At 67.5% G+C, this 55,208-nt stretch carries 57 protein-coding genes and 4 tRNA genes (2 of these 61 running past the window's edge); 23 read left to right on the forward strand and 38 right to left on the reverse strand.

Annotated elements, in window-relative coordinates; all coding sequences use genetic code 11:
* Both I0D00_RS04190 and I0D00_RS04195 read left to right on the forward strand, forming a co-directional pair.
* Positions 1-532, forward strand: partial view of an acyl-CoA dehydrogenase gene (locus I0D00_RS04190; protein ID WP_213638489.1) — the final stretch only. The gene continues 1,916 nt to the left of window position 1, outside the view; 532 of the gene's 2,448 nt are visible here — the last part of the coding sequence; its start codon lies beyond the left edge, outside the window; it ends in the stop codon at positions 530-532.
* Positions 533-594: 62 nt separating this feature from the next.
* Positions 595-1,005, forward strand: a complete 411-nt coding sequence (locus I0D00_RS04195) for a PA2817 family protein (protein WP_213638490.1) — start codon at positions 595-597, stop codon at positions 1,003-1,005.
* Positions 1,006-1,117: 112 nt separating this feature from the next.
* Here the strand turns inward: I0D00_RS04195 and I0D00_RS04200 are convergent.
* From I0D00_RS04200 to I0D00_RS04215, 4 genes are all read right to left on the reverse strand, one after another.
* A tRNA-Gly gene (locus tag I0D00_RS04200) sits at positions 1,118-1,193 on the reverse strand.
* A 16-nt stretch (positions 1,194-1,209) separates the two neighbouring features.
* Positions 1,210-1,285, reverse strand: a tRNA-Glu gene (locus I0D00_RS04205).
* Between the two features lie 73 nt (positions 1,286-1,358).
* Positions 1,359-1,434 (reverse strand) — tRNA-Gly (locus I0D00_RS04210).
* A 30-nt stretch (positions 1,435-1,464) separates the two neighbouring features.
* A tRNA-Glu gene (locus I0D00_RS04215) sits at positions 1,465-1,540 on the reverse strand.
* Positions 1,541-1,763: 223 nt separating this feature from the next.
* On the opposite strand from I0D00_RS04215, the gene I0D00_RS04220 reads away from it, so the two are divergent.
* Positions 1,764-2,531 (forward strand): hypothetical protein, encoded by a 768-nt coding sequence (locus I0D00_RS04220; protein ID WP_213638491.1) that lies wholly within the window; start codon positions 1,764-1,766, stop codon positions 2,529-2,531.
* 17 nt (positions 2,532-2,548) lie between these two features.
* Positions 2,549-3,211 (forward strand): glutathione S-transferase family protein, encoded by a 663-nt coding sequence (locus tag I0D00_RS04225; RefSeq protein ID WP_213638492.1) that lies wholly within the window; start codon positions 2,549-2,551, stop codon positions 3,209-3,211.
* Positions 3,212-3,257: 46 nt separating this feature from the next.
* On the opposite strand, the gene I0D00_RS04230 is transcribed toward I0D00_RS04225, so the two are convergent.
* Positions 3,258-3,740 (reverse strand): GAF domain-containing protein, encoded by a 483-nt coding sequence (locus I0D00_RS04230; RefSeq protein WP_213638493.1) that lies wholly within the window; start codon positions 3,738-3,740, stop codon positions 3,258-3,260.
* Complete coding sequence (locus I0D00_RS04235; protein WP_213638494.1) at positions 3,737-4,627, reverse strand: ATP-binding protein; 891 nt, start codon at positions 4,625-4,627, stop codon at positions 3,737-3,739. Before I0D00_RS04235 ends, I0D00_RS04230 begins: the two co-directional genes overlap by 4 nt.
* Positions 4,628-4,731: 104 nt before the next feature.
* Here I0D00_RS04235 and I0D00_RS04240 point away from each other — a divergent pair, with 104 nt between their 5' ends.
* Positions 4,732-7,053, forward strand: a complete 2,322-nt coding sequence (locus I0D00_RS04240; RefSeq protein ID WP_274611214.1) for a hybrid sensor histidine kinase/response regulator — start codon at positions 4,732-4,734, stop codon at positions 7,051-7,053.
* Here I0D00_RS04240 and I0D00_RS04245 read toward each other — a convergent pair.
* The 3 genes from I0D00_RS04245 to msrB form a co-directional block, all read right to left on the reverse strand.
* Entirely contained in the window at positions 7,037-7,507 is a 471-nt protein-coding gene (locus tag I0D00_RS04245) for a MarR family winged helix-turn-helix transcriptional regulator (RefSeq protein ID WP_213638496.1), read from the reverse strand. The two genes, I0D00_RS04240 and I0D00_RS04245, sit on opposite strands and share 17 nt — an antisense overlap.
* Complete coding sequence (locus I0D00_RS04250; protein ID WP_213638497.1) at positions 7,504-7,989, reverse strand: glutathione peroxidase; 486 nt, start codon at positions 7,987-7,989, stop codon at positions 7,504-7,506. The genes I0D00_RS04245 and I0D00_RS04250 overlap by 4 nt, the downstream gene beginning before the upstream one ends.
* 130 nt (positions 7,990-8,119) lie before the next feature.
* On the reverse strand, positions 8,120-8,515 hold the full coding sequence (gene msrB, locus I0D00_RS04255) for a peptide-methionine (R)-S-oxide reductase MsrB (protein WP_213638498.1): 396 nt from the start codon (positions 8,513-8,515) through the stop codon (positions 8,120-8,122).
* 169 nt (positions 8,516-8,684) lie between these two features.
* Here msrB and I0D00_RS04260 point away from each other — a divergent pair, with 169 nt between their 5' ends.
* From I0D00_RS04260 to htpX, 3 genes are all read left to right on the forward strand, one after another.
* Positions 8,685-9,896 carry a pyridoxal phosphate-dependent aminotransferase gene (locus I0D00_RS04260; protein ID WP_213638499.1) on the forward strand — a complete coding sequence of 404 codons (1,212 nt, stop codon included), beginning with the start codon at positions 8,685-8,687 and terminating at the stop codon, positions 9,894-9,896.
* A gap of 4 nt (positions 9,897-9,900) precedes the next feature.
* Positions 9,901-10,353: a hypothetical protein gene (locus tag I0D00_RS04265; RefSeq protein ID WP_213638500.1), complete on the forward strand. Its 453-nt coding sequence runs from the start codon at positions 9,901-9,903 to the stop codon at positions 10,351-10,353.
* Positions 10,354-10,443: 90 nt separating this feature from the next.
* Complete coding sequence (gene htpX, locus I0D00_RS04270) at positions 10,444-11,316, forward strand: protease HtpX (protein ID WP_213638501.1); 873 nt, start codon at positions 10,444-10,446, stop codon at positions 11,314-11,316.
* 55 nt (positions 11,317-11,371) lie between these two features.
* On the opposite strand, the gene I0D00_RS04275 is transcribed toward htpX, so the two are convergent.
* A complete protein-coding gene (locus I0D00_RS04275) occupies positions 11,372-12,028 on the reverse strand; it encodes a thiopurine S-methyltransferase (protein ID WP_213638502.1) in 657 nt (218 codons plus the stop codon).
* Positions 12,029-12,131: 103 nt separating this feature from the next.
* Between I0D00_RS04275 and I0D00_RS04280 the strand changes: the two genes are divergently transcribed.
* Positions 12,132-12,899, forward strand: a complete 768-nt coding sequence (locus I0D00_RS04280; protein ID WP_213638503.1) for a DODA-type extradiol aromatic ring-opening family dioxygenase — start codon at positions 12,132-12,134, stop codon at positions 12,897-12,899.
* A gap of 56 nt (positions 12,900-12,955) precedes the next feature.
* Here I0D00_RS04280 and I0D00_RS04285 read toward each other — a convergent pair whose 3' ends face one another.
* Complete coding sequence (locus I0D00_RS04285; protein ID WP_213638504.1) at positions 12,956-14,617, reverse strand: DEAD/DEAH box helicase; 1,662 nt, start codon at positions 14,615-14,617, stop codon at positions 12,956-12,958.
* A gap of 384 nt (positions 14,618-15,001) precedes the next feature.
* On the opposite strand from I0D00_RS04285, the gene I0D00_RS04290 reads away from it, so the two are divergent.
* A complete protein-coding gene (locus tag I0D00_RS04290) occupies positions 15,002-15,793 on the forward strand; it encodes a crotonase/enoyl-CoA hydratase family protein (RefSeq protein ID WP_213638505.1) in 792 nt (263 codons plus the stop codon).
* Between the two features lie 3 nt (positions 15,794-15,796).
* Here I0D00_RS04290 and I0D00_RS04295 read toward each other — a convergent pair whose 3' ends face one another.
* The gene (locus I0D00_RS04295) at positions 15,797-16,570 is read right to left on the reverse strand and encodes a spermidine synthase (protein WP_213638506.1); all 774 of its coding nucleotides are present in this window, start codon (positions 16,568-16,570) and stop codon (positions 15,797-15,799) included.
* A gap of 223 nt (positions 16,571-16,793) precedes the next feature.
* Between I0D00_RS04295 and I0D00_RS04300 the strand changes: the two genes are divergently transcribed.
* From I0D00_RS04300 to I0D00_RS04310, 3 genes are all read left to right on the forward strand, one after another.
* Positions 16,794-18,140 carry a class II 3-deoxy-7-phosphoheptulonate synthase gene (locus I0D00_RS04300; RefSeq protein WP_213638507.1) on the forward strand — a complete coding sequence of 449 codons (1,347 nt, stop codon included), beginning with the start codon at positions 16,794-16,796 and terminating at the stop codon, positions 18,138-18,140.
* Positions 18,141-18,258: 118 nt separating this feature from the next.
* A complete protein-coding gene (locus tag I0D00_RS04305; RefSeq protein WP_213638508.1) occupies positions 18,259-18,435 on the forward strand; it encodes a DUF2897 family protein in 177 nt (58 codons plus the stop codon).
* Positions 18,380-19,807 carry a hypothetical protein gene (locus I0D00_RS04310; RefSeq protein ID WP_213638509.1) on the forward strand — a complete coding sequence of 476 codons (1,428 nt, stop codon included), beginning with the start codon at positions 18,380-18,382 and terminating at the stop codon, positions 19,805-19,807. The genes I0D00_RS04305 and I0D00_RS04310 overlap by 56 nt, the downstream gene beginning before the upstream one ends.
* A gap of 18 nt (positions 19,808-19,825) precedes the next feature.
* On the opposite strand, the gene I0D00_RS04315 is transcribed toward I0D00_RS04310, so the two are convergent.
* From I0D00_RS04315 to I0D00_RS04325, 3 genes are all read right to left on the reverse strand, one after another.
* The gene (locus tag I0D00_RS04315) at positions 19,826-20,638 is read right to left on the reverse strand and encodes a type 2 periplasmic-binding domain-containing protein (protein ID WP_213638510.1); all 813 of its coding nucleotides are present in this window, start codon (positions 20,636-20,638) and stop codon (positions 19,826-19,828) included.
* 72 nt (positions 20,639-20,710) lie between these two features.
* Positions 20,711-21,508 (reverse strand): substrate-binding periplasmic protein, encoded by a 798-nt coding sequence (locus tag I0D00_RS04320; protein ID WP_213638511.1) that lies wholly within the window; start codon positions 21,506-21,508, stop codon positions 20,711-20,713.
* A gap of 100 nt (positions 21,509-21,608) precedes the next feature.
* Positions 21,609-22,232: a TetR/AcrR family transcriptional regulator gene (locus I0D00_RS04325; RefSeq protein ID WP_213638512.1), complete on the reverse strand. Its 624-nt coding sequence runs from the start codon at positions 22,230-22,232 to the stop codon at positions 21,609-21,611.
* 238 nt (positions 22,233-22,470) lie between these two features.
* Here I0D00_RS04325 and I0D00_RS04330 point away from each other — a divergent pair, with 238 nt between their 5' ends.
* The 7 genes from I0D00_RS04330 (at position 22,471) to I0D00_RS04360 (ending at position 31,797) form a co-directional block, all read left to right on the forward strand.
* Positions 22,471-24,276: an acyclic terpene utilization AtuA family protein gene (locus tag I0D00_RS04330; protein WP_213638513.1), complete on the forward strand. Its 1,806-nt coding sequence runs from the start codon at positions 22,471-22,473 to the stop codon at positions 24,274-24,276.
* Positions 24,277-24,348: 72 nt separating this feature from the next.
* Complete coding sequence (locus tag I0D00_RS04335; RefSeq protein WP_213638514.1) at positions 24,349-25,227, forward strand: SDR family oxidoreductase; 879 nt, start codon at positions 24,349-24,351, stop codon at positions 25,225-25,227.
* A gap of 1 nt (position 25,228) precedes the next feature.
* Positions 25,229-26,845 (forward strand): acyl-CoA carboxylase subunit beta, encoded by a 1,617-nt coding sequence (gene atuC / locus I0D00_RS04340; protein WP_213638515.1) that lies wholly within the window; start codon positions 25,229-25,231, stop codon positions 26,843-26,845.
* A 53-nt stretch (positions 26,846-26,898) separates the two neighbouring features.
* Complete coding sequence (gene atuD / locus I0D00_RS04345) at positions 26,899-28,059, forward strand: acyl-CoA dehydrogenase family protein (RefSeq protein WP_213638516.1); 1,161 nt, start codon at positions 26,899-26,901, stop codon at positions 28,057-28,059.
* Between the two features lie 47 nt (positions 28,060-28,106).
* The gene (locus tag I0D00_RS04350) at positions 28,107-28,901 is read left to right on the forward strand and encodes an enoyl-CoA hydratase/isomerase family protein (RefSeq protein ID WP_213638517.1); all 795 of its coding nucleotides are present in this window, start codon (positions 28,107-28,109) and stop codon (positions 28,899-28,901) included.
* A 21-nt stretch (positions 28,902-28,922) separates the two neighbouring features.
* On the forward strand, positions 28,923-30,917 hold the full coding sequence (locus I0D00_RS04355; protein ID WP_213638518.1) for an acetyl/propionyl/methylcrotonyl-CoA carboxylase subunit alpha: 1,995 nt from the start codon (positions 28,923-28,925) through the stop codon (positions 30,915-30,917).
* Between the two features lie 55 nt (positions 30,918-30,972).
* Positions 30,973-31,797, forward strand: a complete 825-nt coding sequence (locus tag I0D00_RS04360; protein ID WP_213638519.1) for an SDR family oxidoreductase — start codon at positions 30,973-30,975, stop codon at positions 31,795-31,797.
* A gap of 27 nt (positions 31,798-31,824) precedes the next feature.
* On the opposite strand, the gene I0D00_RS04365 is transcribed toward I0D00_RS04360, so the two are convergent.
* The 8 genes from I0D00_RS04365 to I0D00_RS04400 all read right to left on the reverse strand — a co-directional run bounded on the left by I0D00_RS04365 (position 31,825) and on the right by I0D00_RS04400 (position 39,074).
* Positions 31,825-32,019, reverse strand: coding sequence for a hypothetical protein (locus I0D00_RS04365; RefSeq protein ID WP_213638520.1), 195 nt, complete (start codon positions 32,017-32,019; stop codon positions 31,825-31,827).
* Between the two features lie 301 nt (positions 32,020-32,320).
* Positions 32,321-33,034: a hypothetical protein gene (locus I0D00_RS04370; RefSeq protein ID WP_213638521.1), complete on the reverse strand. Its 714-nt coding sequence runs from the start codon at positions 33,032-33,034 to the stop codon at positions 32,321-32,323.
* A complete protein-coding gene (locus tag I0D00_RS04375) occupies positions 33,031-33,624 on the reverse strand; it encodes an RNA polymerase sigma factor (RefSeq protein ID WP_338050386.1) in 594 nt (197 codons plus the stop codon). The genes I0D00_RS04370 and I0D00_RS04375 overlap by 4 nt, the downstream gene beginning before the upstream one ends.
* Positions 33,625-33,626: 2 nt before the next feature.
* Complete coding sequence (locus I0D00_RS04380; protein WP_213638522.1) at positions 33,627-35,345, reverse strand: vWA domain-containing protein; 1,719 nt, start codon at positions 35,343-35,345, stop codon at positions 33,627-33,629.
* 84 nt (positions 35,346-35,429) lie between these two features.
* Complete coding sequence (locus I0D00_RS04385; protein WP_213638523.1) at positions 35,430-36,866, reverse strand: aminotransferase-like domain-containing protein; 1,437 nt, start codon at positions 36,864-36,866, stop codon at positions 35,430-35,432.
* A gap of 211 nt (positions 36,867-37,077) precedes the next feature.
* Positions 37,078-37,890: an OmpA family protein gene (locus I0D00_RS04390; protein ID WP_213638524.1), complete on the reverse strand. Its 813-nt coding sequence runs from the start codon at positions 37,888-37,890 to the stop codon at positions 37,078-37,080.
* Entirely contained in the window at positions 37,887-38,240 is a 354-nt protein-coding gene (locus I0D00_RS04395; protein ID WP_213638525.1) for a DUF4398 domain-containing protein, read from the reverse strand. The genes I0D00_RS04390 and I0D00_RS04395 overlap by 4 nt, the downstream gene beginning before the upstream one ends.
* Before the next feature lie 9 nt (positions 38,241-38,249).
* Positions 38,250-39,074 carry a substrate-binding periplasmic protein gene (locus tag I0D00_RS04400; protein ID WP_213638526.1) on the reverse strand — a complete coding sequence of 275 codons (825 nt, stop codon included), beginning with the start codon at positions 39,072-39,074 and terminating at the stop codon, positions 38,250-38,252.
* Positions 39,075-39,188: 114 nt separating this feature from the next.
* On the opposite strand from I0D00_RS04400, the gene I0D00_RS04405 reads away from it, so the two are divergent.
* Positions 39,189-40,127, forward strand: a complete 939-nt coding sequence (locus I0D00_RS04405; RefSeq protein ID WP_213638527.1) for an alpha/beta fold hydrolase — start codon at positions 39,189-39,191, stop codon at positions 40,125-40,127.
* A gap of 69 nt (positions 40,128-40,196) precedes the next feature.
* Here the strand turns inward: I0D00_RS04405 and I0D00_RS04410 are convergent, their stop codons facing one another.
* A complete protein-coding gene (locus tag I0D00_RS04410; RefSeq protein ID WP_213638528.1) occupies positions 40,197-41,126 on the reverse strand; it encodes an electron transfer flavoprotein subunit alpha/FixB family protein in 930 nt (309 codons plus the stop codon).
* Entirely contained in the window at positions 41,127-41,876 is a 750-nt protein-coding gene (locus I0D00_RS04415; protein WP_213638529.1) for an electron transfer flavoprotein subunit beta/FixA family protein, read from the reverse strand. It lies immediately after the preceding gene.
* A gap of 318 nt (positions 41,877-42,194) precedes the next feature.
* Here I0D00_RS04415 and I0D00_RS04420 point away from each other — a divergent pair, with 318 nt between their 5' ends.
* The gene (locus tag I0D00_RS04420) at positions 42,195-43,859 is read left to right on the forward strand and encodes an electron transfer flavoprotein-ubiquinone oxidoreductase (protein ID WP_213638530.1); all 1,665 of its coding nucleotides are present in this window, start codon (positions 42,195-42,197) and stop codon (positions 43,857-43,859) included.
* A 66-nt stretch (positions 43,860-43,925) separates the two neighbouring features.
* Here the strand turns inward: I0D00_RS04420 and I0D00_RS04425 are convergent, their stop codons facing one another.
* From I0D00_RS04425 to I0D00_RS04440, 4 genes are all read right to left on the reverse strand, one after another.
* On the reverse strand, positions 43,926-44,495 hold the full coding sequence (locus I0D00_RS04425; RefSeq protein WP_213638531.1) for a DUF1285 domain-containing protein: 570 nt from the start codon (positions 44,493-44,495) through the stop codon (positions 43,926-43,928).
* Positions 44,496-44,504: 9 nt separating this feature from the next.
* A complete protein-coding gene (locus tag I0D00_RS04430) occupies positions 44,505-45,107 on the reverse strand; it encodes a DUF4823 domain-containing protein (protein ID WP_213638532.1) in 603 nt (200 codons plus the stop codon).
* Between the two features lie 94 nt (positions 45,108-45,201).
* Positions 45,202-46,170, reverse strand: a complete 969-nt coding sequence (locus I0D00_RS04435; RefSeq protein ID WP_213638533.1) for a GTP 3',8-cyclase MoaA — start codon at positions 46,168-46,170, stop codon at positions 45,202-45,204.
* An 89-nt stretch (positions 46,171-46,259) separates the two neighbouring features.
* Positions 46,260-46,898, reverse strand: a complete 639-nt coding sequence (locus I0D00_RS04440; protein WP_213638534.1) for a TetR/AcrR family transcriptional regulator — start codon at positions 46,896-46,898, stop codon at positions 46,260-46,262.
* A gap of 75 nt (positions 46,899-46,973) precedes the next feature.
* On the opposite strand from I0D00_RS04440, the gene I0D00_RS04445 reads away from it, so the two are divergent.
* Positions 46,974-48,107, forward strand: coding sequence for an aminotransferase class V-fold PLP-dependent enzyme (locus I0D00_RS04445; RefSeq protein WP_213638535.1), 1,134 nt, complete (start codon positions 46,974-46,976; stop codon positions 48,105-48,107).
* Between the two features lie 249 nt (positions 48,108-48,356).
* Here the strand turns inward: I0D00_RS04445 and I0D00_RS04450 are convergent, their stop codons facing one another.
* The 9 genes from I0D00_RS04450 to fabG all read right to left on the reverse strand — a co-directional run.
* The gene (locus I0D00_RS04450; RefSeq protein ID WP_213638536.1) at positions 48,357-49,139 is read right to left on the reverse strand and encodes a TatD family hydrolase; all 783 of its coding nucleotides are present in this window, start codon (positions 49,137-49,139) and stop codon (positions 48,357-48,359) included.
* A gap of 73 nt (positions 49,140-49,212) precedes the next feature.
* Positions 49,213-49,569 carry a PilZ domain-containing protein gene (locus I0D00_RS04455; RefSeq protein WP_042556691.1) on the reverse strand — a complete coding sequence of 119 codons (357 nt, stop codon included), beginning with the start codon at positions 49,567-49,569 and terminating at the stop codon, positions 49,213-49,215.
* A gap of 35 nt (positions 49,570-49,604) precedes the next feature.
* Complete coding sequence (locus I0D00_RS04460) at positions 49,605-50,597, reverse strand: DNA polymerase III subunit delta' (protein ID WP_213638537.1); 993 nt, start codon at positions 50,595-50,597, stop codon at positions 49,605-49,607.
* Positions 50,590-51,222, reverse strand: a complete 633-nt coding sequence (gene tmk / locus I0D00_RS04465) for a dTMP kinase (protein WP_213638538.1) — start codon at positions 51,220-51,222, stop codon at positions 50,590-50,592. The genes I0D00_RS04460 and tmk overlap by 8 nt, the downstream gene beginning before the upstream one ends.
* Positions 51,219-52,283: an endolytic transglycosylase MltG gene (mltG, locus tag I0D00_RS04470; RefSeq protein ID WP_213638539.1), complete on the reverse strand. Its 1,065-nt coding sequence runs from the start codon at positions 52,281-52,283 to the stop codon at positions 51,219-51,221. Before mltG ends, tmk begins: the two co-directional genes overlap by 4 nt.
* Before the next feature lie 3 nt (positions 52,284-52,286).
* The gene (pabC, locus tag I0D00_RS04475; RefSeq protein WP_213638540.1) at positions 52,287-53,102 is read right to left on the reverse strand and encodes an aminodeoxychorismate lyase; all 816 of its coding nucleotides are present in this window, start codon (positions 53,100-53,102) and stop codon (positions 52,287-52,289) included.
* On the reverse strand, positions 53,102-54,346 hold the full coding sequence (fabF, locus tag I0D00_RS04480; protein WP_213638541.1) for a beta-ketoacyl-ACP synthase II: 1,245 nt from the start codon (positions 54,344-54,346) through the stop codon (positions 53,102-53,104). The genes pabC and fabF overlap by 1 nt, the downstream gene beginning before the upstream one ends.
* A gap of 107 nt (positions 54,347-54,453) precedes the next feature.
* Positions 54,454-54,690 (reverse strand): acyl carrier protein, encoded by a 237-nt coding sequence (gene acpP / locus I0D00_RS04485; RefSeq protein WP_003245177.1) that lies wholly within the window; start codon positions 54,688-54,690, stop codon positions 54,454-54,456.
* A 198-nt stretch (positions 54,691-54,888) separates the two neighbouring features.
* Positions 54,889-55,208, reverse strand: partial view of a 3-oxoacyl-ACP reductase FabG gene (gene fabG / locus I0D00_RS04490; RefSeq protein ID WP_213638542.1) — the 3' end only. 424 nt of this gene lie beyond the right edge of the window; only the last 320 of its 744 coding nucleotides appear in the window; the start codon falls outside the window, past its right edge; its stop codon occupies positions 54,889-54,891.

Here is a 55,208-nt window from a genome sequence, read left to right on the forward strand (position 1 = left end):
CTACCCGGAGCATACCCAGGCCCTGCTGCGCTGGGCCCTGGAAGACAGCCTGGCCCAGGCCGAACGGGCGCTGGAGGGTCTGCTCGACAACTTCCCCAATCGCCTGCTCGGCTATGCCCTGCGCGCTCTGGTATTCCCCTTCGGCCGCCGCCACAAGGGCCCGAGTGACGCGCTGGACGCCCAGGTCGCCGCGGTCATCGGCCGCAACGGCGGCGACCCGGCACTGGAGGAGCTGCTCGAAGGCTGCTATCGGCCGCAGGCCGAGGACGACCCGGTGGCCGCACTGCAACGGGCCAGGGACCTGCTGGACGGCAGTCGCCCGGCCCGGGAGAAACTGGAGAGGGCCCTAGAATCCGGAAGGCTGCGCGAAGCTCCCGGCCAGGACCTGCTGGCGGCGGCTCAGGAGGCGGGGGTGCTCGACCCCGAGGAGACCCAGCAGCTGCAGTCGGCACACGCCGCACACCGGGCGGTGATCGATGTCGACGACTTCGCCAAGGACGAGCTGAAGCTGGGCCGCGGCAAGGTACGCTGAGGGGACAGCGGGCGCCGGGAGCTCTATACTCCCGCGCCCGTTTCACTTACAGGACCCTGCTCATGGCCAGCGCCCACCTCGATCACCACCTCGCCCTGCTCGCCCACCTGCGCGGCATTCTGGTTGCCCTGGGCGAGGCCGAACAGATCCTCGACGACAGCCACGCGCTGTTCCTCGAGCGCTTCGATGAACTGGTCAAGGATCTGCCGCAAGACCCGGAGGCCAGCCTCTACCTGGGCCAGGACCTGATCAGCCAGATTTTCCACCGCTACCCGCAGATCGCCCACCTGGTGCCGCGCGACCTGCTCTGGTTCTTCGGCGGCGACTGCCTGCACTTCATGCCGGACGAGGAGATCGAGCTGTTCCAGCGGCTCGACGAGCGCCGCTTCGAGGCCGAGCAGAACGGCGAGCCCTTCGACTGGAACCAGGAAAAGGCGCTGCTGGCCCTGCCGCCGCAGGGCAGCAAGCACTAAGCGGAGCCACCCGGCGCAAAAAAGCCCGCTCGGCAACGCCGGCGGGCTTTTCTGGGTGCCTGCTCGAGGCACAAACGAAAACGCCGCTCGATGAGCGGCGTTTTCCTGTATTTGGAGCGGGAAACGAGACTCGAACTCGCGACCCCGACCTTGGCAAGGTCGTGCTCTACCAACTGAGCTATTCCCGCATTTGCTACAACAAATTGGCGTCCCCTAGGGGACTCGAACCCCTGTTACCGCCGTGAAAGGGCGGTGTCCTAGGCCACTAGACGAAGGGGACCTGGAACTTTATTGCCGCAACGCCGCCAGCGTATCGGCCTCATGCATCGCTCACCGAGCGCTGCCTGAAAATCTGGAGCGGGAAACGAGACTCGAACTCGCGACCCCGACCTTGGCAAGGTCGTGCTCTACCAACTGAGCTATTCCCGCATTGCTTCTGCGTACTTTCCCGATGGAAAGTGGCGTCCCCTAGGGGACTCGAACCCCTGTTACCGCCGTGAAAGGGCGGTGTCCTAGGCCACTAGACGAAGGGGACGCAGCCCGGAACTTCAACAGTCTTTCCGGCTTCCCGCGCCTCGCCAACCGGCATTGCGCTTGAAGTGGCGCGCATTCTAGGGAGCCTTTGAGGAGTCGTCAACCTCTCTATAATTTTTTTTTAAAATCAAAGACTTCAGGGCAGAACGTGATCAAGATCTATCAGCCTCAAAGCTAAGGCACTACACTCGGGCGGAAAACCCGCCGTACGAGAGGTTGTAGCGATGTCCCCCTTGGTGATTACCTTGCTGATTGTCGGCGGCATTCTGATCCTGATTGCCATCGCCTACATCAATCACATGGTCGAGAACAGCAAGCTGGAGAAGGCGCGCCTCAAGGCCGACCTCAACGACCGCCTGAAGCGCTGTGCCGACCTCTCGGAAAGCCTGCCCGGGCAGCTGATGACGCCCCAGCTCAAGCTTCTGCTCAGCCGCCTGCAGCTGCATTTCGCCGAGCGCCTGCTGCCGCTGGACAAGAGCGCTGCCAGCAAGACCCGCATCGGCGAACTGCGGCAGTTGATCGCCCAAGGCGAATCGATCGCCGTACGCAACCCGCCCCAGCCCGTGCTGACCGAGGCCAAGGCCAAGGAAGTACGCTTTCAGCTGGAGAACCTGCACGGCCAGATCAACCGCTGCGCCAAGGACGGCGTCCTGCAAGGCAACGAGGGCAAGCACTGGCTGAACGAAATCCGCCATATGCTCGTGCAGCTGCATATCGAGTTCTTCGGCAACCTCGGCCAGCAAGCGCTGCAGCAGAACCACCCCGGCCAGGCACGCCTGGCGTTCGAGCGGGGCGTGCAATACCTGCGCAAGCAGCCGGACCCGAGCCGCTACCAGGCCCAGCTGCAGGTACTGGAAAAGCATCTCGCCCGCGCCAACGCCATGGTCTTGGAAACGGCCAAGCCGGCCAGCGAAGACAGCAGCGAACTGACCCAGGGCCTGCAGGAGCTGGAAAGCGACGACGACTGGAAGAAGAAGCAGATCTACGACTAGCCAGACAAGGACACCCCATGAGCCTGACCCTATACGGCGCCCCACTCTCGCCATTCGTACGCAAGGTGCGACTGTATCTGCTGGAGAGTGGCCTGGACTACCAACTGGAAATCGTCCTGCCCTTCGGCCAGCCGGACTGGTACTACGACCTCAACCCGCTGGGACGCATCCCGGCACTCAAGGACGGCGATTTCAGCCTCGCCGACTCCAGCGTCATCTGCCAATACCTGCACGACAAGTACGCCGCGGGCGCCAACCTGCTCGGCAGCGGCGCCGAGCAGCGGGCACAGGTGCGCTGGCTGGAGAAATACGCCGACTACGAGCTGGCGCCGCTGTGCACCTTCGCCGTCTTCCGCAACCGGGCGCTCAAACCGAGCATGGGCCAGCCCTGCGACGAGGCCGCAGTGCGCTCGGCGCTGGAGGACAAGCTGCCGCGGCATTTCGACTACCTGGAGAAGCTGCTGGGCAGCGCCGACTTCCTGGTCGGCGCCAGCCCGACCCTGGCCGACCTGGCGCTCTGCTGCCAGTTGATCAACATGGAGCATGGCGGCGAACGGCTCGATCCCCGGCGCTGGCCCGGCCTGGCCGGACTCTATGCCCGCATCAGGGCACGGCCCTCGGTACAGGCGGTACTGCCGGGCGAACAGAAGATGCTCGCCAGGATGAGTGGCAAGGCCTGAGCGTCCCGGCGCCGGCAGCCCCGAGCGGGCGGCCGGCGCCAGATTTTCAGCAGTCGCTCGACTCCAGAAACACCTCGACCAGGCGCTCGATGCCGGCCTGATCCTCCGCGCCGAAACGGCCACGCCGCGGGCTGTCCAGATCCAGCACGCCGATCAGCCGCCCCGCCTTCAACAGCGGCACCACCAGTTCGCTCGCCGAGGCGCTGTCGCAGGCGATGTGCCCGGCGAAAACGTGCACGTCCTCGACTCGCTGGCTCTGCCGGCTGGCCGCCGCCACACCGCAGACGCCGCGCCCGAAGGGTATCCGCACGCAGGCCACCTTGCCCTGAAAGGGCCCGAGCAGCAGCTGCTCGCCACGGGCCAGGTAGAAGCCGGCCCAGTTGAGGTCGGCCAGTTCGTGAAACAGAAAGGCGGAGAATTGCGCGGCGTTGGCGATGAAGTCCCGTTCCCCGGCGAGCAGCGCCGCCAGCTGCGCCTCCAGCAGCGGGTAGCCCTCGAGCCCGGCGCCGGTATTCTGCAGGTCGATCATGCCGACTCCCCCAGGAGCCTGAGCCCCACCCAGTGCCTGGCGAACTGGTAGGCACAGCGACCGTTGCGGTTGCCGCGTCCCAGCGCCCAACGGATCGCCGCCTTTTCCAGTTCCTCGCTCCACTGCCAGCGCAGCCCCACCGCGCCGGCCTGAACCTCGATCCAGTGACGCACCACCGCCAGGAAGTGGTCCTGGGTGAAGGGGTAGAAGGACAGCCACAGGCCGAAACGGTCCGACAGGGCGATCTTGTCTTCCACCGCCTCGCTCGGATGCAGCTCGCCGTCGACCCGCTGCCAGTGCTCGTTGTCGCTCTGCTGCTCCGGCAACAGATGACGGCGATTGGAGGTGGCATACAGCAGCACGTTGTCCGGCGCGCGCTCCAGCGAGCCGTCCAGCACACTCTTCAGCACCCGGTAGTCGCCCTCGCCCGCCTCGAACGACAGGTCGTCGCAGAACAGCACGAAGCGTTGCGGCAAGCTGGCCAGCTGCTCGACCACCCGCGGCAGGTCCGCCAGATGGTCACGCTCGATCTCGATCAGGCGCAGGCCGGCTGCGGCATGCGCGGCCAACAGCGCACGCACCAGGGACGACTTGCCGGTGCCACGCGCGCCCCAGAGCAAGGCATGATTGGCCGGTAGCCCCTGGACGAACTGGCGGGTATTGCGCGCCAGCTGTTCGCGCTGGGCATCCACGCCGATCAGGTCGCCCAACTCGAGGTCGAGGCTGATCTGCAGGGGTTGCAGATAACCGCCGCGCCCCTCGCGACGCCAGCGTGCGGCCAGGCTCTGCTGCCAGTCGACGGCCCCGCGCTGGGGCGGCAGGTAGGGCTCGAGGCGGGCGAGCACGGTCTCGGCCCGCTGGAGAAAGGCCAGTAAACGGGAATCCACGACGTACTCCTTGTAGACGATGAAAGCCGCCAAACGCCCCTGCCGGCGAGGCAGGCAGATGGGCTATGCTTGGCGGGCGAATGGATACGAGACTGCCCGGCCCCATGGACATACCGCTCACCCAACGCCTGTCGTTCAAACAGGCCGGCCTGACCGTATTGGTGGCGTTCATCCTGGGCACGGTCCTCAGCCTGGTCCAGGTGGGCGTCGATTATGCCAGCGAAGACGCCTCCATCAACCGCGAGATTCGCGCGCTCATGGAGATCAGCCACAATCCGGCCGCGCGCATCGCCTACAACATCGACGCCGAACTGGCCCAGGAGCTGGTGTTCGGCCTGCTGCGCTCGCCGGCGGTGATCGGCGCGAGGATCATCGACAACAGCGGCCTGACCCTGGCCAGCGTCAGCCAGCCCGCCAGCAAGAGCCGCTACCGGGTGCTCAGCGACTCCCTGTTCGGCGCCCGGCGGCAGTTCGAGACACCGCTGTTCGTCAGCCATGCCCCCGACGAAGCCCTCGGCACGCTGCATCTGGAAGTCGACACCTACGCCTTCGGCAGCCACTTCCTGCGCCGCTCCATGCTCACCCTGCTGACCGGCTTCGCCCGCAGCCTGCTACTCTCGCTGATTCTCCTGGTGCTGTTCTATTTCACCCTGACCAAGCCGCTGGTGGGGGTGATCCGCGCCCTCAGCGAACGCGACCCGAACACCCCCAACCGCAACAAGCTGCCCTGCCCGCCCGGCCACGAGCAGGACGAAATCGGCACGCTGATCGCCGTGACCAACCAGCAGTTTTCCAGCATCGCCTCGGAAATCGAGCAGCGCCGCGTGGCGGAAGACCGCCTGACCCAGTACCTGGCCGAACTGGAGAACATCGTCTCGGCCCGCACCGCGGAGCTCAAGGCCGCCAACGCCCGGCTGCTCGAATCCAACCGGGAGCTGGAACAGGCGCAGCGCACCGCGGTGGACATGGCCCAGGCCCGCTCGGCCTTCCTGGCCAACATGAGCCACGAGATCCGCACGCCGCTCAACGGCCTGCTCGGCATGCTCGGCCTGTCCCTCGACGGCCCGCTGAGCAACGAACAGCGCCAGCAGCTGTCGATCGCCCACGATTCCGGCAAGGTGCTGGTGGAGTTGCTCAACGACATCCTCGACCTGTCGAAGTTCGAGGCCGGCCAACTGGAGCTGGAGGCCATCCCCTTCGACCTCGGCACCCTGGTCGAAGACACCGCCAACCTGCTGTCGCAGAACGCGGCGCCGAACGTCGAACTGACCTGCCTGATCGACCCGCAGCTGCCGGCCCAGGTGCTCGGCGATCCGACCCGGGTGCGCCAGGTCGTCAGCAACCTGCTGTCCAACGCGCTGAAGTTCACCCGCCTGGGCCGCGTGGACGTGCGCGTCGACAGCACCGCCGATGGCGTGCAGATCAGCGTGCGTGACACCGGCATCGGCATCGCCGAGGACGCCCAGGCGCGCATCTTCCAGCCCTTCGCCCAGGCCGGTGCCGGCATCACCCGCCAGTTCGGCGGCACCGGGCTCGGCCTGGCCCTGGCCCGCCGCCTCTGCGAAGCCATGCAGGGCCAGCTGCGCCTGGAGTCCAAGGAGGGCCTCGGCAGCTGCTTCTACGCCAGGCTGCCGCTGCCGGGCCATGCCCCCGCGGCCGACGGGCCGCGGCTGAGCGGACGGGTGATCGCCCTCACCCCGAGCCACTCCGGGCTGAGCGAACAGCTTGGCAAGCTTCTGCCCGGCTGGGGGCTCGACTACCGGCGCCTGGATACCGATGCCGGCCTGGCCGGCATCGCCGCCGACCTGCTGATCAGCGATTGCCCCGCATGCCTGCTCGGCCGGCGCCCGGCCTGCGCCGCGCCGATCCTGCTGGTCACCGCCTACGGCAGCTTCCTCCCCGGCGACCAGGCCCTGGCCCTGGCGCCCATCGAACAGCTGGCCCGGCCACTGTCGCGCCAGGCGCTGCTCCGGGCCGTGAGTCACGGCCTCGGCCAGACGCCCAGCAGCCAGGCCGTCCCCACTGCGACCGCGCCGGGCAACGAGCGCCAGGCCCGGGTGCTGCTGGTCGAGGACAATCCGGTCAACCAGCTGGTTGCCAAGGGCATGCTGACCAAGCTCGGCTGCGAGGTGATACTGGCCAATCACGGCGCAGAGGCCCTCGATCAACTGCAACAGCATGCCGTCGACCTGGTGCTGATGGACTGCAACATGCCGGTGATGGATGGCTACGAGGCCAGTCGGCGCATCCGCCAGGGCGGCAGCACGACGGCACTGCCGATCATCGCCCTGACCGCCAACGCCCTGCCCGACGAGCGCGAGCGCTGCCGTGCGGCCGGCATGGACGACTACCTGGCCAAGCCGTTCCGGCGCGAGGAACTGGCCGCCCTGCTCGACCAGTGGCTACCGGTCAGCGTAAGCCAATGACGCGATCGAGCAGGTGCCCGACCTGCTCGCGCAACTCGGCCAGCTCGTCCAGATCGACGCCCCGCTCGCACAACAGGCGCTGCTTGAGCGGCACGACCTTCGTGCGCAGGGTGCAGCCCGCCTCGGTCAGGACCAGATGCACCTCGCGCTCGTCCGCGCCCGAACGCCGCCGCGCCACCAGGCCCAGCTGCTCGAGGCGCTTGAGCAGCGGCGTCAGGGTACCGGAGTCGAGCATCAGGCGCTCGCCCATGGCCTTGACCGTGGGCTGCGGCGGGGGGCTCGCCTGCCACTCCCACAGCACCAGCATCGCCAGGTACTGCGGGTAGGTCAGCTGCAACTGGTCGAGCATCGGCTTGTAGGCGCGGATCACCGCCCGCGAGGCCGCATACAGCTTGAAACACAGCTGATCGTCGAGCTGCAGCGAGACCTCCGCCACCGACGTCGCCCCGGTCATTGCAGCAGCGCTTCGATTTCCGCGCGCAGGTCCTCCGGCTTGGTGGCCGGGGCGAAGCGCTTGACCAGCCGGCCGTCGCCACTGAGCAGGAACTTGGTGAAGTTCCACTTGATGCCCTGGCTGCCGAGCAGGCCCGGGGCGCGCTTCTTCAGCTGCACGTACAGCGGGTGGGCATCGGCACCGTTGACCTCGACCTTCTTGAACAACGGGAAGGTCACGCCGAAATTCAGCTCGCAGAACTCCGAGATCGCCCCCTCGTCGCCCGGCTCCTGCTTGCCGAACTGGTTGCAGGGAAAGCCCAGCACCACCAGGCCCCGGTCCCTGTACTGCTGCCACAGGCTCTCCAGCCCCTGATACTGCGGGGTGAAGCCGCACTTGCTGGCGGTGTTGACCACCAGGACGGCCTTGCCGCCGAAGTCTGCGAGGGTCTTCTGCTCGCCCTTGATGGTGGTGCAGGGGATGTCGAACAGTTGGTTGCTCATGCTGGCGGTCCTTGGTTGAGAGAAGTGGCGATACAAATAGCAGGCAATTGAATTGCGTACAATTTATTCTCCGACAATAAACCTCGCTGATGCCGCACCATGGCCGCTACTGCGGCCGCACCCGCCCCACCTAGTCGCGCGGCACCAGCTTGAGCGACACCGAGTTGATGCAGTAGCGCAGGCCGGTCGGCTTGGGGCCGTCGGGGAACACGTGCCCCAGATGGGCGTCGCAGCGGGCGCATTTGACCTCGATGCGATGCATGCCATGGCTGAAGTCGTCCTGGCTGGCGATGGCCGCGGCGCTCACCGGCTGGAAATAGCTGGGCCAGCCGCTGCCGGAATCGTACTTGGCGTCGGAGTCGAACAGCGCCTCGCCGCAACAGGCGCAGTGGTAGATGCCCGGCGTCTTGCTGTCATGGTACTGACCGGTGAAGGCGCGCTCAGTGCCGCCCAGGCGACAGACATGGTACTGCTCCTGCGACAGTTCCTCGCGCCAGGCTTCCAGGGGTTTCTCGAGCTTGTCCACGACCGTTGTCCTCCGCTTAAAAAAGCCCGCCCAATCGCTTTGCCAGGATCGGGCTGCCACGTATGATTCGACCCCAGTCTGTCACCCGCGTTACACGCTGCCAAGGTTCGTCCGATCGAGTCATTTACGGCGCATTTCCGCGGTGCTTCTCCAGCTCAGGATCAACCCCATGCAGGTCAGCAAATCCAACAAGCTCGCCAACGTCTGCTACGACATCCGCGGGCCGGTGCTCAAGCACGCTAAACGCCTGGAAGAGGAAGGCCAGCGCATCCTCAAGCTGAACATCGGCAACCCGGCGCCCTTCGGCTTCGAGGCCCCCGAGGAGATCCTCCAGGACGTCATCCGCAACCTGCCCACCGCCCAGGGCTACAGCGACTCCAAGGGCCTGTTCAGCGCGCGCAAGGCGGTGATGCAGTACTACCAGCAGAAGCAGGTCGAAGGCGTCGGCATCGAGGACATCTACCTGGGCAACGGCGTCTCCGAGCTGATCGTCATGGCCATGCAGGCGCTGCTCAACAACGGTGACGAGGTGCTGATCCCGGCACCCGACTACCCGCTGTGGACCGCCGCGGTGGCGCTGTCCGGCGGCAAGCCGGTGCACTACCTGTGCGACGAGCAGGCCGGCTGGTTCCCCGACGTGGCCGACATGCGCGCCAAGATCACGCCGAACACCAAGGCCCTGGTGCTGATCAACCCGAACAACCCCACCGGCGCGGTGTACTCGCGCGAGGTGCTGCTGGACATCGTCGAGTTGGCCCGCCAGCACAACCTGGTGATCTTCTCCGACGAGATCTACGACAAGATCCTCTACGACGAGGCCGTGCACATCAGCACCGCCTCGCTGGCGCCGGACGTGCTGTGCCTGACCTTCAACGGCCTGTCGAAATCCTACCGGGTGGCCGGCTTCCGCTCCGGCTGGGTGGCGATCTCCGGCCCCAAGCACCGGGCGCAGAGCTACATCGAAGGCTTGGACATCCTGGCCAACATGCGCCTGTGCGCCAACGTGCCGAGCCAGCACGCGATCCAGACGGCACTGGGCGGCTACCAGAGCATCAACGATCTGGTGCTGCCCAACGGCCGCCTGCTGGAGCAGCGCAACCGCGCCTGGGAGCTGCTCAACGACATCCCCGGGGTCAGCTGCGTCAAGCCCATGGGCGCGCTCTACGCCTTCCCCAGGATCGACCCCAAGGTCTGCCCGATCCACAACGACGAGAAGTTCGTCCTCGACCTGTTGCTCTCCGAGAAGCTGCTGGTCGTCCAGGGCACCGCCTTCAACTGGCCCTGGCCGGATCACTTCCGCGTGGTCACCCTGCCCCGGATCGACGACCTGGAACAGGCCATCGGGCGCATCGGCAACTTCCTCGGCAACTACCGCCAGTAAGCCCATGGACCTGCAGATCGACGACTTCTACAAGGACGCCGCCGGCGGCCTGCTGCTGCTCTACCAGGTGTTCCCGCGCAAGATGGCGCTGTACGTCGAGGACCTGATCGGCCGCGAGGAGCCGGACGAGTTCGGCCTGCCGAGCAAACGCCACCAGAGCTGCCTGGGCGCCCTGCTGTGGCTGGCCGAGGAAGGCTACCTGCGCTTCGAATCGACCATCGCCTACGACGCCCTGGACCAGGCGGTGCTCAGCGAGAAGGGCTTCCTGCGCCTGAGCCGCGGCGTGCCCCATGCCCTGGCGGGCAGCGAAGTCCTGCCGCCAAGCGTGCGCCGGGTCCAGGCCAGCCTGGCGCACCAGCTGCGCGAGGCGCTGACCCAGCAGCACGGTGAACGCCTCGCCCGGCTCACCCGCCTGGTCTTCGCCGGCGCTCTAGCCGGGGCAAACGACACAGTTTGAAATAGTCCCCCGGTTGAATAGCCCGAGGCCCCACCCTTATATAGCCGGCATAACCGGACCGTCTTTTCTCCTGAGGAGTAGTTTCACACCATGATGCGCATCTTGCTGTTCCTGGCCACCAACCTGGCGGTCCTGATCATCGCCAGCATCACCCTCAAGCTGCTGGGGGTCGACCGCTTCACCGGCCAGAACTACGGCAGCCTGCTGGCCTTCTGCGCGGTGTTCGGTTTCGCCGGCTCGCTGATCTCGCTGTTCATCTCCAAGTGGATGGCGAAGATGAGCACCGGCACCGAGATCATCAGCCAGCCGCGCACCCGCCACGAGCAGTGGCTGCTGCAGACCGTCGAGGAACTGTCCCGCGAGGCCGGCATCAAGATGCCGGAAGTGGGCATCTTCCCCGCCTATGAATCCAACGCCTTCGCCACCGGCTGGAACAAGAACGACGCCCTGGTCGCCGTCAGCCAGGGCCTGCTGGAACGCTTTTCCCCGGACGAAGTGCGTGCCGTGCTGGCCCACGAGATCGGCCACGTGGCCAACGGCGACATGGTCACCCTGGCGCTGATCCAGGGCGTGGTGAACACCTTCGTGATGTTCTTCGCGCGGATCTTCGGCAACTTCGTCGACAAGGCCATCCTCAAGAACGAAGACGGCCATGGCATCGGCTATTTCGTGGCGACCATCTTCGCCGAACTGGTGCTGGGCATCCTCGCCAGCATCATCGTCATGTGGTTCTCGCGCAAACGCGAGTTCAAGGCCGACGAGGCCGGCGCGCGCCTGGCCGGCACCGGCGCCATGATCGCCGCCCTGCAGCGCCTGCGCGCCGAGCAGGGGGTGCCGGTACACATGCCCGACAGCCTGACCGCCTTCGGCATCAACGGCGGCCTGAAGCACGGCCTGGCCGGCCTGCTGATGAGCCACCCGCCGCTGGAAGACCGCATCGAGGCCCTGCGCCAACGCGGCTGAGGCCTCAGCCAACGAACAAGGGCGACCCGAGGGCCGCCCTTTTTTGTGCCTGCAACTAGCGCCGCACCAGCCGGTAGACCCGCTCGTCCAGCCATTGCAGGCCACGCTGGCGAAACCTGTCGTTCTCGGCCAGCACGTCACCGGCCTCGAGCAGCTCCAGCCGCCAGCCCGCGGCGAACAGCCCCTGCACCTCGGCGTCACTCACGGCGAAGGGCGGCCCGTCCATCTGCTCCTGCGCATAGTCCAGGCTGACCAGCAGCCCCCGGCTGCCGGGGGCCAGGATGGTACCCAGGTGCGCGGCGTAGCGCTGACGCATCGACGGCGGCAGGGCGATCAGCGCGGCGCGATCATAGACCGCCGTGCACTCGAGCAGATGCTCGGCGCGCAGGTGGAAGAAATCGCCACACCAGAGTTCGACGGCGCCTGCAGCATAGACCCGGAACGGCCCCAGCTGGCTGACCTGCGGCTGCAGCCGCTGCTCGGCGAAGAAGTCCTCCACCGCCTTCTGCGCCAGCTCGACCCCCAGTACCCGATGCCCCTGCGCCGCCAGCCACAGCAGATCCAGGCTCTTGCCGCACAGGGGCACCAGCACCCGCCCCGCACCGCGCAGTGCCAGCTCGGGCCAGTAGCGGCGCAGGTAGGGATTGACCTCATCCTGATGAAAACCTATTTGCCCCTGCGCCCAACGCGCCTGCCAGAACGCCGCCTCCACGGTTCCCCTCCAAATATTCGATAAGAAAGTACGGAATTTTATACTGGAACTCGATATATCCAGCCGCGATCATGGCGACATCCTACTGCAGGAGTCACACCAGATGCTGCCCAGTCTATTCATCTCCCACGGCTCGCCCATGCTGGCGCTGGAGCCCGGCGCCAGCGGCCCGGCCCTGGCCCGCCTGGCCGCCGAACTGCCCAGGCCCCGCGCGATTCTGGTGGTCTCCGCCCACTGGGAAAGCCAGGGTCTGCTCGTCACCGGCGCCGCCCACCCGGAGACCTGGCACGACTTCCGCGGCTTCCCGGCGCCGCTGTATGCCGTGCAGTACCCGGCCCCCGGCCATCCGCAACTGGCCGCGCAGGTGCTCGAGCTCCTGGCCACCGCCGGCCTGCCCGCGCAGATCGACAACGAGCGGCCGCTGGACCATGGCGCCTGGGTGCCGCTGTCACTGATGTACCCGGCGGCCGATATCCCGGTCGTGCAACTGTCCCTGCCCAGCCACCAGGGCCCGGCCCTGCAGAGCCGGGTCGGACGCGCCCTGGCCGACCTGCGCGAGCAGGACGTGTTGCTGATCGGCTCCGGCAGCATCACCCACAACCTGGGCGAACTGGACTGGCAGGCCGGCCCCGAGGTGATCGAACCCTGGGCCCAGGTCTTCCGCGACTGGATGGTGGCACGGCTGGCCGATAATGACGAAGCGGCGCTGCACGACTACCGGCGCTTGGCCCCGCAAGCGGTGCGCAACCACCCGACCGACGAGCACCTGCTGCCGCTGTTCTTCGCCCGCGGCGCCGGCGGCGCCTTTCGCGTCGAGCACAGCGGCTTCACCCACGGCGCCCTGGGCATGGATATCTACAGCTTCGCCTGAGCGCCGTGCAGACATAAAAAAGCCCCGCAGTGCGGGGCTTTTTTATCGGACGAAGATCAATCCTCGCGATAGCGGCGCAGCTTGAGCGGCTTGCCACCGACGCGGGTGTCCTTGAGCTTGCCCAGCAGGCGCTCCAGGCCCTCCTCCGGCAGCTCGACCAGGCTGAAGCTCTCGCGCACCTGGATGCGGCCGATGGCTTCGCGGGCCAGGCCGCCCTCGTTGAGGATGGCACCGAGCAGGTTCTTCGCCGCGATGCCGTCACGCGCGCCCAGGGCGGTGCGGCAGCGGGCACGGCCCTCGCCCAGCGGCATCGGCGCACGACGCTCACGCGGCTCGCCGCGTTCGGAACGCTCGCTGCGCTCACGGGGGCCGCTGTTCGGCACCAGCGGCTGCTCGCGCTCGACTTCGGCCAGGGTCAGCGCCTGGCCGTTGGTGGCCTTGCGCAGCAGCGCCGCGGCCAGGGCGCGCGGGCTGCAGTCGATTTCGGCGGTCAGGCGGTCGAGCAGGTCGCCATGACTGGCTTCGGCCTCGGCGACCAGCGGTGCCAGGCTGGCGGTGAGTTTCTTGATCCGTGCGTCCAGCACCTGCTGGGCGTTGGGCAGCTTGACCTCACCGACCTTCTGCCCGGTGACGCGTTCGATCACCTGCAGCATGCGCCGCTCGCGCGGGGTGACCAGCAGCAGGGCGCGACCGGTGCGGCCGGCACGGCCGGTACGGCCGATGCGGTGCACGTAGGACTCCGGATCGTAGGGCATGTCCACGTTCATCACGTGGGTGATACGCGGCACGTCGAGGCCGCGGGCGGCGACGTCGGTGGCGATCACAATGTCCAGACGGCCGTCCTTCAGGGAGTCGATCACCCGCTCGCGCTGGTTCTGGGCGATGTCGCCGTTCAAGGCGGCGGCCTTGTAGCCCTTGGCTTCCAGGGCGGCGGCCAGGTCCAGGGTCGCCTGCTTGGTGCGGACGAAGCCGATCAGCGCGTCGAATTCCTCGACTTCCAGCAGACGCAAGACCGCGGCGTGCTTCTGGTCGGCATGCACCATCAGGTGGGCCTGCTCGATGGCGGTCACGGTCTGGGTCTTGGCGGCGATCTTGACGTGCTGCGGGTTGCGCAGGTGCTTCTCGGCGATGGCGCGGATCGAATGCGGCAGGGTCGCGGAGAACAGCACGCTCTGGCGGCTTTCCGGCATGGCCTGGAAGATCACTTCCAGATCGTCCATGAAGCCCAGCTTGAGCATTTCGTCGGCTTCGTCGAGGACCAGGTACTGGATGGTCGACAGCACCTTCTCGTCGCGGCGCAGGTGGTCGACCAGACGGCCCGGGGTCGCGACTATGACCTGGGCGCCCTGGCGGATGGCCTTGAGCTGCGGGCCCATGGGGGCGCCGCCGTAGACCGCGACCACGTTGAGGCCGGGCATCTGCTTGGAATAGGTTTCGAAGGCGGTGGCCACCTGCAGGGCCAGCTCGCGGGTCGGCGCCAGGATCAGCGCCTGGGGCTCACGCTTGCTCGGGTCGATCTTCGACAGCAGCGGCAGGGCGAAGGCCGCGGTCTTGCCGGTGCCGGTCTGGGCCTGGCCGATCATGTCGTGGCCGCCGAGGATCACCGGAATGGCCTGGGCCTGGATGGGCGACGGCTCTTCGTAGCCGACAGCGGTCAGCGCGGAGAGAATATTGGGATGAAGTCCGAGCGCGGCGAAGCCGCCGATTTCCTGGGTCATGGGTCTGCCTCAAGTGCATCCGCAAAGACCCATGTTCCAAAGCTGCGCATGCCGTGTAAGACCCGAAAGTCACCCTGGCAGCCCTGTCGGCGGGGATTTGCGAAAACGTCGTGATGAATGAATCGTCAAGGATTGCCCGCGTTGGCGGACAGGCTGCCGAAGATAGCCTTCGGGCGAGTTGCACTACCTGAACGTGGCCAAAAATTGACCGGCGCGCACTATACCGGAAATCCTGACGGATGTGCTGGTTTTTCCCGAATAAAGCCCGGCCACCGCTCGGCGGTCATGCGCCGGTAGCCTGGTGCGATCATTCTCGAGGGCTTGGACAAGCCCCTGCGGCGGGTCTATACCCCTGACAGCCGCACCCACGGGAGAATCTCTGCCATGACCCACCACACCGGCGGCCGCATCCGCCGCGAGAAGCGCGGTCCCATCCTGCTGCTCGGCCTGGACCGCGCGGCCAAACGCAACGCCTTCGACCTGGCCATGCTCGACGACCTGTGCCTGGCCTATGGCGAGTTCGAGCGCGACGACGAGGCGCGGGTGGCGCTGGTGCACGCCCAGGGCGAGCACTTCACCGCCGGCCTGGACCTGGCCAATGTCGCCGCCCGGTTCGCCGCCGGCTGGCAGGTCCCCGAGGGCGGCTGCGACCCTTGGGGCGTGTTCGGCGGCCCGCGGGTCGGCAAGCCGGTGATAGTCGCCGCCAAGGGCTACTGCTACACCATCGGCATCGAGCTGATGCTGGCCGCGGACATCAACCTCTGCGCCAGCAATACCCGTTTCGCCCAGATGGAGGTGCAGCGCGGCATCCTGCCGTTCGGCGGCGCCACCCTGCGCCTGCATCAGCGCGCCGGCTGGGGCAATGCCATGCGCTGGCTGCTGACCGGCGACGAGTTCGACGCCCATGAAGCCTATCGCCTGGGCCTGGTGCAGGAGGTGGTGGCCAGCGAGGACCTGCTGCCACGGGCCCTGCGGCTGGCCGAACGGATCGCCGCCCAGGCTCCGCTCGGCGTCCGCGCCACCCTGGCCTCGGCCCGCCAGGCCCTGCGCGACGGCGAGACCGCGGCGGCCGCCAGCCTGCACCCGACCGTCACCCGCCTGATGGCCAGCGAGGACGCCGCCGAAGGCCTGCGCGCCATGCGCGAACGCCGGCCCGGCGACTTCAAGGGACGCTGAGCCTCAGCTGGCCGGGCGCAACACCTCGATCAAGGGCTGCAGGGAGTAGCCCAGGCGCGGCGCCAGGGCCTCGGCCCGCGCGCGCAGCCCCTCCAGGTCGAGGTGCTGCTCCAGGTCGGCCGGCACCAGCAGGATCACGTTGCCCTCCTTCACCGGGCACTCCCAGTAGTGGCGGTGGAACAGGCCGCGCAGCAGGGCGGCGCCCAGCGGCTTGCCGTCGTCGCCGGCCCACTGGTTGATGATCAGCCAGCCATCGGGGTTGAGGCGCTTCTGGCAGTCCTCGAGGAAGCGCCAGGCCAGGTGGCCGACACCGGGACCATGGTCGGTATAGAGGTCGACGAAGAGCAGGTCGGCGGACTCGGCGCTGGGCAACAGTTCGAGGGCGTCGCCGATACGGATGGTCAGGCGCGGATCGTCGTCCAGGCCGAGGAATTCCATGGCCAGGCGCGGCACATCGGGACGCAGCTCGATGGTCTCCACATCGTCCAGCGGCAGGAACCTGAGGCAGGCCTGGGTCAGGTTGCCGGCCCCCAGGCCGAGAAACAGCGCGCTCTCCGGCGCCGCATGGCACAGCGCGCCGAGCAGCATGGCGCGGGTGTAGTCGTACTCCAGCCAGCTGGGGTCGGCGGTGAACACGCAGCTCTGCTCGATCGCCTCGCCGAACTCGAGGAAGCGGTAGGCGCCGATCTCCACCACGCGAATCAGGCCGTAGGCATCCTGCACCTCGGCCAGCAGCACCTCATCCTGCATTTCATCCACCGGGGGTAAACCTGGCATCCAGCGTTCTCCAGCATGACTCCCGGACTCGTGACCGCCGGGGCAAGGCCTGAATTGTCGAGGAAGCGCCGTGCTCGGGTCACGCACTAATTACCGCCTGGCCCTCCCGCGCTCGCCGCAGCGCGCGCTGCATGCAGCGGCTCTATCACGGCGATCGGCTTGAAGCAGTCGGCCGATCGGTTACCATGCCAGTTCATCTCAATTGCCTGAACCGAGAAGCCTGATGTCGCAACCCTGGAGCCCCGATAGCTGGAGAAGCAAGCCGATCCAGCAGCAGCCGACCTACCCCGACGCCGCCCATCTGGCGAAAGTCGAGCAGACCCTGGCCGGCTACCCGCCGCTGGTGTTCGCCGGCGAAGCCCGCGAGCTGCGCCGGCAGTTCGCCGAGGTGACCCAGGGCCGCGCCTTCCTGTTGCAGGGCGGCGACTGCGCCGAGAGCTTCGCCGAGTTCAGCGCGGCGAAGATCCGTGACACCTTCAAGGTACTGCTGCAGATGGCCATCGTCATGACCTTCGCCGCCGGCTGCCCGGTGGTCAAGGTCGGGCGCATGGCCGGTCAGTTCGCCAAGCCGCGCTCGGCCAATGACGAAACCATCGGCGACACCACCCTGCCGGCCTACCGCGGCGACATCGTCAACGGCATCGGCTTCGATGCACAGAGCCGCGAGCCCGACCCGGAGCGCCTGCTGCAGGCCTACCACCAGGCCACGGCGACGCTGAACCTGCTGCGCGCCTTCGCCCAGGGCGGCTTCGCCGACCTGCACCAGGTGCACCAGTGGAACCTCGACTTCATCGCCAACTCGGCGCTGGCGGAGAAATACAGCCACCTGGCCGACCGCATCGACGAGACCCTGGCGTTCATGCGTGCCTGCGGCATGGACAGCTCGGCCCAGGTGCGCGAGACCAGTTTCTTCACCGCCCACGAGGCGCTGCTGCTCAACTACGAGGAAGCCTTCGTGCGCAAGGACAGCCTCACCGGGGGCTGGTACGACTGCTCGGCGCACATGCTGTGGATCGGCGATCGCACCCGCCAGCTGGACGGCGCCCACGTCGAGTTCCTGCGCGGCGTCGGCAACCCGATCGGGGTCAAGGTCGGCCCGAGCATGAACAGCGAGGAGCTGATCCGCCTGATCGACACCCTCAACCCGGACAACGACCCCGGCCGCCTCAACCTGATCGTGCGCATGGGCGCGGACAAGGTCGAGGCCGGCCTGCCGCGCCTGATCCAGACCGTGCAGCGCGAGGGGCGCCAGGTGCTGTGGAGCTCCGACCCGATGCACGGCAACACCATCAAGGCCAGCAGCGGCTACAAGACCCGCGACTTCGCGCAGATCCTCGCCGAGGTGAAGCAGTTCTTCGCCGTGCACCAGGCCGAGGGCAGCTATGCCGGCGGCATCCACATCGAGATGACCGGACAGAACGTCACCGAATGCATCGGCGGCGCCCGGCCCATCACCGAGGACGGCCTGTCGGACCGCTACCACACCCACTGCGACCCGCGGATGAACGCCGACCAGTCGCTGGAGCTGGCCTTCCTGATCGCCGAGACGCTCAAGCAGGTGCGCCGCTAGCTGCCAGGGCCGCCGCGGCGGATGGCCGACAGCGCCTATCCGCCGGCTCGGCCCACCTGACAAGCCGCTCGGCCCGCGATATGGTGAGAGCTCAAGCCCACCCGTCGAGGAGTCGACCATGCCCTGGTATGCCTGGCTGCTGATGACCCTGATCCTGGGGTCCATCGTCGGCGGCCTGCTGGTGCTCCTGCGCACCGCCAAGCCCTTGCCGCTCAACGAAGAACAGCTGCGAAAGATCCGTGAACGCCAGATCGAGATGGAAGCCCGGGACGCCAAGGACGCTGGCCGGCGCTAGCCTGCTGGCCACGCTGCTCGCCGGCTGCGCCGGCCTCGCGCCGCCCGGCGGCGGAGCGGCGGGCTGCAGCGCCCTGTTCGCCCAACTGCAGCAGGCCACCCGGGAACACCGCGACGCCCAGTACCAACGCCTGGCCGACTGGCCCGGCCTGCGCAGCGACCGCCTCCGGGCCAGCCTCGGCGCCGATGCGCGCACCGCCGAGCAGCGGCGCCTGTGGGCGCAGCGCCTGGCCACCCACGACGCAGAAGCGAGCCAGGTGGAGATCGCCCAGTTGGCGCCGGCGCAGCGGCATATCTGGCGCAGCGACGAGCGCCAGCAGGCACTGGACAGCTGCCGTAGCGCCCAGGTGCGCCGCCTGAGCGAGGATCCCCACGCCTTCAGCGACGCCGCCGCAGCCGCCCGAGTGCCCGACGATTACCATGACTGGGCGCGCATGCTCGGCCTCAACCCGCTGTTCAAGCCGGTCTTCGGCTGGGGCGTCGCCGCCTGGCAGCGGGCCGCGGCCCGTGCCCGGATGCCCGAGGACGGGCCACAATGGCTGAGCTATGCCCCGCTCCGGCAAGCCTCGCCGACGCAACCGGTGCGGTTGCAACCCGACGCCCTGGGCCTGCCCCAGGCCGATGGCGCCGGGCTCGACGCCCTGTTCGCCCGCCACGCGCCGCGGCTGCGCATCGAGCAAGCCAGCCGCAGCGACCGCATCGGCAGCCCCTACTTCGCCGTCGACGGCGCACGCCGCTTCAACGCCCAGCAACCGCGCCTCTACCGGCATAGCGGCTGGAGCCGGATCAACGGCCGCTGGCACCTGCAACTGGTCTATCAGCTCTGGTTCGACCGGCGGCCCAAGCCCCATGCCCTGGACCTGTACGGCGGCGAGCTGGACGGCCTGCTCTGGCGCGTCACCCTCGACGCCCGTGGCAACGCGCTGCTGTACGACAGCATCCACCCCTGCGGCTGCTGGCACGGCTTCTATCTGCCCCGGCACTCGCCCCTGCGCTTCCGCCAGCCGCCGAACGAAGAGTCCCGCCTGGCGCGCCGGCTGGGCCTGGATGGCACCCAGGCGCCGACACTCTGGCTGAGCGCCGGCACCCACCATCTGGTCTGGGTCGATGAGCGCCGCTCACCCTACCCGGCACTGCACTACCGGCAGGACGCTCTCGATCAGTTGCGCCGGCTGCCCCACCCCGGCGGCCGGCGCAGCCTCTATGCCAGCGACGGCATGGTGCCCGGCAGCCAGCGCCTCGAACGTTGGCTGCTGTGGCCCTCCGGCGTTCCCTCGCCGGGCGCCATGCGCCAATGGGGGCGCCACGCCACGGCCTTTATCGGCCGCGCCCACTTCGACGATCCGCACCTGCTGCAACGCTACTTCCACTGAGCGGCCCACGGGCAACGCTCAGTCGGCCACCGCGGCAGTTCCCGCCTCGCTGAGCCTCACCGCGACCCGGCTGGGCCCGAAGATCTCGGCCAACTGGCCGACGTGGCGCAGCTGCTCGAGCAGGCCCGCGAATCGCTCGGCGCTGATGGGCGCCTGGGGGCGGACCAGGACATAGTGCTTGTAACGCTGGTCGATCCGGTCGGAGACCAGCAAGCGCCCGGCATAACCGCGGTTGCGCTCGAGGAAATCGCCGATATAGGAACGCGTCACCAGGGCGATATCGGCCCGGCGACGCAGGACCATCAGCAGGTTGCTGTCGTGGGAATAGGTCAGGGTGGCGTTGAACCGGGTCTGCAGGAACTCGGGATCCGAGTTGAAGTCGGCGAAGGCATAGTGATAGCCGTTATAGAGCGCCAGGCGCTTGCCCTCCAGGGCGTCGAAGTAGCTCTGGTCGCGGCCGGCCTCGAGCCGCGCGACGAACACCTCTGCATCCTCCAGGCCCATGTCGACGGCCTCGTGGGGGATGCGCTGCCAGCCCCACGCCGGATTCTCGAAGATCGCCAGGTCGATCCGCCCCTGCTGGAAGTCGCGGAAGCGTCGCGGCAGCGAGGACGGGACCATGACGAAGCGGTAGTCGTCCTGCGCAGCGTTCAGCGCCGCCAGCAGCTCCAGCAACAGCCCCGAGGCACTCGGCTGCTCGGGCTTGATCACGTAGGGCGGAAAATGCACGCCGGCGACATTCACCTCCTGGGCGGCCGCCAGCGGCCCGCTCGCCAGCAAAGCGACGAACCATGCCCATACATGCAGCACCCTGCGTCTCGATAGCAGCATGTTTCCCCCAATATCCCTATGCGCGGATAGGCATCCGCTTGATCATGGCCGGTCTATGCGGCCATTCCGTCGTCAGTCCGGTGCTTGCGCCGGGGAAACCACCAGGTAGTAACGCCCCAGCAAGGAGCTTAGCTGCCCCTGCTCCTGCAAACGCCGCAACAAGACCGCAAAGGCATCGGGCCCCAGAGGCGCTTGGCGACGGAACAGGGCGTGATGCTGATAGACCTGATCGACCCTCTGCGACACCAGCAGCGCCGAACGCCGCTCGGGATGGCGTTCCTGGTACAGCTGCAGGTAGGAGCGGGTAATCACCGCGATGTCCGCACGCCCCCGTAATAACATGATCAGATTACTGTCGTGGGAATAGGTGAGGACCGCGCCGAACTCCTCGGCGAGAAACTGCTGGTCGGCGTTGAAGTCGGCGAAGCCGTAGTGATAGCCGCTGTACAGGGCCAGGCGCTTGCCCTTGAGTCGGTCGAAATAGCTCTGGTCGCGCCCGGGTTCGGCGCGGGCGACATAGACTTCGGCATCCTCGACCTGCAGGTCCAGGGCCTCGTGCTCGGTGTCCTGCCAACCCCAGTTCGGCGACTCGAACAGGATCAGGTCGAAGCGCCCGCCCTCGAGGTCGCGGTAGCGGCGGGTCACCGAGGTGGCCACCAGCTCGAAGCGGTATTGGTCCTGCAGCTGGTTCAGGGCCGCCAGCAACTCCGGCAGCAGCCCGCCGGGGCTCGCGCTCTCGGGTTTGATCACGTAGGGCGGAAAATGATAGGCGCCGACGGCGACCCGCTGCTCGGCCGCCAGCGGCAGGACGACCAGCAGGCTCAGTGCGACCAGCAGAACTCTGAACACCGCGCGCAAGGAACACTCCATAGTGCACACATGACCTGATCCGTTCCCTGTCCGTGTCACACGACCATTCCCTCGGTCGCAGCGATGCAGTCGATATCAGGCTAAGCCTAGTCGATCCCGCTCAAACTTCCTTGAGCACCAGCGACAAGGCCTCTTCGGCCAGCTGCTCCAGGGTCATGGGGCCCTCGGGGTGGAACCAGGTGGTGGTCCAGCTCAACGCGCCGGTGAGGAAGCGCCGCAGGATGAAGGGGTCACCCTGGACATAGCCCTGCTCCCGGGCCTCGCCCAGCACATCCAGCCAGATCCGCTCATAGCTGTCGCGCAACTCGAGGATGAAGCGCTGGCTGGGCTCCGAGAGCGAGCGCCACTCGTAGACCAGCACCGCCATGGCCTCGCCGGTGCCGCCCATGATCGATTGCAGTTCGCAGCGGATCAGCGCCAGCACCCGCTCGCGCAGGCTGTGCGCCTCCGCCAGCTCGGCCTGCATCAGGGCGGTGTTGTAGCGGATGGTTTCCTCCATCACCGAGCGGAGGATTTCATCCTTGCTCTTGAAGTGGTGAAAGATGCTGCCCGACTGGATGCCCACCGCACTGGCCAGATCGCGCACCGTGGTGCGCTCGTAGCCTTTGCTGCGGAACAGGTGGGCCGCCGTTTGCAGCAGCTTGCCACGGGCGCTGTCCGGATCGGTGACCAGGCCCTGGGCCACCAGTTGCCGCATCACCGCCTGAGCTTGTTGATCGTCCACGCAGGTCACTCCCCATACTTCGTCTCGGCTGCGGCCAGCCGCACCAGCTCCGGCAAACCCCAGCGGCCTCGGCACAATTCGCCAAGTGCTTGTCGTTATTGCTGAAATTTATGCCGGGCAGGCCACCCAAGCAAGCGCTTGGGCGCTTTTTTGGCCGGATCGCCCTGCCCTTCAGCTTTTAAACCAAGCGCTTGCTTGGTACGCTGCAATCTCTTCTCCCGCGCAACGGAAGCCCGCCATGAGCAAGACCGTACGCATCGGCTGCGCCGCCGCCTTCTGGGGCGACACCGCCACCGCCGCCGCCCAGTTGGTGCGCGGCGCCGAGCTGGACTATCTGGTGTTCGACTACCTGGCCGAGATCACCATGTCGATCATGGCCGGCGCTCGACTGAAAGACCCGGGGCAAGGCTATGCCGGCGACTTCGTCGAGGTGCTGCAGCCGTTGCTCGGCGAAATCGCCGCCAAGGGCATCCGGGTGATCAGCAATGCCGGCGGGGTCAACCCCGGCGCCTGCGCCGCCGCCCTCGCCACGGCCTGCGAACGGGCCGGGATCGAGCTGAAGATCGCCGTGCTGCACGGCGACGACCTGCAGCCCAGGTGTACCGAACTGGCCGGGGGCGGCATCCGCGAGATGTTCGGCGACGCACCGCTGCCGCCGCAGTGCCTGTCGGTCAACGCCTACCTGGGCGCCCCGGGGATAGTCGCCGCGCTGGCGCAGGGTGCGGACATCGTCATCACCGGCCGGGTGGTCGACAGCGCGGTGGTCAGCGCCGCCCTGGTGCACGAATTCGGCTGGGCCTGGGACGACTACGACAGGCTGGCCCAGGCCGCGCTGGCCGGCCATATCATCGAGTGCGGCGCGCAGTGCAGCGGCGGCAACTTCACCGATTGGCAGGACGTGGCGGACTACGAACACCTAGGTTTTCCCATCGTCGAGGTGCAGGCGGATGGCCACTTCGTGGTGACCAAGCCGCAAGGCACCGGCGGCCTGATCAGCCCCCTGAGCGTCGGTGAGCAGTTGCTCTACGAGATCGGCGACCCACGCGCCTACCTGCTGCCGGACGTAGTCTGCGACTTCACCCGGGTCGAGCTCAGCCAGGTCGGCCGGAATCGTGTCGAATTGCAAGGCGCCAGAGGCCTGCCGCCCACCGCGCAGTACAAGGTCAGCGCCACCTACCCGGACGGTTTCCGCTGCACCGCCAGCTGCCTGATCGCCGGCATCGACGCGGTGGCCAAGGCCGAACGGGTCAGCCAGGCGATCATCGCCAGGACCCAGGAGATGTTCGCCGAGCGCGGCTGGGAACCCTACAGCGAGGTGAATATCGAACTGCTCGGCAGCGAGGCCACCTACGGCCCCCACGGCCGCCGCCGGGACAGCCGCGAGGTGGTGATCAAGCTGGGCGTACGCCACCCGAAGAGGGAGGCCCTGCTGCTGTTCGCCCGCGAGATCGCCCCGGCGGCCACCGGCATGGCGCCGGGCCTGACCGGCATAGTCGGCGGCCGGCCGACGGTCTACCCGGTGATCCGCCTGTTCTCCTTCCTGATCGACAAGGCCAGCTGCCATCTGGAGGTCGAGCTTGACGGCCGGCGTCGTCCGGTCAGCCTGCCCACATCGAAAAGCTTCGCCCCCGAGGCGCTGGCCGCGGCCCTCGAGCCGCCCCGCCCCGAGGGCCTGGCCGATGCCAGCGTGCCCCTGGTCAAGCTGGCCGTGGCGCGCTCCGGCGACAAGGGCAACCACAGCAACATCGGCGTCATGGCGCGCCGTCCCGAGTACCTGCCGTGGATCGCCGAGGCCCTGGGCAGCGCCGCGGTGGTGGACTGGATGGGCCATGTGCTCGACCCGCAGCACGGCCGCATCCAGCGCTGGTACCTGCCGGGCAGCCACAGCCTGAACTTCCTGCTGGAGAACGCCCTGGGCGGCGGCGGCGTGGCCAGCCTGCGCATCGACCCCCAGGGCAAGGCCCTGGCCCAGCAGCTGCTGGAATTCCCGGTGCCGGTGCCCAGGGCGCTGGCCGAGCAGTTGTCAGGTGGAGAACCCGCATAGCGATTTGCCCATGATTCACGGCGGGAAAGGCCGGTGGCCGTTTCCCTGCCCATGACGAGGACGATAGGAACAATGGCATACGACTCGGTATTCAAGGCCAACCTGTTCGCCGGCCAGTGCATCCTGGTCACCGGCGGCGGCAGCGGCATCGGCCGCTGCACCGCCCACGAGCTGGCCGCCCTCGGAGCCCATGTGGTGCTGGTCGGGCGCCAGGTGGACAAACTGGAGAAGACCGCCGGCGAGATCCGCGGGGACGGCGGCAGCGCCGGCTACCGGGGCTGCGACATCCGCGACGAGGATGCGGTCAAGGCCATGGTCGCCACGGTGCTGGCCGAGCACGGCAGCATCCAGCACCTGGTCAACAACGCCGGCGGCCAGTACCCCGCGCCGCTCGCCTCGATCGACCAGAAGGGCTTCGAGACGGTTGTGCGCACCAACCTGGTCGGCGGTTTCCTGGTGGCCCGCGAGGTGTTCAACCAGAGCATGAGCAGGACCGGCGGCTCGATCGTCAACATGCTCGCCGACATGTGGGGCGGCATGCCCGGCATGGGCCACTCCGGCGCGGCGCGGGCCGGCATGGACAACTTCACCAAGACCGCCGCCGTCGAGTGGGGCCATGCCGGGGTACGGGTCAACGCGGTGGCGCCGGGTTGGATCGCCTCCAGCGGCATGGACACCTACCCCGAGTCGATGCAGGCGCTGATCCGCTCGCTCAAGGACCATGTGCCGCTGCAACGCATCGGCAGCGAGGCGGAGGTGGCCGCCGCCATCGTCTTCCTGCTGTCGCCGGGCGCGGCCTTCATCAGTGGCACCACGGTGCGCATCGACGGCGCCGCCAGCCTCGGCAGCCGGGCCTTCCCGCTGAGCCAGGCCAAGCCGGGACAGGGCCAGGCCTACAACGGTTTCCACCGGGCCCATCTGCCCGACGTGCTGCAAGAACAGGAGCGATAAGATGCCGGTGATCCACTCCGAAATCGACCCGCATGGCGAGGAGTTCGCCAGCAACCGCGAGGCCATGCTCGCCGCCATCGCCGGCTTCCGGCAGGTCGAGCGGCAGTGCCTGGACCAGGCCGCCGAGGCCAAGGCCAAGTTCCAGCGCCGCGGTCAGCTGCTGCCGCGCGAACGCCTCAACCTGCTGCTCGACCCCGGCAGCCCCTTCCTCGAACTGGCCTCGCTGGCCGGCCACAGGCTGCACGACGACAAGGACGGCACCCAGGCCGGCGGCGGCATCATCGCCGGCATCGGCTACGTCAGCGGGGTGCGCTGCCTGATCAGCGCCAGCAACAGCGCGATCAAGGGCGGCACCATCAGCCCCAGCGGGCTGAAGAAGACCCTGCGCCTGCAACAGATCGCCCTGGAGAACAAGCTGCCGCTGCTGGCCCTGACCGAGAGCGGCGGCGCCAACCTCAACTACGCGGCGGAGATCTTCGTCGAGGGCGCGCGCGGCTTCGCCAACCAGGCGCGCCTGTCGGCCGCCGGCATCCCGCAGATCACCCTGGTGCACGGCTCCAGCACCGCCGGCGGCGCCTACCAGCCGGGCCTGTCCGACTACGTGGTGGTGGTGCGCGGCAAGGCCAAGCTGTTCCTCGCCGGCCCGCCGCTGCTCAAGGCCGCCACCGGCGAGGTGGCGACCGACGAGGAGCTGGGCGGCGCCGAGATGCACGCCCAGGTGGCCGGCACCGCCGAATACCTGGCCGAGAACGATGCCGATGCCGTGCGCATCGCCCGCGAGATCCTCGCCCTGCTGCCGTGGAACGCGCAGCTGCCGACACCTTCGCAGCGGACCTGGCGCGAGCCGCGGTACCCGGCCGAGGAGCTGCTGGGGGTGGTGCCGGCCGATGCCAAGAAGCCCTACGACGTGCGCGAGATCATCGCGCGCATCGCCGACGCCTCGGAATTCCTCGCCTTCAAGCAGGAGTTCGACGCCCAGACCGTCTGCGGCCACCTTCGCATCGAGGGCCGGCCCTGCGGGGTGATCGGCAACAACGGCCCGATCACTCCGCAGGGGGCGGCCAAGGCGGCACAGTTCATCCAGCTGTGCGAGCAGAGCGGCACGCCGCTGCTGTTCCTGCACAACACCACCGGCTTCATGGTCGGCACCGAGGCCGAGCAGGCCGGGGTGATCAAGCACGGCGCGAAGATGATCCAGGCCGTGGCCAACGCCACGGTGGCCAAGCTGACCCTGGTGGTCGGCGGCTCCTACGGCGCCGGCAACTATGCCATGTGCGGCCGCGGCCTGGACCCGCGCTTCATCTTCGCCTGGCCCAACAGCAGGACCGCGGTGATGGGCGGCGCCCAGGCCGGCAAGGTGCTGCGCATCGTCACCGAGGAGAAGCACGCCAAGGCAGGCAAGACGGCCGACCCACAGATGCTCGACCTGCTCGAGCAGGCCACCGCGCAGAAGCTCGAGGGGCAGTCCACCGCCCTGTACGGCACCGCCCAGCTGTGGGACGACGGCCTGATCGACCCGCGCGACACCCGCCAGCTGCTCGGCTACCTGCTGGACATCTGCGCCGAGGCCGCGTTGCGCCCGCTCAAGCCCAGCAGCTTCGGCGTGGCCCGATTCTGACCCTGGGGTGCGCCATGCGCACCACAGCCCATGACTACAGGAGAACAATAAAAATGCTCTTCACCCAGGAACACGAAGAACTGCGCCGCACGGTGCGCCATTTCGTCGACAAGGAGATCAACCCCCATGTCGACGAGTGGGAGAAGGCCGGCCGCTTCCCCATCCACGAGGTCTTCAGGAAGGCCGGCGCACTGGGCCTGCTGGGCATCTCCAAGCCGGAGCAGTTCGGCGGCATGGGCCTGGACTACAGCTACTCCATAGTCGCCGCCGAGGAGTTCGGCACCATCCACTGCGGCGGCATCCCCATGTCCATCGGCGTGCAGACCGACATGTGCACCCCGGCCTTGGCGCGCTTCGGTTCGGACGAATTGCGCGAGCAGTTCCTGCGTCCGGCCATCGCCGGCGAGCTGGTCGGCTGCATCGGCGTCTCCGAGGTCGGCGCCGGCTCCGACGTGGCCGGCCTGAAGACCCGCGCGCGCAAGGACGGCGACGACTACCTGATCGACGGCAGCAAGATGTGGATCACCAACGCGCCGTCGGCCGACTTCATCTGCCTGCTGGCCAACACCTCGGACGGCAAGCCCCACGCCAACAAGTCGCTGATCGTGGTGCCGATGGACAGCCCCGGCATCAGCCTCGGCCAGCCCCTGGACAAGCTCGGCATGCGCAGCTCGGAGACCGCCCAGGTGTTCTTCGACGGGGTGCGGGTACCGCAGCGCTACCGCATAGGGGCGGAAGGGTCTGGCTTCATGCTGCAGATGCTGCAGTTCCAGGAGGAGCGCCTGTTCGGCGCCGCCAACATGCTCAAGGGCCTGGAGCACTGCGTCGATGCCACCATCGACTACTGCAAGGAGCGCCGGACCTTCGGCAGCCCGCTGATCGACAACCAGGTCGTCCACTTCCGCCTGGCCGAGCTGCAAACCGAGATCGAGGCCCTGCGCGCCCTGGTGTACCAGGCCACCGAACTCTACGTCGCCGGCAAGGACGTCACCCGCCTGGCCTCCATGGCCAAGCTCAAGGCCGGCCGCCTGGGCCGCGAGGTCACCGACGCCTGCCTGCAGTACTGGGGCGGCATGGGCTTCATGTGGGACAACCCGGTGGCGCGCGCCTACCGCGACACCCGCCTGGTGTCCATCGGCGGCGGCGCCGACGAGATCATGCTCGGCATCATCTGCAAACTGATGGGCACCCTGCCGGGCAAGAACAAGGGCTGAGCAGCGTCTGGCCCCATCCTACGACCACCCTGCACGGGGACAAGACCATGGAACTACCGAACTGCGACACCCTGCTGCTGGAACGGATCGAGGGCGTGCTCCATATCACCCTCAACCGCCCGGACTGCCGCAACGCCATGAGCCTGGCCATGGTCACGGAGCTGCGTCGGGTGCTGCTCGCCGTGCGCGACGACCATGGCGTGCGCGCCCTGGTACTGCGCGGCGCCGGCGGCCACTTCTGCGCCGGCGGCGACATCAGGGACATGGCCGCGGCGCGCGCCAGCGGCGGCGAGGCCTACCGCGAGCTGAACCGCGCCTTCGGCAGCCTGCTGGAGCAGGCCCAGGCCCTGCCCCAGGTACTGCTGGTGGTGCTCGAGGGCGCGGTGCTCGGCGGCGGCCTCGGCCTGGCCTGCGTCTCGGACGTGGCGATCGCCGCCCAGGACGCCCAGTTCGGCCTGCCGGAGACCAGCCTGGGGGTGCTGCCGGCACAGATCGCCCCCTTCGTGGTGGCGCGCATCGGCCTGACCCAGGCCCGCCGCCTGGCCCTGACCGCCGCCCGTTTCGACGCCGGCGAGGCCCTGCGCCTGGGCCTGGTGCACTTCAGCGAGGCCGCCGGCGCAGCCCTGCAGCGGCGCCTGGACGAGACCCTGGCGCAGATCCGCCGCTGCGCGCCCGGCGCCACCGCGCGGACCAAGGCGCTGCTGCTGGCCAGTGGGCAGGAGCCCCTGGGGCGGCTGCTGGACGATGCCGCCGAACAGTTCGCCGAGGCGGTGACCGGCGCCGAAGGCGTCGAGGGCACCCTGGCCTTCATGCAGAAACGCAAGCCCGCCTGGGCGCAATAGACACCTCGAGGAGCGCCACGCATGCCCGCCTTCACCAAGATCCTGATCGCCAACCGCGGCGAAATCGCCTGCCGGGTGCTGCGCACCGCCCACGACCTGGGCTACCGCACGGTGGCGGTGTACAGCGAGGCCGACGCCGACGCCCGTCACGTGCAGCTGGCCGACGAGGCCCTGTGCATAGGCCCGGCGCCGGCGGCGCAGTCCTATCTGCAGATCGAGCGCATCATCGCCGCGGCGCGCAAGACCGGCGCCGACGCCATCCACCCCGGCTACGGCTTCCTCTCGGAGAACGCCGAGTTCGCCAGGGCCTGCAAGGCCGCTGGCATCGTCTTCATCGGCCCGAGCGTGGAAGCCATCCACCTGATGGGCAGCAAGCGCCTGGCCAAACTCGCCATGCTGGAGGCCGGCGTGCCCTGCATCCCCGGCTACCAGGGCGCAGCCCAGGACGACACGACCCTGGCCCGGGAGGCCGAGCGCATCGGCTACCCGCTGATGATCAAGGCCAGCGCCGGCGGCGGCGGCCGCGGCATGCGCCTGGTCGAAACCCCGAGCGAACTGGCCGCACAGCTGCGCAGCGCCCGCTCCGAGGCGCAGGGCGCCTTCGGCTCGGGCGAGCTGATCCTGGAGCGCGCCCTGCGTCAGCCGCGGCATGTCGAGGTGCAGGTGTTCGGCGACAGCCAGGGCAACATCGTCCACCTGTTCGAGCGCGACTGCTCGGTGCAGCGCCGCCACCAGAAGGTGGTCGAGGAGACGCCCTGCCCGGTGCTCGGCGCCGAGTTGCGCCAAGCCATGGGCGAGGCCGCGGTGCGGGCGGCGGCTTCGGTCGACTACGTCGGGGCCGGCACCGTGGAGTTCCTGCTGGATCAGAGCGGCGAGTTCTTCTTCCTGGAGATGAACACCCGCCTGCAGGTCGAGCATCCGGTGACCGAACTGGTCACCGGCCAGGACCTGGTGGCCTGGCAACTGCGCGTCGCCGAGGGCCAGGCGCTGCCGCTGCGGCAGCAGGACATCCGCCTGAACGGCCATGCCATGGAGGTGCGCCTGTACGCCGAGGACACGGCCGCCGGCTTCCTGCCACAGACCGGCCAGGTGCTGCGCTGGGAAACGCCGCAGCTGGATGGCATCCGCATCGACCACGGCCTGCTCGAAGGTCAGGCCGTCTCGCCCTTCTACGACCCTATGCTGGCCAAGCTCATCGCTCACGGCGCGACCCGCGAAGAGGCCCGGCGCAAGCTGCTGCGCGCGGTCGAGGACTGCGTGCTGCTGGGTGTCGGCGGCAACCAGCGCTTTCTCGCCAACCTGCTGAAACATCCCGAGTTCGTCGCCGGCAACGCCAGCACCGCCTTTATCGACCGGCACTTCGCCGACGATCCCAGCCTGAGCCCGCAAGCACCGAGCAGTGCCGAACTGGCCAGCGCCGCCGCCCTGCTCTATCAGGCCTCGGCCCTGGCTGCCGCGCACCAGGGCGGCCTGGCCGGCTGGCGCAATGCCGGCAACGCGCCCTGGCGCCTGCTGTTGCAACAGGGCGAACGCCGCTTCGCAGTGGCACTGAGCGTACTGGAGTCCGGCACCCGACCAGGGTTCGCCGCTCGCATCGGCGACGAGGAACTGCGGCTGCGCCTGCTCGCCGCCGACGGCCGCTGGGCCAGCCTGGAGCTGGACGGCATCCGTCGGCGCCTGGCCTATCATCAGGATGGCGCCAGGCTGTGGCTCTACGGCCAGGGCGGCAACCTGGAACTGCTGGACATCAGCCAGCAACCCGCCGGCGCCGCCGAGGGCGCGGCTTCAGGCACGCTGAAGGCGCCGATGGATGGCGCCATCGTCGAAGTACTGATAAGCGAGGGCGAGCGGGTCGCCAAGGGCCAGCTGCTGCTGGTGCTGGAGGCGATGAAGATGGAACACCCGGTGAAGGCCAGGCTCGACGGTAAGGTCCGCCGCGTGCAGGTGTGCCGCGGCGACCAGGTGAAGAGCCGGCAGCCGTTGATCGAGATCGAACCCGCTACTCCGGCCGAATGACGCCGAGGCGATCCAGACGGCTCAGGCCATAACGACGCGACAAGGAGACCCCACCATGTCACTGCAAGGCAAAACCCTGTTCATCACCGGCGCCAGCCGCGGCATCGGCCGCGAAATCGCCCTGCGCGCGGCGCGCGACGGCGCCAACCTGGTGATCGCGGCGAAAAGCGCCGAGGCCCATCCGAAACTGCCCGGCACCATCCACAGCGTCGCCGCCGAAGTCGAGGCCGCCGGCGGCAAGGCCCTGGCGCTGCAGCTGGACGTGCGCGACGAGGTCGCAGTCAAGGCCGCCATGGCCCGCGCCGCCGAGCACTTCGGCGGCATCGACGCGCTGGTCAACAACGCCGGGGCGATCAAGCTGCTGGGGGTGGAACAGCTCGAGCCCAAGCGCTTCGACCTGATGTTCCAGATCAACACCCGCGCGGTGATGGTCTGCAGCCAGGCCGCCCTGCCCTACCTCAAGCACAGCGGCAACGGCCATATCCTCAGCCTGTCGCCGCCACTCAGCCTGGACAGCAAGTGGTTCGCCCAGCACGGCCCCTACACGGTGACCAAGTACGGCATGAGCATGCTCACCCTGGGCATGCACGAGGAATTCAGGAAATACGGCATCAGCGTCAACTCGCTGTGGCCGCAGACCATGATCGCCACCGCCGCCATCGAGTTCGAGGTGGGCAGTCGCGAGGTGTTCAAGCGCGCCCGCACTCCGGCGATCATGGCCGACGCCGCCCACGCCATCCTCAGCAGCCAGGGGCGCAGCATCAGCGGGCGCCTGCTGGTCGACGAGCAGCTGCTGCGCGAACAGGGCCAGGGCGAATTCGACCACTACCGCTACGACCCGGACGGCGGGGCGCTGATCCCCGACCTGTTCCTCGACTGAGGGTGACCGACGCGACGGCGCGGGCGGCTAGCGTCTGAGTTCGAACTGCAGTTCGGCCCCTTCCAGCGAATTCCAGTCGCCCGCCTCCTCGGTGATCAGCCGGCCGCTGAGCTGAACGGGACCCGCCTCTGCCTTCGCCTCGAACAGGGGCGGCAGCAGCGGCGTGAGGCCATGCTCGCCCTCGCCTCCGGCATTGGCCTGCTCGAGCAACTCGGGAGGCACGCTGAGGTCCAGACTGGCGTGCGCGGGCGGCTCCGGCTCGGCTGTCCGGGCTGGCGCTGCGGCGTTGGCGGAGACGGACGGCGCCGGCGCCGTGGAGACGGGGGCGCGCACCGGCGGCACGGCATCCGGCTGCTCCCGCGCGGCCTGGGGGCGGCGACGGGGGCCGGCGACTGCTGCCCCGGCACGGGCACTTCCGCGGGGACGGGGCTTTTCGGCGGTGCGACCTTGGCCGGTTTGACTTCCGGCTCGCAGGCACTCAACAGGGGGATGAACAGGGCCAGAGCCAGGTAACGCATGACGCTCATGATCGCTCGAAGACAGGGCTGGTGAATGACGCCATGCTGGCCTGCCCGAGGCCGCCTGACAAGCGCGATTTTCCTTCACCGGCCGTTCTCGTCCGCCTCTTGCAGCCGCTCGAGCAGCGCCTCGATATCCAGCCGCGGATGCTCCCGCCGCAGCGCCTCGAGCCGCTCCGCGCCGCGCCGTGCTGACCCCGCGCACGCAGGTCGAGGACCTCGCGCAAGGCGGCCTGGGCACGGGCATCCGGGGCGGGCGCCGCGCCCTTGCCCGCAGCCGGCGCAGCGCCGCTCGGCGCCGGCTGCGCGACACTGTCGGCCTGCACCTCGGCCGCGGGAGACGCGAGGCGGGCGGACTCGGCCATGCTCCGCTTCGTGGCAGGCGCGGCCTGGCGCTGCAAGGCAGGGGCCGCCGGCATCGGGCTGGCGAACTGCGCGGGCGCCCGCTCCAGGGTCTTCAGGCTCAGGCTCAAGCCCAGTCCCAGGGCCGCGACACTGCCCAGGGCCAGGCTCCAGCGCAGTCCCGTGGCATGACCGAACAGCCACCTCTGCAGACGCGCCAAGCGCCCCACGGGACTGCGCCGGCGCTCGGCCTGCTCCCGGGCGGCGGCGAGGATCCGGGCGTCCAGGGCGGCCGGCGGCTCCTGCTCCTGATGCCTGCGGTAGTGTTGCAACAACTGCTCGTCGGCCGCTGAGGGCTCGGTCTGCCGGTCTTTCATGCGGATACCTCTTCGGCCGCGGCGGGGTCGGCCAACAGCCGGCGCAACTTCTGCAGGGCGTAGCGCAGGCGGCTCTTCACCGTCTCCGCCGGGGTGCGGGTCAGCTCGGCGATCTCCTGCAGCTCCAGCTCGCCCTGGGCGCGCAACAGGAACACCTCGCGCTGCTCGGCCGGCAGGTCGTCCAGCGCCCGCTGCAGGCGCTGGCGATCGCGACTCAGGCCGAACTGCTGCTCGGGGTCGCCCTGCTCGCCGGGCCGCTCGTGCAGCCGTTCGTCGTAGGTCTCCTGCAGCCCCTGACGCTTGCCGTGCTTGCGCCAGTGGTCGATCAGGCGGTTGCGGGCGATCTGGTACAGCCAGGTCTTGAACAACACCCGCTCGCGCTGCAACGAATCGCTGCGCACCAGGCTCAGCCAGGTGTCCTGGAAGATTTCCTCGGCCAGCGTCGGGTCGCCGCACAGGCCGCAGAGGAAACGGAACAGGCCGAGGCGATGGCGCTGGTACAGCAGCGCGAAGGCCTCGGCATCGCCCTGCCGGTAACGGCGCAGCAGGGCGGCGTCGTCATCGGCTGGGGCAGTGGGCTTGTCAGTCACACTCAGTCGACCTTGGCAGTGGGTGGCGGGGACGGGAGCGCTGGAGCTTGCAGGCTCCGGGCCAGTTCCACCAGCTGGACGAATTCGCTGCGCAGGCCGAAGCGATCCTCGCCCCTGGCGCTGCGCGCCAGGTCGGCCGTGGCGGCCAGGTCGAAGTCGCCGGTGTAGCGGCCGCCGCTGAGCTGCTGGGCGAAGGCCGCCACCGCCGCGGCGAAGCGCAGGTCCTCGCTGGCCGCGGCGAGGCTCGCACCGGGCCGGGCCCGGACCGGCACTTCCAGCAGGCGGCTGCGCGCCGCCTGTGGCGCCTTGTAGCGGATGCGCAACCAGGCCAGCTCGCCCGACTTGCCGGCGGCCTCGACGCCGGGCTGCCGGTAACGCAGCGGCCCCAGCCACCCCTGCTGGCCCACCGGCACTATCTCGTAGAGCGCGGTGACGCTGTGCCCGGCGCCGATTTCGCCGGCATCGACCTTGTCGTTGGCGAAGTCCTCGCGGCGCAGCGCGCGGTTCTCGTAGCCCAGCAGGCGGTACTCGGCGACCTGGGCCGGGTTGAACTCGAGCTGAAGCTTCACGTCCCGGGCCACCACCGACAGGGTCGAGCTGAGCTGCTCGACCAGCACCTTGCGCGCCTCGCGCAGGTTGTCGATATAGGCGTAGTTGCCGTCGCCGGCATCGGCCAGCTGCTCCATCAGCTGCTCGTTGTAGTTGCCGGTGCCGAAGCCCAGGGTGGTCAGGGAGATGCCGGTCTTGCGTTTGTCGGCGGCCAGCGCCTTGAGCGTGGCGAAGTCGCTGATGCCGACATTGAAGTCGCCGTCGGTGGCCAGCAGGATGCGATTGATGCCGCCGCCAACGAAGCCCTGCTGGGCCTGCTGGTAGGCCAGCTGGATGCCCGACTCGCCGGCCGTCGAGCCGCCGGCCCGCAGCTGTTCGATGGCGGCGCGGATACCGGCCTTGTCCGAGCCGGCCGTGGACGGCAGCACCAGCCGCGACTCACCGGCATAGGCCACCAGTGCCACCCTGTCCTCGGCGCGCAGCTGCTCGACCAGCAGCTTGAGGGTGCTCTGCACCAGGGGCAGGCCTTCGCGGCGGTCCATCGAGCCGGACACGTCCACCAGAAACACCAGGTTGGCCGGCGGCAACGCCGCTACCGTCAGGTCGGCAGCCTTGATCGCGATGCGCAACAGCAGGCTGTGGGGATTCCAGGGCGTCGTCGCCAGCTCGGTGTCCACGCCGAACGGGACGTCCCCTCGCGGCGCGGGATAGGCATAGGGGAAGTAGTTGACCAGTTCCTCCAGGCGCACCGCCTCGGCCGGTGGCAGTTGGCCCTGATTGAGGAAGCGACGGACGTTGGCGTAGCCGCCGGTGTCCACGTCGATGCTGAAGGTCGACACCGGCGCCTCGGCCACCGCCTGCACCGGATTGCCCGCGAGACGCTGGTAGCGCTCGCGGTGCTCCTCGCGATAGGCCGGCGGCAGTGCGTCGCCCGGGGGCGCCGCGGGCAGCCTGGCGAGCTCTGCCGCCGGGGGCGCGTAGGCTGGGCCCGCGACCTTCCTGCCGCTGGGTTGCGCCAGCGCGGCCTGCGCCAGGCTAGTGGCTTGGCGATCCGCCGGCGCCACGCGCGGCGTCTCCGGCTGGGTGGCATTGCAGGCCCCCAGCAACAGCAGCAGGGCGGCACCGAAGCCCTGTACCAGGGGGGGCGGGACAGCTGTGAATGGCCTGGACATGGTCCATCTCCTCGGGACGAATGAACTCTTCGTCCGAGTAGACGCAGCGAACCGCCGCTTCGGGTTAGCCCGCGGCAGCATTCCTTATCGGCTGCCGGCTTCCTGGCACAACTGACTGGCCAGCATGCCCAGGGTCATCAGCGCCCGCTCGGCCTCGCGGGTCCAGGGAATGCCGCAGTTCAGACGTACGCAGTGGTTGAACTGCTCGGTGTTGCTGAAGATCAACCCGGGCGCGATGCTGATGCCCTGCTGCAGGGCGCGCACGTGCAGCTCCTTGGTGTTGACCCGCACCGGCAGACTGACCCAGAGAATGAAGCCGCCGCCCGGCCGGGTGATCTGCGTGCCCTCGGGAAAGTGCTGCTGCACCGCCAGCTGGAAGGCGCTGAGGTTCTTGCGGTATTCCTGGCGGATATAGCGCAGGTGGCGGTCGTAGCCGCCGTTCTCCAGGTAGGCCGCCACCGCCATCTGCGTCACGCTGCACGCCGAATGGGTGCTGAAGGTCTGCAGGCGCTGGATCTCGTCCTGGTACTTGCCGGCGACGATCCAGCCGATGCGCACCCCCGGCGACAGGGTCTTGGAGAAGCTCGAGCAGTACAGCACGCGACCCTCGCGATCCTGGGACTTGAGCGCCTTGGTCGGCCCCTGCTCGAACATCAGCTCGCCGTAGATGTCGTCCTCGACGATCTGGATATCGAAGTCCCCGGCCAGGCGCAGCAACTGCTTCTGGCGCTCCTCGGGAATGGTGCCGCCCAGGGGGTTGCTCAGCCGCGCGGTCAATACCAGGGTCCTGATCGGCCACTGGCTGGCGGCCAGCTGCAGCGCCTCCAGGCTGATGCCGGTGGTCGGGTCGCTGGGAATCTCGATGACCTTCAGGCCGAGCAGATCGGCCAGCTGCAGCAGGCCGTAGTAGGTCGGTGACTCGGCGGCGATCAGGTCGCCGGGCCGGGTCAGCACGCGCAGCGACATCTGCAGGGCATCGACGCAGCCATGGGTGATCACCACCTCGGAAGGATCGACCACCACGCCGGCATCGCGCATGCGGATCGCCACCTGGCGCCGCAACGGCTCGAAGCCGGGGCTGAACATGTAGCTGAAGGCCCGCGGGCTTTGAAAACGGGTGACCTTGGCCAGCTGCTGGTGCAGGGCACGCACCGGCAGGTAGTCGACATGCGGCACCGCCGCGCCGAAGGGGAACACCCCTTCGCGCCGCGACTCGGTGAGTATCTGGTTGATGATGCTGCTGCGGGTGACCAGGCTGGGCCGCTCGACCCGGGCGATATCGGGGGTCGGCGCGGTCAGGGCAGGCGTCTGGTGCACGTAGAAGCCGGACTGCGGACGCGCGCGGATCAGCCCCTGGTCCTCCAGGTTGGCGTAGGCCTGCAACACCGTCGCATGGCTGACGCTGAGCTGCGCGCTCATCTTGCGCACCGACGGCACACGCTCGCCAGGTTGATAGACGCCGCGACGGATGTCTTCGGCCAGTTGCTGAGCAATACGCTGATAGAGCAACAGATTGGTCATGATCGCCTTCCCGCCTGCCTGAACCGTAACAGTAACCCAGAGCCCGGAAAAAGCACCGGTACAGATAGACGAATTCTGCCCGATACACCGCCGATACGCCAGAAACTGTATTGGACCCATCCAGCCCAGGGAAAACTGTTGCGGCGATGGCAGTCCGCATAAAAAAGCCCCGGCGCCTGACAGCGACCGGGGCGGCTTCCATCCGGACGTATCAGCGGTTGGCGCCCAGGCGACCCTGCTCGTCGGAAAACACGATCTCGACCCGGCGATTCTGCGCCCGGCCCTTGGCCGAGGCGTTCTCCGCCACCGGGAAGCCTTCGCCGTGGCCCTGCACCTCGATGCGCTTGGCATCGATGCCCAGGTCGACCAGCACGTCGGCCACCGTCTGCGCCCGTGCGCGCGACAGCTCGAGGTTCTCCTGGCGGTCGCCGCTGCTGTCGGTATAACCCTCGATGCGCACCACCCGCCGCGGGTTGAGCTGGAGGAACTGCACCAGCTTGAGCACCGTACGGTTGGCCGAAACATTGAGGTCGGCGTGGCCGGCATCGAACAGCACATCACCCAGGGTCATCACCAAACCGCGCTCGGTCTCGGTGGTTGCCAGGCTGACCATCTGCTCCTCCAGCCACTGGCTCTGCCCCTGGATGCTCAGCAGCTTGGCCTCGCGCAGCGCCAGCTGCAGGCGCTGGCGCTCCAGCTCGAGCTTGGCGGCCCGCTCCTGATTGAGGCTGAGGGCGCTCTTTTGTCCGGCGATATCGCTGTAGCGCTGGCTCAGGTAGGCGTAATGGGCGACGTCGTCGGCGCTGCCCCAGTAGCTGGACAGGCGATCGGCGCGCGCCAGGGATTCGCCGGCGCGAATCACGTCCTTGGCCGCGCTGCGCAGCACGCCAGGATCCTCCTTCACCGTCTGGAAGCTCAGGCGCGCGGCCTCCAGCGCCTCGCCGTCGTGCGGCTGGAGGCCGGCGCAACCGCCCAGGGCCAGGGTCAGCGCGGCAGCGGCGGCCAGGGTTGCTCGACGCTTCATTGCAGATCCCCCAGCTGATGGCGCAGGCGATTGATGCGCTTGCTCAGTTCGGCCAGCTGCTCCTGGCTCTTCGCAGTCAGCACCCGGGCTTCGGCCAGGCGCGCATCCAGCTCGGCCTGTTCGGCCAGCACCCTAGCCTGCTTGAACGCCTCGTCGGCCATGGCCGCCTGGGCCTGGCGCAGCTTGTCCTCGGCCTGAGCCAGTTCGGGCACCTGCTCGTCGGCCCCCACGGCCCGGGCCTGGGAGACCGCCTGTTCGCTCAGGCGCAGTTGTTCGAGGGGGGGCGGATCGCTGACGCAGGCGGTCAAGGCCAGCAGCACCAGAGCGGCGCTGAAAAGTCGATGAGTCACTGTTCGTTCCTACGGATTCGTGGCACTGGCAGGCTGCAACTGCTGCGCCTTCCAGCGCTGCACATTGCGCTGAAGAAGGGCTTCCGGCACGCCGGCGGCGGTCAATTCTGTCATTTTTTTCGCCAGCTGTCCGCGCAGCCAGGGATCGTTGCAGGCCGAGTTGTGCGACAGCGCAAGGTACAGCCCCTCGCTACGGATCGCTGGCTGCAGGGCCAGCAGGTCGTCCTGCAGGCCCAGGGTATGGGCCAGCGCATCGGCGGGCTCGCGCTCGTGCAGCACGTAATCGACTTCGCCGAGCATCAGCTTCTGCAGCAGCTGGGTCAGCGTGCCCCCCTGCTCCAGGTTCAGGTTGGCCTTGGCATAGCGATTGAAGGACACCCCGAAATCCTTGCCGACCGCCGCCCCGCGGCGCTCGCGCAGGTCGGCCCATTCGATATAGGGAAAACTGGCGATATTGCGCACCCAGACCACATCGGCCCGACTGAAGGGCGCGGGATGCACGTAGTCCAAAGCCTCCAGATCGCCCAGGCTCAGCGCAGCCCCGGCCAACAGGTCGATGCGACCGCTGCGTACCTCATCCTTGGCCTTGTCCCAGGAGCTGCTGTGCAGTACATCGATGCGCACGCCCAGCTCCTCGCCCAGCCGGGCGAGCAAATCCGCCTGGGCGCCGATCAGCTGCTGCGGTTTCTGCGGGTCGCGCCACATGAAGGGCGGGTAATCGGGATGACCGCTGGCGACCAGGCGCTCGCATTTGCCGGCGGCCGACGCCAGGGCTGGCATCGCCAACAGGCTGACGAGCAGCAGGCAGGACTTCAGGAAAGGACGTTCGAGCATTCGATGGGTCTCGGTTCACGTTCGATGGAGCGGCCCATCGCGGCGACGGGCCCGGGCCGGGCTTCCATGCTAGCTTAGCGGCAGCGCAATAATATTTCGCGATAAGGACATGGCATGAAAAAACTCTTTCTCGCTCTGGTGCTGCTGCTCGCCACGGGCGCCGGGGTGCTCTACGGCTTTCCCGCCACCCTGCTGGCCAGCATGCAGTGGCTGGAGCAGCGGGCCGCCGGCCTGTCCCATGAGCGCGTGGAAGTCGCCGATCTTAGCATCCATTACTACCGGGGCGGCCCGCGCGACGGCCAGACCATCCTGATGATTCACGGCTTCGGTGCCGACAAGGACAACTGGCTGCGCTTCGCCCGCCCCCTGACCGAGCGCTTCCAGGTGATCGCCCTGGACCTGCCGGGCTTCGGCGACAGCAGCAAGCCGAACGCCAGCTACGACGTCGGCACCCAGGCCGAACGCGTCGCCAGCTTCGTTCAGGCGCTGGACATCGACCGCCTGCATCTGCTCGGCAACTCCATGGGCGGCCATATTGCCGCCCTCTACGCCGCCCGCTACCCACAGCGGGTGAGTTCCCTGGCCCTGTTCGCCAACGCCGGCATCGACGCCCCGGTGAAGAGCGAGCTGATCGCACGCCTGGAAAGCGGCGCGACCAATCCGCTGCTGGTGCAGAAGCCCGCGGACTTCGAGCGCCTGCTCGACTTCGTGTTCGTCGAGCCGCCGCCACTGCCCGCCCCCCTCAAGCGCTACCTGGCCGAGCGCGCCGTCGACAACAGCACGCATCACCAGCAGGTGTTCACCCAGCTGATCGAGCGCTACATCCCGCTGGAACCGGAGCTGCCGAAGATCAAGGCGCCGACCCTGCTGCTCTGGGGCGCACGCGACCGCGTGCTGGACGTCTCCAGCATCGAGGTGATGCGACCGCTGCTGCGACGGTCCAGCGTGGTCATCATGGAAGACCTCGGCCACGCCCCGATGATCGAGCGCCCCCAGGAAACGGCCGGCCACTACCTGAGCTTTCTGGATGGCATCGCGGATGCGGAGGACTGAGGCGCGGCGCCCGCCGGACAACAAAAAACCCGCTCGATGAGCGGGTTTTTTGTGAGCGCGGAAAGTGGCTTACACCAGCTTTTCCAGCTCCGGGATGGCCTCGAACAGGTCGGCGACCAGACCGTAGTCGGCCACCTGGAAGATCGGCGCCTCCTCGTCCTTGTTGATCGCGACGATCACCTTGGAGTCCTTCATACCCGCCAGGTGCTGGATCGCGCCGGAGATGCCGACGGCGATGTACAGCTGCGGCGCGACGATCTTGCCGGTCTGACCGACCTGCATGTCGTTCGGCACGAAGCCGGCGTCGACCGCGGCGCGCGAGGCGCCGACCGCGGCGCCGAGCTTGTCGGCCAGGGCGTACAGGTGCTTGAAGTTGTCGCCGTTCTGCATGCCGCGACCGCCGGAAATGACGATCTTGGCGGCTGTCAGCTCCGGACGATCGGACTTGGCCAGCTCCTCGCCGACGAAGGCGGATGTGCCGGCATCGGCCGAACCGCTCACAGCCTCGACGGCAGCGGAGCCGCCTTCGGCGGCAGCGGCATCGAAACCGGTGGCCCGTACGGTGATCACTTTCACCGATGCAGAGGACTGCACGGTGGCGATGGCGTTGCCGGCGTAGATCGGCCGCTTGAAGGTATCGGCGCTCTCGACGGCGATGATCTCGGAGATCTGGTCGACGTCCAGCTGGGCAGCGACGCGCGGCAGGATGTTCTTGCCGTTGCTGGTGGCGGCGGCCAGGATGTGGCTGCAGCCCTTGCCCAGTTCGGCTACCAGCGGTGCGACGTTCTCCGGCAGCTGGTGCTCGTAGGCGGCGTTGTCGGCGACCAGGACCTTGGCCACACCGGCGATCTTGGCCGCGGCTTCGGCAGCGGCGCCGCAGCCAGCGCCGGCAACCAGGATGTGGATGTCGCCACCGATCTTCTGCGCAGCAGCGACGGTGTTCAGGGTGGCAGGCGCCAGAGCGGCATTGGTGTGTTCAGCGATAACCAGGATAGTCATTTAGATTACCTTCGCCTCGTTCTTCAGTTTCTCGACCAGTTCAGCCACGGACTTGACCTTGATGCCGGCGCTGCGGGCAGCCGGCGCTTCGACTTTCAGGGTCTTGACGGTGGAGGCGGTGGAAACGCCCAGGGCGTCCGGGGTGACCACTTCCAGGGGCTTCTTCTTGGCCTTCATGATGTTCGGCAGCGACGCGTAGCGCGGCTCGTTCAGGCGCAGGTCGGTGGTGACGATCGCCGGCAGGTTCAGCGCGACGGTCTGCAGGCCGCCGTCGATTTCGCGGGTGACGTTGACCTTATCGCCAGCCACTTCCACCTTGGAGGCGAAGGTGCCCTGGGCATAGCCGGTCAGGGCACCGAGCATCTGCCCGGTCTGATTGTTGTCGCTGTCGATGGCCTGCTTGCCCATGATCACCAGCTGCGGCTGCTCCTTGTCGACCACGGCCTTGAGCAACTTGGCCACGGCCAGGGAGTTCAGCTCGTCGCCGGACTCGACCAGGATGGCGCGATCGGCACCCAGGGCCAGGGCGGTGCGCAGCTGCTCTTGAGCTGCGGTCGGGCCGATCGACACGACGACGATTTCGCTCGCCACGCCCTTCTCTTTCAGGCGTACGGCTTCTTCCACGGCGATTTCGCAGAAGGGGTTCATCGACATCTTGACGTTGGCAAGATCAACGCCGCTGTTGTCCGCCTTGACGCGAACCTTGACGTTGTAGTCGACCACTCGTTTGACAGCTACAAGAACCTTCATGGATTCCTCGTTACTCTCCGGTGAATAGGAATGTCGCCAAAGCGAACATGGCGGGTGATGCCAGTCGGCCGGAACCGATCTCTAGCCCAGACGGCGAGCGCAAAACCGCCCGTATCTTGACCGCAGGACCTAGGCGGGTCAATACAACGGACCGGCCTGGCCCCTGCCGTGTAGTAAGATTCTACCAGCCCTACAGAAAATTCAAACAAACGTTTGTATTGGACCGACAGGAGGGTGTAGATATAATGCCCGCGCATCGCCCAGGGAACGAGCCTGATCGTCAAATAAAACTAGAGAGCCTTGAGTAGGAGATAGCCTGTGGAACGCGAGTTTATGGAATTCGACGTCGTCATCGTCGGCGCCGGTCCTGCCGGATTGTCCGCCGCCTGCCGACTGAAGCAGAAAGCCGCCGAAGCGGGTAAGGAAATCAGCGTCTGCGTGGTCGAGAAAGGCTCCGAGGTCGGCGCCCACATCCTCTCCGGCGCGGTATTCGAACCCCGCGCCCTGAACGAGCTGTTCCCCGACTGGAAGGCGCTCGGCGCACCGCTGAACACCCCGGTCACGCGCGACGATATCTACCTGCTGAAGAACGCCGAGAAGGCCAGCCGCATTCCCGACCTGTTCGTGCCCAAGACCATGCACAACCAGGGCAACTACATCATCTCCCTGGGCAACCTGTGCCGCTGGCTGGCCCAGCAGGCCGAGAACCTCGGCGTGGAGATCTACCCGGGCTTCGCCGCCCAGGAAGCGCTGATCGACGAGAACGGCGTGGTGCGCGGCATCGTCACCGGCGACCTGGGGGTCGACCGCGAAGGCAACCCGAAAGAGGGCTACTACACCCCCGGCATGGAATTGCGCGCCAAATACACCCTGTTCGCCGAGGGCTGCCGCGGCCACATCGGCAAGCAGCTGATCCAGAAGTACAACCTGGACAGCGAGGCCGACGCCCAGCACTACGGCATCGGCATCAAGGAAATCTGGGACGTCGACCCCGCCAAGCACGAACAGGGCCTGGTGGTGCACACCGCCGGCTGGCCGCTGTCGCTGGTGGACAGCGAGAACACCGGCGGTTCCTTCCTCTATCACCTGGAAAACAACCAGGTGGTGGTCGGCCTGATCGTCGACCTGTCCTACAGCAACCCGCACCTGTCGCCATTCGACGAGTTCCAGCGCTACAAGCACCACCCGGTTATTGCCCAATACCTGGAAGGCGGCAAGCGCGTGGCCTATGGCGCTCGCGCCATCTGCAAGGGCGGCCTGAACTCGCTGCCGAAGATGGTCTTCGCCGGCGGCGCGCTGATCGGCTGCGACCTCGGCACCCTCAACTTCGCCAAGATCAAGGGCAGCCACACCGCCATGAAGTCCGGCATGCTGGCCGCCGAAGCGGTGGCCGATGCGCTGTTCGCCGGCAGCGAAGGTGGCGACCAGCTGACCGGCTACGTCGAGGCGTTCAAGACCAGTTGGCTGTATGACGAACTGTTCCGCAGCCGCAACTTCGGCGCGGCGATCCACAAGTTCGGCGTGCTGGGCGGCGGCGCCTTCAACTACATCGACCAGAACCTGTTCGGCGGCAAGATCCCCTTCACCCTGCACGACACCAAGCCGGACCATGCCTGCCTGAAGAAGGCCAGCGAAGCGCAGAAGATCGCCTACCCGAAACCGGACGGCAAGCTCAGCTTCGACAAGCTCAGCTCGGTATTCCTCTCCAACACCAACCACGAAGAGGAACAGCCCTGCCACCTGAAGCTCAGCGACCCGAGCATCCCGATCGCCCAGAACCTGCCGCTCTACGATGAACCGGCGCAACGCTATTGCCCGGCCGGCGTGTACGAGGTGGTGACCCAGGAGGATGGCGAGAAGCGCTTCCAGATCAACGCGCAGAACTGCGTGCACTGCAAGACCTGCGACATCAAGGACCCGGCACAGAACATCACCTGGGTCGCGCCGGAAGGCACCGGCGGACCGAACTACCCCAACATGTAACGACTAAAAAGGCTCCTTCGGGAGCCTTTTTCATGTTGACCCACGGCGCGCCAGCTTGGCCCGAGGCTACTCCGGTTGCGGGGCTATAGGAAAGAACACGCCCGCGCTCCACACCCCCAGCCAGGTCCGGCCATCCATCTCGCGCGGCACGGCCAGTTCGACCAGCTGATAAAACACATTGCGGTGGATCAAGGCCTCCAGGTTGGCGCGCACATGCACGTAGGGCGCAGGCTCCTGGGTCTGGGCATCCAGCTCGACCCGCAGCGGATGCTCCGCATCCGCCGTCACCTCGTCCTCGACGCTGGTGGTGAAGTGCAGCACCTGCGCCTCGCCCTCTCCGGCCACCCGCAGACCGACCGCGACGAAAGGCGCATCGTCGACCCGGATACCGACCTTCTCCACCGGGGTCACCAGGAAGTAGTCGTCGCCATCGCGGCGGATGATGCTCGAGAACAGCTTGACCATCGGCTTGCGCCCGATCGGCGTGCCCATGTAGAACCAGCTGCCGTCCCGGGCGATGCGCATGTCGATGTCACCGCAAAAGTCCGGATTCCACAGGTGCACCGGTGGCAAGCCCTTGGCCTTGCCCTGGGGAATCTGCGCCAGCAGGTCGCCGGCCTTGCCTGGATCACTCATAAACGCTCCTCAGCGACCGACCCCGAGCAGGCTGCGGGCGTAGTCATGCAGCGGCGGGCCGATCAGGTCTTGCGGTTGGGCATCGTAGAAGGTCAGAAAACCGCCGCGACTGCGGATGCGCGCGGTATCGACCAGGTAACGGGTATTGGTCTCGATCAGCATCAGCTGAATCACGCTGCGGTCCGTACCGAGCCGGTCCAGCGCCTCCTGATCGGCCCACTCGTCGGTCGTGCCGATGCGATCGTCGCTATAGGCGAAGCGACTGTACAGCAGATAATGCGCCCCGGCCTCCCGCGCCTGGCCCATGGCCTCTTCCAGGCCGGCGGGCGCCCGGGCCCGACGGACCATGGGAAAGTACTCGACGAAACCCTTGAAGGCCTCCTCGGCCACCACATTCGGTCTTGGGTAGCCGTGGCCCGGCGGCACGAAGTGGCCCTGGGCGATGTAGATGAAGGAGTCCTGCTGCAGGCGGCGCGAGGCCATGCGCTCGGTGCGGCCGTGGTCGAGTACGCCGGCATCGCGCAGATGGTATTCGGCCCCGTCGGCCAGGTCGCTGACCTTCATGCAGCCGCCCAGGGCCAGCAGCATCGGCAACAGCATCAGACTTCGCATCACCTTCCTCCCGTGGCCGGCGACGATAAACCGGCAGATGGCACTGCGATGCAGGTTCTGCGCCACAACACCGCCGGTAATCGACGACCGGCACCTAGCCGCCGATGATCTTCATGATCGTCGCGCCACCGGAGAAGGCCACCTCCTGCTTGTCGCCGAGCGCCTTGACCAGCAGCCGCTGCAGCGCCGGCAGCGCCTGGTGGCGTGGCTTGTCCAGCAGATCGCCGACGTAGTGGCGGTTGCTCGAGGACAGGCAGCCGTGCAGCCAGCCGGTGGAGGACAGGCGCAGGCGCGAGCAGGTCCGACAGAACGGCACACTCTCGTTGGCGATCACCCCGAAGAACCCCCGACCGGGGATCTCGTAACGCAGCGCGGTGGCATCCACCGGTGCGTCGGCCTGGACGAAGCCGTGACGCTCGCCGATCAGCGCCAGCAACTCGGGCATGCCGACGAACTGCTGGAGGAAGCCGTTGCCGTCACGGGCCAGGTGCCCCATGCGCATCAACTCGATGAAGCGCAGCTCGAAGCCGCGCTCCAGGCAGTACTCCAGCAGCGGCAGGACCTGGTCGAGGTTCTGCCCGCGCAGCGGCACCATGTTGACCTTGATCTTCAGCCCGGCCGCCCGCGCCTCGTCCATACCCGCCAGCACGCTGGCCAGGTCGCCGCCCCGGGCGATGGCGCGGAACGCGCCGGCATCGAGGGTATCCAGGGACAGGTTGAGACGGCGGATGCCGCACTCCAGCAGCAGCGGCAGCTTGCGCGAGAGCAGCTGACCGTTGCTGGTCAGGCTGATATCGGCCAGGCCGAGCCGCCCAACGCCCCGCAGGAAGGTCTCCAGCTTGGGGCTGACCAGCGGCTCGCCGCCGGTGATACGCAGCCGCTCGATGCCGGCGGCCTCGATCAGATAGGCCACCCCGCGTACCAGGGCGTCGGCGGACAACTCATCCTGGGCCGCCACCAGGCGCTTGCCATCAGGCACACAATAGGTACAGGCGTAATTGCAGGCCGCGGTCAGGCTGACCCGCAGGTTGCGAAAGCGTCTGCCTTGGCGATCAACGATCATGGAAGGCTCCGGCGATTGATGCCCCGAGTATATCGCCGCACAGGGGGACGACACATATGCCGCACGCGCTATTGACCGGCCGAATAACGTCACCCGGCGGGCGTTTCACCGTCGCGCTTGCGCTTGTTGCCCATGCGCACGCCGATATCCATGAGGAACTGGAAGAAACCCTCCTGATCCTCCAGCACGTTGCTCCAGAACGGCGAGTGGTAGAGCGCCACCGCACCGTGCACCAGGGCCCAGGCGGCGCAGTAGTGGAAGTACGGCGGGACGTCCTCCAACTTGCCTTCGGCGATCCGCCCCTTGATCAACTGGGTCAGGCGCTCGAAGTTGGACGCGCGGATCTTGTGCAGCTGCTCGACCATCTCCGGAACCTGGTTGCCCTTGACCACCTTCTCCTCCAGGCGGTCGAACAACCGGTAACGCTGCGGATCGCGCATGCGGAACTCGAAGTAGGCGCGCGACAACGCCTCCTTGTCGCGATCCACGTCGGCCGAGTGCAACAGCTCGTTCAGGTCGCGCTCGTAGTCGAGCATCAGGCGCAGGTAGATCTCCGCCTTGGACTTGAAGTGCTTGTAGATGGTGCCTTTGCCGATGCCGACCGCGTCGGCAATCATCTCGACGGTCACGCTGTCTTCGCCCTGCTCCAGGAACAATTTCAGCGCGGTATCGAGAATTTCCTGCTCGCGACGACGAAACTCACGGACCTTACGGGGTTCTTTCTGCATACAAGGACTAAGAGATCAAAAATCGAAGCGAGCTATTATGCCTATCTAGCGTCAAATTGCACGGATCATCCGACCATGTATGCCATTCGTGATGAGTTTCCCCAGGTCGCCGGCTTGCGCTACCTGAACCATGCCGCAGTCGCCCCCTGGCCGCGTCGCGCGGTAGCCGCCGTGGGCCGCTTCGCCGAGCAGAACGCCCGCCACGGCGCCCGCGACTACCCGCTCTGGCTGCAGGTGGAGAACAGCCTGCGCGAGCGCCTGGCGCGCCTGCTCAACGCACCGAGCAGCGCCGACATCGCCCTGGTCAAGAACACCTCTGAGGCACTGTCCTTCGTGGCCTTCGGCCTGGACTGGAAACCGGGCGACCAGGTGGTGATCAGTGACGAGGAATTCCCCTCCAACCGCGTGGCCTGGGAGGCGCTTAGGCCGCAGGGCGTGGAAGTGCTGCAGATCGGCCTGCACGGCAAAGACCCCGAGGCCAGGCTGCTCGCGGCCTGCGGTCCGCGCACGCGCCTGCTGGCGATCAGCGCGGTGCAGTACGCCAGCGGCCTGCGCCTCGACCTCGAACGCCTCGGCCACGGTTGCCGCCAGCGCGGCGTGCTGTTCTGCGTCGATGCGATCCAGCAGCTCGGCGCCCTGCCCTTCGACGTGCAGAGCGGCCAGTGCGACTTCGCCATGGCCGACGGGCACAAATGGTTGCTCGGCCCGGAAGGCCTGGGCGTCTTCTATTGCCGCAGCGAACTGCGCGAACAGCTGAGGCTGCATGAATACGGCTGGCACATGCTCGAGCACCCCGGCGACTACCAGCGCAAGGACTGGCAGGTAGCCAGAAGCGCCCGCCGCTTCGAGTGCGGCAGCCCCAACATGCTCGGCGCCATGGCCCTGGAAGCCAGCCTGTCGCTGCTCGAGGAGGTCGGCATGGAGGACGTGGGGCGGGCCGTTCAGGAGCGCACCCAATGGCTGCTCGAGGGTCTGGCCGGGCTTCCCGGCCTCAGCCTGCACAGTCCGCGCAACCCGGCGCGGCGCGCCGGCATCGTCACCTTCAGCCTGGCCGGCTGGAACAATCAGGCGCTGTACGACCGACTGAGGCGTGAACAGGTCATCTGCGCCCAGCGCGGCGGCGGCATCCGCCTGTCGCCACACTTCTACAGCGAAGGCCGGATAATCGAGGAAACCCTGCTGCTGTTGCACCGCCTGGCGGCGGCTTGAGAACTCAACAGATGCCCCGGTATTCCAAATCTGTTTAAAAAGGCGCCGAACCGCGGTGGACGATCGGGAATCTTCGCCAATACTAAGAGGTACTGGTGCGTGGCATCTCCCCCCAAGTGCCCCGCCAGGCAAGGTACCGTGGACCGCGTACCTTGATTTACTCCTAATGGTCTTAACCCGGATTCATCCCCCAGAACCCGGGTTTTTTTTGCCCGGGCCCCGGGCAGCTAGCCGCCTCCCGCTCTCCGACTAAGCGACCCGCGCCAGCGGGAACAGACGCTTGAAGTTGGCGGTGGTCTGCTCGGCCAGGGCCTCGAAACTCACGCCACGCAGAACGGCCAGGTACTCGGCCACCTCGCGCACGTATTCAGGCAGGTTGGGCTTGCCACGATACGGCACCGGGGCCAGGTAGGGCGAGTCGGTCTCCACCAGCAGGCGGTCGGCCGGCACCTGGCGGGCGACTTCACGCAACGCCTCGGCATTGCGGAAGGTGACGATGCCGGACAGGGAGATATAGAAACCCAGATCCAGCGCCGCCTTGGCCATCGCCCAATCCTCGGTGAAGCAGTGCAGCACGCCGGCTTGCGGCAACGCGGCCTCGCGCAGCAGCGCCAGGGTGTCGGCACGCGCCTCGCGGGTGTGCACGATCACCGGCTTGCCGCTGAGCCGGGCGGCTTGCAGGTGCAGGCGGAACGCCTGCTGCTGGGCCTGTGCGGCCTGCGGCTCGTAGTGATAGTCCAGCCCGGTCTCGCCGATGGCCACCACATGGGGATGATTGAGCTCGGCCAGCAGCCAGTCCAGGGCGGGCGCCGCGCCAGGCTGCAGATCCAGCGGGTGCACACCCACCGAGCAGTCGACGTCGGCGTAGCGCTCGGCCAGCCCCCTGACCGCCGCGGCATTGTCGGCACTCACGCCAATACAGAGAAAATGCCCGACGCCGCGCGCCCGGGCAGCCTCCAGCGCCGCATCGAGCGATCCGTTGTGGGCGGCCAGATCGAGGCGGTCGAGGTGACAGTGGGAATCAACCAACATGGATAGCAATCACTTGAGAATCGATGCAGACGACGGCATCGCGGGCGCGGACGCCCAGGTGAAAGGGAACGGCCTACATGGTGTGGGTCGGACGGTCCGACTTCAGGGCCCCCGCCAGGTAGGTTTCGATCTTGTTGCGCGCGGTGTTGTCGCCCTCGTTGAACTGCACGCCCACGCCCGCGGCGCGGTTGCCCTGGGCGCCCTTGGGGGTGATCCACACCACCTTGCCGGCGACCGGAATCTTCTCCGGCTCATCCATCAGGTTGAGCAGCATGAACACCTCATCGCCGAGCTTGTAGCTCTTGTTGGTCGGAATGAACAGCCCACCGTTCTTGATGAAGGGCATGTAGGCGGCATAGAGCACGGACTTGTCCTTGATGGTCAGGGACAAGATTCCATTACGCGGACCCAAGTTAGGTGGCAAGCTCATGCGGCATTCCCGGTGTCATTACTCAATGGCCGATTCTAGCCCGGTCCGGGCAGGCTTGCCCACCGCACCAGCAGTGCTTCGAGAAGCAACACACTGTTCAGGTTGGCCTTGCCCAGCACTTTCTGCCGCTGCTGCAACAGCCAGTCCTGGATCTCCAGCACCCGGGCCTGCGGCGTCTTGTCGGCCAGGTACTGCACCACTTTGCGCATGTCCTCGAGCCCCAGCCCCTGCTCGTCCCGGGTCAACTGGTAGCGCAGCATCGACTGCGCCCAGTCGCAGAACCAGTCGAACAGCATCGGCAGCGGCAGATTTTTCCAGGCCTCGGCCAGCTGGCTGGCGGCAGCCTGCTGCTTGAGCAGCTTCTTCACCCCCTCCACCACCAGGGCCCGCTGCTCGCGCACCCCCTGTTGCTGCAAGGCGCGCGCGGTCAGTGGCGAGCCACCGGCCAGGCTCAGCAACTCGCGGCACTCCTCTTCCCCGCACTCCGGCAGGGCCTGGGCCAGCCAGGCCAGGCTGGTCGCCGCATCCGGAAGCGGGCAGGCCTGCTGCACGCAGCGACTCTTGATGGTCGGCAGCAGCCGACTCGGCTGGTGGCTGAGCAGCAGCAGCACCGTGTCCCCGGAGGGCTCTTCCAGGCTCTTGAGCAGGGCATTAGAGGCGGCCAGGGTCATGTCCTCCGCCGGCGGCTCGGCGATCAGTACCACTTTGCGTCCGCTCAGCTGCGCGGTCTTGTTGACGAAACCGATCAACTCGCGAACATCGTCGACGCCGACGCTTTTCTTGTCCCCGCTCGGCTTGAGCTCGAAGCGGTCCGGATGACTGCCCACCGCCAGCAGGTGGCAGCCCTTGCACTGCCCGCACGCCTCCAGGCCCGCCGGCTGCTGGCACAGCAGGCGTGCCAGCAGGCGCTCGGCGAGGGCACGCTTGCCGATTCCGGCAGGCCCCAGCAGCAGGTAGGCATGGGCATACTGGGTGCGCCCGGCGAGCTGCCGCCACAGCGCATCCTGCCAGGGATAGGCTTCAGCCACGGCACAGCTCCAGGATCTGCGGCAGCAGAGCGTCCAGGGCCTGCTGCACCTGGTTCAGGGGCTGCGCGGCGTCCAGTATTCGATAACGCTGGGGCTGCGACTCGGCGCGGCGCAGGTAGGTTTGGCGTACCGCCTCGAAGAAGGCCCGCCCCTCCTGCTCGAAGCGATCCAGGCGCCCCCGGGCCGCCGCCCGCGCCAGGCCGACCTCGACCGGCAGGTCGAAGACCAGGGTCAGGTCCGGCCGCAGGTCGCCCTGCACATAGTCCTCGAGCACCGCGATGCGCGCCTCCGGCAACCCGCGACCGCCCCCCTGGTAGGCATAGGTGGCATCGGTGAATCGATCGCAGAGCACCACGCAGCCGCGCGCCAGGGCTGGCCGGATCACCCGCTCGAGGTGCTGGGCCCGCGCCGCGAACACCAGCAGCAACTCGGTATCGGCCGCCATCGGCTCGTCGCTCGGCGCCAGCAGCAACTCGCGCACACGCTCCGCCAGCGGCGTGCCACCGGGCTCACGGCTGAGCAGCACGTCGATGCCGCACTCGCGCAGGCGCGCCGCCAGGTAGTCGCGATTGGTGCTCTTGCCGGCCCCTTCCGGGCCCTCCAGGGTGATAAACAGACCGCTCACGGGGCGTCCTTCTGATGGCTTGACTGTGTAGGTGCGGGACTGGAGCGGTAGTCCGCACGGCGATTGAGCTGATAGGCGCGCACCGCCCGATTGTGCGCCTCCAGGGTCTCGGAGAAGACGTGGCTGCCGTCGCCCCGGGCCACGAAATACAGGCTCTTGCCCGCCACCGGATGCAAGGCCGCATGGATCGCCTCGCGCCCGACCAGGGCAATCGGGGTCGGCGGCATGCCGTCGATCACATAGGTGTTGTAGGGCGTGGGCTCACGCAGATGGGCGCGGGACAGCTTGCCGTTGTAGCGCTCGCCCAGGCCGTAGATGACCGTCGGATCGGTCTGCAGGCGCATGCCGCTGCGCAGCCGGCGCACGAACACCCCGGCGATTGCGCCCCGCTCCTCCGGCACCCCGGTCTCCTTTTCGATCATCGAGGCCATGATCAGAGCCTCGTACGGTTCCCCGTAGGGCAGGCCTTCGGCACGCCCGGCCCACTCCTCGGCCAGTACCCGCTCCAGGCGGGCATAGGCCTGCCTGAGCAGGTCCAGATCGCTGGTGCCGCGCACGTAGCGATAGGTATCGGGGAAGAAGCGCCCCTCCGGGTTGACCCCGGGCAGGCCGAGGCGCTCCATCAACTGCGCATCGCTCAGCCCGGCCAGGCTCGACTCGAGCTTGGCCTCACGCTCCAACGCGGCACGCACCTGGCGAAAGTTCCAGCCCTCCACCAGGGTCAGGCTGTACTGCACCACGTCGCCGCGGCGCCACTGCACCAGCATATCGTTCACCGTCTGGCCGGGCGTCAGGCGGTATTCGCCGCTGTGCAGAGGCTGGCCGCGCAGATTGAAGCGCCAGTAGAGGCGCAGCCAGAATGCGTCCTGCAGGACCCCCTCGGCTTGCAGGCGATTGAGCACGCCGCCCGGTGTCGCACCGGCCGGCACCTCGAGCAGGCGCTCATCGCCCAGCCGCAGAGGCTGGTGCAGCGCCTCGTGCTGCTGCCAGGCGGCGAAAACCAGCAGCAAGCCGGCCAACAAAACGCCGGCCTCCAACAGCAGCAAAATCTTGCGTATCACAGATCAGCAGTCCAGTAGATCGCGGGCTATGGCCTGCAGTTTACGGGTGAGCGGGCCCACCGGCCAGTCGCGATCCCGCAGTCGCCGAACCGGCCACACCCCATAGAGGCTATTGCACATGAAGACCTCGTCGGCGCCCAGCAGCTCGGCCAGATCCAGGTCGCGCACCTCGCAGGCCATGCCGAGGGTGGCGGCTTGTGCCAGCAGCTCCGCACGCATCACCCCGGCCACGCCGCAACGGGACAGATCCGCGGTCAGCAGCGTGCCATCCTTGAACAGGAACAGGTTGCTGAAGACCCCCTCGATCACCCGCCCCGCCGCATCCAGCATCAAGCCCTCGGCGTGTTCGTCATCCTGCCACTCACCGCGAGCCAGCACCTGCTCCAGCCGGTTGAGATGCTTCAGCCCGGCCAGCAGCGGCTGCTCCGCCAGGCGCGTCGCACAGGGAAACAGATGCACACCCTGCTCGGCATGCTGCGACGGGTAGGCCGGCTTCGGGCCGCCCAGCAAGAGCCGCCGCGTCATCGCCGGCTGCGGTGGCGCATAGCCACGCAGGCCGTCGCCACGGGTGAGGATCAGCTTGGCCACGCCCTCGCCCAACTGCTGGCTGAAGGCGAGCAGTTCGTTGCGCAGCGAGGTCGCCTCGAGGGGCAGTTGCAGGCGCACGCAACCCTCGGCCAAACGCGCCAGGTGCCGCTCCAGCAACGCGGGCCGGCCGCCACTGACGGCGATGGTCTCGAACAGACCGTCGCCGTAGGCCAGGCCGCGGTCCCTGACGGACAGCAGCTCGGCCGGACGGCCGTCGATCCAGCTCAGCATCAACCGGCGAACCGGCGGAACACCAGCGAGCCGTTGGTGCCGCCGAAGCCGAAGGAGTTGGACAGCACCACGTCGATATCCAGCGCCTTGGCCTGGTGCGGCACGAAGTCGAGGTCGCAGGCCGCGTCCGGCTCGTCCAGGTTGATGGTCGGCGGGGCCACCTGCTCACGCAGCGCCAGCACGCTGAAGATCGCCTCCACCGCCCCCGCCGCGCCGAGCAGGTGCCCGGTCATCGATTTGGTCGAGCTGACCGCGAGGCGATAGGCATGTTCGCCGAACACCGACTTGATCGCCGCCACTTCGGCCTTGTCCCCGGCGGACGTCGAGGTGCCATGGGCATTGATGTACTGCACCTGGCTGGCATCGACCCCGGCGTCGCGCAGGGCGTTGGCCATGCAGCGGGCCGCTCCCGCTCCGTCCTCCGGTGGCGAGGTCATGTGGAAGGCGTCGCCGCTCATGCCGAAACCGATCAGCTCGGCGTAGATGGTCGCGCCGCGCGCCTTGGCGTGCTCCAATTCCTCCAGCACCAGGGTGCCGGCGCCGTCGGACAGCACGAAGCCGTCGCGGTCCTTGTCCCACGGACGACTGGCCTTGGTCGGCTCGTCGTTGCGGGTCGACAGCGCCCGCGCCGCGGCGAAGCCGCCGATGCCCAGGCCGCAGGCGGCCATTTCGGCGCCTCCGGCGACCATGACGTCCGCCTCGCCATAGGCGATATTGCGGGCCGCCATGCCGATGCAGTGGGTGCCGGTGGTGCAGGCCGTGGCGATGGCGTAGTTGGGCCCCTGCAGTCCCAAGTGGATCGACAGGAAGCCGGAAATCATGTTGATGATCGAGCCCGGCACGAAGAACGGCGAGATGCGTCTCGGCCCCTGCTCGTGCAGCGACTTGCAGCTGTTCTCGATGTTGGTCAGGCCGCCGATGCCGGAGCCCAGCGCCACACCGATGCGCTCGCGATTGGCATCGGTCACTTCCAGGCCGGAGTCACGCACGGCCTGGAAACTGGCCGCCAGTCCGTACTGGATGAACAGATCGAGCTTGCGCGCCTCCTTGGCCGACAGGTACTGCTCGACGTCAAAGCCCTTCACCGAACCGCCGAAGCGGGTGGAGTAGGCGGACAGGTCCATGTGCTCGATCAGGCCGATGCCGCTGCGCCCGGCCAAAATGCCCTGCCAGCTGCTCGGCACATCGTTACCCAGCGGCGACACCATGCCCATACCGGTAACCACGACGCGTCTACGCGACACAGCAATCTCCTCTTGTTTCGATTTACAACGCTTGGAATGCGCTTAAAGAAAAGCCGCACGCCCGATGAAGGCGTGCGGCTTTTCCTGGTCGGGATTCGACGATTCGCTTATTGCGCGTGCGCAGTCACGTAATCGATCGCTTCCTGAACGGTGGTGATCTTCTCAGCTTGCTCGTCCGGGATCTCGGTCTCGAATTCCTCTTCGAGGGCCATCACCAGCTCAACGGTATCAAGAGAGTCGGCACCCAGGTCTTCGACGAAGGAAGCGCTGTTGGTTACTTCCTCTTCTTTGACGCCAAGCTGCTCGGCAACGATCTTCTTGACGCGTTCTTCGATGGTGCTCATACCTTGTTCTCACTCCTAATGGGACAAATCCAGGCCACTGGTCTGCGGCCAAGTGTATAGAAAGGGTTTTTAGCATTTCAAGCTGAATGCCGGGGTGCCCCCCAGGAACACGTCGACGACCTGCCTATAAACCTGTTGCAGCTATATATCGGATTTTAGACAGCGTCTATGACAGTTTTCCGAAGGCATCCGTCACATTCAGCTCATGTACATACCGCCGTTCACAGGGATAGTAGCCCCTGTGACGTAGGCTGCGCCATCAGAAGCGAGGAAAGCGACCACTTTTGCGATCTCTTCGGCCTGCCCCAGACGGCCCAGCGGAATCTGCGTCAGCAGCGCTTCGCGCTGAGCTTCCGGCAGTTCACGGGTCATGTCGGTGTCGATGAACCCAGGCGCCACCGCGTTCACGGTGATCGCCCGCGAGCCGACTTCCCGAGCCAGCGCACGACCAAAGCCTTCCAGCCCGGCCTTGGCCGCGGCGTAGTTTACCTGTCCGGCGTTGCCCATGGCGCCGACCA

It is taken from the genome of Pseudomonas lalucatii (assembly GCF_018398425.1).
In the GTDB taxonomy this organism is placed as follows: domain Bacteria; phylum Pseudomonadota; class Gammaproteobacteria; order Pseudomonadales; family Pseudomonadaceae; genus Aquipseudomonas; species Aquipseudomonas lalucatii.

Coding starts and splice junctions, on each gene's coding strand:
- I0D00_RS04220 (WP_213638491.1), top strand. CDS start 1,764: ATGTCCCCCTTGGTGATTACCTTGCTGATTGTCGGCGGCATTCTGATC.
- I0D00_RS04250 (WP_213638497.1), bottom strand. CDS start 7,989: ATGAGCAACCAACTGTTCGACATCCCCTGCACCACCATCAAGGGCGAG.
- I0D00_RS04290 (WP_213638505.1), top strand. CDS start 15,002: ATGACCCACCACACCGGCGGCCGCATCCGCCGCGAGAAGCGCGGTCCC.
- I0D00_RS04195 (WP_213638490.1), top strand. CDS start 595: ATGGCCAGCGCCCACCTCGATCACCACCTCGCCCTGCTCGCCCACCTG.
- I0D00_RS04350 (WP_213638517.1), top strand. CDS start 28,107: ATGGAACTACCGAACTGCGACACCCTGCTGCTGGAACGGATCGAGGGC.
- I0D00_RS04230 (WP_213638493.1), bottom strand. CDS start 3,740: ATGATCGACCTGCAGAATACCGGCGCCGGGCTCGAGGGCTACCCGCTG.
- I0D00_RS04335 (WP_213638514.1), top strand. CDS start 24,349: ATGGCATACGACTCGGTATTCAAGGCCAACCTGTTCGCCGGCCAGTGC.
- I0D00_RS04380 (WP_213638522.1), bottom strand. CDS start 35,345: ATGTCCAGGCCATTCACAGCTGTCCCGCCCCCCCTGGTACAGGGCTTC.
- I0D00_RS04430 (WP_213638532.1), bottom strand. CDS start 45,107: ATGCGAAGTCTGATGCTGTTGCCGATGCTGCTGGCCCTGGGCGGCTGC.
- I0D00_RS04330 (WP_213638513.1), top strand. CDS start 22,471: ATGAGCAAGACCGTACGCATCGGCTGCGCCGCCGCCTTCTGGGGCGAC.
- I0D00_RS04385 (WP_213638523.1), bottom strand. CDS start 36,866: ATGACCAATCTGTTGCTCTATCAGCGTATTGCTCAGCAACTGGCCGAA.
- I0D00_RS04295 (WP_213638506.1), bottom strand. CDS start 16,570: ATGCCAGGTTTACCCCCGGTGGATGAAATGCAGGATGAGGTGCTGCTG.
- I0D00_RS04390 (WP_213638524.1), bottom strand. CDS start 37,890: ATGAAGCGTCGAGCAACCCTGGCCGCCGCTGCCGCGCTGACCCTGGCC.
- atuC (WP_213638515.1), top strand. CDS start 25,229: ATGCCGGTGATCCACTCCGAAATCGACCCGCATGGCGAGGAGTTCGCC.
- I0D00_RS04300 (WP_213638507.1), top strand. CDS start 16,794: ATGTCGCAACCCTGGAGCCCCGATAGCTGGAGAAGCAAGCCGATCCAG.
- I0D00_RS04370 (WP_213638521.1), bottom strand. CDS start 33,034: ATGAAAGACCGGCAGACCGAGCCCTCAGCGGCCGACGAGCAGTTGTTG.
- I0D00_RS04360 (WP_213638519.1), top strand. CDS start 30,973: ATGTCACTGCAAGGCAAAACCCTGTTCATCACCGGCGCCAGCCGCGGC.
- I0D00_RS04265 (WP_213638500.1), top strand. CDS start 9,901: ATGGACCTGCAGATCGACGACTTCTACAAGGACGCCGCCGGCGGCCTG.
- acpP (WP_003245177.1), bottom strand. CDS start 54,690: ATGAGCACCATCGAAGAACGCGTCAAGAAGATCGTTGCCGAGCAGCTT.
- I0D00_RS04400 (WP_213638526.1), bottom strand. CDS start 39,074: ATGCTCGAACGTCCTTTCCTGAAGTCCTGCCTGCTGCTCGTCAGCCTG.
- I0D00_RS04445 (WP_213638535.1), top strand. CDS start 46,974: ATGTATGCCATTCGTGATGAGTTTCCCCAGGTCGCCGGCTTGCGCTAC.
- I0D00_RS04285 (WP_213638504.1), bottom strand. CDS start 14,617: ATGACCCAGGAAATCGGCGGCTTCGCCGCGCTCGGACTTCATCCCAAT.
- I0D00_RS04355 (WP_213638518.1), top strand. CDS start 28,923: ATGCCCGCCTTCACCAAGATCCTGATCGCCAACCGCGGCGAAATCGCC.
- I0D00_RS04440 (WP_213638534.1), bottom strand. CDS start 46,898: ATGCAGAAAGAACCCCGTAAGGTCCGTGAGTTTCGTCGTCGCGAGCAG.
- I0D00_RS04260 (WP_213638499.1), top strand. CDS start 8,685: ATGCAGGTCAGCAAATCCAACAAGCTCGCCAACGTCTGCTACGACATC.
- I0D00_RS04280 (WP_213638503.1), top strand. CDS start 12,132: ATGCTGCCCAGTCTATTCATCTCCCACGGCTCGCCCATGCTGGCGCTG.
- pabC (WP_213638540.1), bottom strand. CDS start 53,102: ATGCTGAGCTGGATCGACGGCCGTCCGGCCGAGCTGCTGTCCGTCAGG.
- I0D00_RS04405 (WP_213638527.1), top strand. CDS start 39,189: ATGAAAAAACTCTTTCTCGCTCTGGTGCTGCTGCTCGCCACGGGCGCC.
- atuD (WP_213638516.1), top strand. CDS start 26,899: ATGCTCTTCACCCAGGAACACGAAGAACTGCGCCGCACGGTGCGCCAT.
- I0D00_RS04455 (WP_042556691.1), bottom strand. CDS start 49,569: ATGAGCTTGCCACCTAACTTGGGTCCGCGTAATGGAATCTTGTCCCTG.
- I0D00_RS04315 (WP_213638510.1), bottom strand. CDS start 20,638: ATGCTGCTATCGAGACGCAGGGTGCTGCATGTATGGGCATGGTTCGTC.
- I0D00_RS04410 (WP_213638528.1), bottom strand. CDS start 41,126: ATGACTATCCTGGTTATCGCTGAACACACCAATGCCGCTCTGGCGCCT.
- I0D00_RS04320 (WP_213638511.1), bottom strand. CDS start 21,508: ATGGAGTGTTCCTTGCGCGCGGTGTTCAGAGTTCTGCTGGTCGCACTG.
- I0D00_RS04415 (WP_213638529.1), bottom strand. CDS start 41,876: ATGAAGGTTCTTGTAGCTGTCAAACGAGTGGTCGACTACAACGTCAAG.
- I0D00_RS04435 (WP_213638533.1), bottom strand. CDS start 46,170: ATGATCGTTGATCGCCAAGGCAGACGCTTTCGCAACCTGCGGGTCAGC.
- I0D00_RS04245 (WP_213638496.1), bottom strand. CDS start 7,507: ATGACCGGGGCGACGTCGGTGGCGGAGGTCTCGCTGCAGCTCGACGAT.
- I0D00_RS04305 (WP_213638508.1), top strand. CDS start 18,259: ATGCCCTGGTATGCCTGGCTGCTGATGACCCTGATCCTGGGGTCCATC.
- htpX (WP_213638501.1), top strand. CDS start 10,444: ATGATGCGCATCTTGCTGTTCCTGGCCACCAACCTGGCGGTCCTGATC.
- I0D00_RS04225 (WP_213638492.1), top strand. CDS start 2,549: ATGAGCCTGACCCTATACGGCGCCCCACTCTCGCCATTCGTACGCAAG.
- I0D00_RS04425 (WP_213638531.1), bottom strand. CDS start 44,495: ATGAGTGATCCAGGCAAGGCCGGCGACCTGCTGGCGCAGATTCCCCAG.
- I0D00_RS04240 (WP_274611214.1), top strand. CDS start 4,732: ATGGACATACCGCTCACCCAACGCCTGTCGTTCAAACAGGCCGGCCTG.
- I0D00_RS04450 (WP_213638536.1), bottom strand. CDS start 49,139: ATGTTGGTTGATTCCCACTGTCACCTCGACCGCCTCGATCTGGCCGCC.